Raw genomic sequence first — 56,130 nt, 5'->3', positions numbered from 1 at the left:
GTGGTTCCGCGCGAAGGACGACGCGGACGGCCCGGAGGAGCGGCGCGCCCTGCTGGCGGCAGTCACCCGGCTGGAGACCGAGCGCGTCGACGAACTCGCGGTGGCCGGGACCCGGTTCCGCATCGTGCGCGCCGAGGAGTACGCGGCCGTCGGGGACCGGGGCGCAATGGAAGGGCCGCGCCCGACGGATCCCGAGCCCCTCGTCCCCGACTGGTCCCGCGCGTCCAGGGGACCGGAGGTCGATGTCGCTCTGGTCCTGGATCCGGAGGCCCCGGTCACCCCGACGCAGGTCGCTGAGCAGTTGGCACTACGGGACCTGTGCTACACCGGCGACCGCTTCCCCCACGACGTACGCGCCGACTCGCGCCGGGCCATGGACCTGCATCCGGACATTCTGCTGTTGCCGCCGTCGTTCACGGTCGTGGAGCAGTCGACGAACAGCTGGGCGCCGGTCAGCGGTCCGCATGCGAGCGCGCACTCTGCCCGCAGGTCCCTGGACTTCGCCCTGACCTGGACGTGGCCGCGCATGCGTGGGCTCATCCCGATCGACGCCGCCGTGGACGTCGACGCCCGTACCGAGTCCGCGGGCGACGGAACCGCCGGGCAGGCCGCGGACCTGGCCGAGTACGCCGAGGCCGCAACCGCGCTCCGGGCCGGGCGCGTCAACCGCCTGAAGTTCCGGGGCACCGTCTACCAGATCGCCCGTACGCGTCGCCTGCTGCGATGGGGGCCCGACGGCCCCGAAGGCCCGCGCCCGTCCGACGTCAACAGCCAGGACCCGGTACGCCTGCACCCGTTGCTCGACGAGGACGGCCGGATCGTCTCCCACGACTGACGCGGACGAGGAACGGCTCTGCCTCCCCACCGCAGGCGGCGGTCAGCGAGATGGCGCCAGGCATCCCGGCCACACCGCCCTTTGCGGCCTTGGGGACATCCCCGCTCGGCCACCGGCTCCGTTGGTCAGACGCCGGGCCTGTCGGTCCGCTCCGCGAGCCAGCCTGCCATTGCCCGTACGCCGACCCCGATGGCGCGCTCGTCCGGGGTGAAGTCGGGGTAGTGCGGGTACGCGGTGGTGATGGGTGCGCCGGGGGCGTGGACACCGAGGAACGTGAACGTTCCAGGGATGCGGTCCAGGTAGAGGGCGAAGTCCTCGCCGCTGAACGGAGGGAAGGCGGAGTGGAGCACGTTGACCGCGCCCCGGCCCAGTGTGCGGCGCAGGTGGCGGGCGAGCCTGTCACCATCACCTTCCGGGCACACCATGGCGGGGAACGGGTCGGAGGGAAAGGCCACCTCGGCGCCCGGGTACGAGGAGGCCAGGCGGCGGATGTCCTCGCGTACCTCCTCGTACCGCTCCTGCGGCCAGCAGCGGTAGGACACGCCGACCTTGGCCTCCTGTGCCCCGGCCCGCAGGGCCACGAACCGGGCCAGCGGCCCATGGGGTATTTGGGCGTCGGCGATCATCCGCTCGATGTCGGCAGGTGTCTGCGGCGGTGCCACCGTGGCGAGCGCGCCGATCTCGGCAGCCAGTCGCCGCGCGGCATCGGGTGCGCCCGGCCCGGTGACGGTCACCTCCGCCCTGTCCTGGCCCGGCAGCCCGAAGCCGGAGGTGACAGCGAACTGGCCGACGGGGAACGGCCCGCAGTGCAGCGCGTGGATCTCCTCGGCGCGGGTGCGCTCCAGCACGCCCGCGTCGATCACTGCGCGAGCACCGGTCAGGGCCTCCTCCGCAGGCTGGAAGAGGAACACCACCGTTCCGCTCAGTTGCCGCCGCAGCCGCATCAGGACCTTCGCAACACCGATGGCCACCGTGGTGTGGATGTCGTGCCCACACAGATGGGCCGCCGCCGGACCGCCCCCGACGATGTCCTTGGGCGGCACCGCGTCCATGTCCGCCCGATACGCGACCGTCCGGCCGGGCCGCGAGCCCCTCAGCACGGCGACCACACCGTTGCCGCCCACCCCCGCAGTGACCTCAAGACCGGCCGCTCGCAGCTCTGTGGCCACCACGGCAGCGGTGCGCTGCTCCTGGCCCGGCCTCTCCGGGTGGCGGTGGATGTCCCGCCGCAGCTCGATCAACCCGCGCTCCAGACGGGCCACTTCGGCGTCCACCGCTCGCTGCTCCCTCGGCCCCCTGAACCCGTCGGCGGCAGCTCTCCCCGCGGTACCCCACACCATTCCCGCGCCGGCTCCCGCCCCGATGGCCAGCACCGTACGGCGCGCGAGAGCATGCTCCTTGGGATGCTTCACCATTCCCCCTTCGTAATCCTTCACCTGGTCTTCCGCGGCATCGGACAGCGAAGCCGGCTCTCTGCCGTTGCCGTCTCGCCGCCCGCTGAGCGGTAGACCTGTGCGGTAAACGTCTTACGCCACGGTCGCTGCACGCGGGCACCCTTGCCCATACGGCGAGCCACCACTTCGGGGTGGGGACAGCCCCACCCACTCCTGGACCAGCACGCGGTCGAGCGCTGCCCGGCTGCGCGACGCATCATCACCTCGTCCACGCTTCCGTACGCCTCGAAGAACCGTGATGCCGCGCCCACCGGAAGAAGCACCCAAGCAGCAGCGAGAACGACCGCCGGGTCGCCCGCACACATCCCGGCGTCACCGAGGCGAAGCACCTGGCCGGCTCTCTCCGGCAGGCGGCCACGGCAACGCCCCGCCTCTTCGGCCGCCCTCACTGCGACAGCGTGACAAGCCCCACCTCGTAGGCGGTGATGACGAGTTGGACTCTGTCCCGGGCTCCCAGCTTGGTGAGCAGCCGTGACACGTGGGACTTGGCGGTGGCCACTGTGATGAAGAGTTCCTCCGCAATCTCCGTGTTCGACCGGCCGCGTCCGACCAGGGTCAGCACTTCTCGCTCCCGCTCGGTGATGTGCTCAACCGGGCGTGGGGAGGGCTTGGGGGGTGAATCGGGACGCCCGGCGAAGTCCGCGATCAGGCGGCGTGTCACGCCCGGCGCGATCAGGGCATCTCCCGCGGCGACAACGCGTATCGCTCCGAGAATGTCGTCCAGCGCCATGTCCTTGACCACGAAGCCGCTCGCGCCGGCCCGGAGCGCGCCGTAGACGTGGTCGTCCTCGTCGAAGGTGGTCAGTACCAGGACGCGGGTCGTTGCCGGGCCGTCCGTGATCAGGCGGGTGGCCTCGATGCCGTCCATGCCGGGCATCCGGATGTCCATCACCACGACATCGGGGACGAGGTCGTTGACGAGCCGGACGGCTTCGGAGCCGCTGGCGGCCTCGCCGACGACCTCCAGGTCGGGGTGGTCGGCAATGATCACACGCAGGCCCGACCGCACCAACGGCTGGTCGTCGGCGAGCAGGATCCGGACGGTCATCGGACCTCCGCCGCAACGGTGACGGGTGCGGGCAGCGGCAGCCGGGCCGCTACCCGGAAGCCGCCCCCGGGGCGCGGACCGGCGCTGAGCCGGCCGCCCAGCAGGCCGACCCGCTCGCGCATGCCGACGATGCCGAAACCGTGGGCCGAGCCGTTCCCGGTGGCGCCACGGCCGTCGTCGATGACCTCCACGGACAGTTCCTCGTTCCCGTAGTCGATGGCCACCCGGCATCGCCCGGTGCCCGCGTGGCGGACCACGTTGGTCAGTGCCTCCTGCACGATGCGGTAGGCGGACAGGTCGATGTCGGCAGGCAGCGGGCGCTGATCTCCGCTGCGCCGCAGGTCGACCCGTACGCCCGCGTCCATGGTCGCCGCCACAAGCCGTTCGATGTCCGCGAGACCCGGCGCGGGTGCGAGTGACGACTCCCTCAAGGACGCCTCGCCCCGGTCGGCCTGACGGAGCGACACCAGCGTGCGCCGAAGGCCCGACAGGGTCTCTCTGCTGGTGGCCTCGATGGCACTCAGGGCCGCGCGGGCTTCGGCCGGCTGGGTCTGGATGACCCTGTTCCCGACCCCGGCCTGGATGGCGATGATGCCGATGCTGTGCGCGACCATGTCGTGCAACTCCCGTGCGATCCGCAGCCGTTCGGCGGTCACGGCCTCGGCCACCTCCTGCGAGCGCAGGGCCACCGCGTGCTCGCGGCGCTCACGGATGAGCAGACCGGCAACGCAGGACGCGGCCATCGCGAGCAGTGCGATGACCCCGTTGACGGTCAGGCTGTCCCCGTGCGCGTAGAGGCCGATCACCACGAGCTGCACCACGAACGAAACGGCCACCGCGACGGTCGAGGCCCGCCGTGCGCAGTTGGCGACGATGAAGCCCAGGACGAGGTCCACCGCGAGATACGACAGGAACTGCCCTTGGTACGACGCCGCCAGGCTCTGAGGGACGGAACTCGGGGTGCCCGCCACCACAGCGGTGGATCCGAAGAGCGCCATGGCCAGCGCCGACAGCGGTGTCCGTCGCAGCACGCCGACGAGCAGGCTCACGGCCAGCAGTGCCCCGACCCCGTGCGCCGTACCCGACGCCCGCGGCGCGCCGCCGACCAGCAGGCCGACCACGAGGAGGTAGCCGGCGCTCCCCGCCCAGGCCAGGGCCTTCATCCTCGTCATCGGCTACGCGCCCTGCGGGGTGCGGCGCCGCGGCGCCCACCCGGAGCAGGCAGCAGAGTGATCGTTATCGGGTTCACGCCGAGAGACTATCCGGCCCCCGCTCACGCGACATCAGCCCGGGGACGTACGCCCGGGGGCCAGTCCGGCCGCCGGATTGCCGCCCGTGGGCTCATGACCGTACGGGGACCATCTCGGCAGTGTGGGTGACGTGATCGAAGTCAGCGAACTCACCAAGCGGTACGGCAACAAGACGGCCGTCGACCGCCTGTCCTTCACGGTCCGGCCCGGCCGGGTCACCGGATTTCTCGGCCCCAACGGAGCCGGCAAGTCCACCACCCTGCGCATGATCCTCGGCCTGGACTCCCCCACGGCCGGCTCCGCCACGGTCGGCGGAGTGCCCTTTCGCCAACACCCGCGGGGGCTGCGGCACGTCGGCGCGCTCCTCGACGCGGGCCACGTCCATGGCGGACTCAGCGCCTCGGCCCATCTGTCCGCCCTCGCCCGCAGCAACGCCATCCCGCGGTGCCGGGTGGACGAGGTGCTTCAGGAGGTGGGGCTTGCCGAGGCGGCGAGCCGTCGCATCGGCGGTTTCTCCCTCGGCATGAAACAGCGGCTGGGCATCGCCGCCGCGCTGCTCGGAGACCCGCCGGTGCTCATGTTCGACGAGCCGATCAACGGCATGGACCCGGAGGGTGTGCTCTGGGTACGCCGGCTCTTCCGGCGCCTGGCCGCCGAGGGGCGCACGGTCTTCCTCTCCAGCCACCTGATGTCGGAGATGGAGAACACCGCCGACCAGCTGGTCGTCATCGGCCGGGGTCGCCTCATCGCCGCCGAGTCGGTACGGGACTTCGCGGCCCGCGGCACCCGGCGCAGCGTCGTGGTCGGAACACCGCAGGCCGCCGAACTGGCAGCCCTGCTCACGGCGGCGGGTGCCTCGGTCGAGCCGGAGGGCTCGGCCGGCGCCGAGCGACTCGCCGTGACCGGACTCCCGGCGGAACGGATCGGAGCACTCGCCTTCGAGAACCGTATCCAGCTGGCGGAACTCACCACCCGCACCGCCTCGTTGGAGGCGGCCTTCATGGAACTCACCGCCGACAGCACCGAATACCTGGCAGGCCAGCCCCGATGACGACACTCACTCCCCCTGCCCTGACCGCCCCCCTCACCGCGCCGTCCGCCCGTTTCCGCGACCTGCTCGCCGCCGAGTGGATCAAAATGCGGTCCCTGCGCTCCACCCCGTGGACCCTCGCACTCACCGTCCTGTTCGTCATCGGGTCCGCCGCCGTGGCCACGCTGTCGGACCACGCCGCGGCCTCCGGCCCCGTCGATTTCCTGCCCTTCGACGCCTACCCCACAGCCGGGTACTGGACGCTGATGCTCGTCGCCGGCACCGTCGGCGCACTGACGGTGGTGAGCGAGTACAGCAGCGGTCTCATCCGCACCACCACCGTTTCCGTCCCCGCCCGCGGCTCGGTCGTACTGGCCAAGGCGGCCGTCACCGCCGCGGTGTGGACCACGGTCGGCTCCGTCGCCTCCACCGGTTCCTTCCTGGTCTCCCAGGCCATCCTGAACGGTCACCGCACAGGCGCCGCGCTCACCCACCCCGAGGTGGTCCGGGCACTGGCGGCGTCCGCACTGGTCGCCCCGGTCTGTGCAACTGTCGGCCTGAGCCTCGGAGTTCTGCTCCGGCACGCCGCGGCGACCACGGTCACCAGCGTCTTCGTCCTGCTGATGCTGCCGACCATGTTCTCGGAGACCGACCGCTGGTCGGCGGGCATCAAACACACGCTGGTGTCGGCCGCCTGGAAGCGCCTGGTCCAGACCTGGGAGCCGGACCCCGGGTCCCTGGCCCACACCGCCACGGTCCCCGGCTCCTGGCTCGTGTACGTACTCTGGCCGCTGATCACGCTCACCCTCGCCGTGTTCGTCGTCCGGCGCCGCGACGTATGAGCCTGGGCGAGTGGTACCGGCGGCCCGGACCTCCATCCGCTCCGCCGGTCACAGTTCGCGCAGCGCGGGCAGCAGCTTCTTCTCGGCCCAGTCGATGAACGGGAGTTGCTGGCGGCCGCCGATCTGGACGAGGGCGATTTCGGTGAAGCCGGCTTCGGCGTAGGGGCGTACGGCGTCGACGAACGCGTCCACGTCGTCGCCGCACGGAATGGACCGCGCCACGTCCTCCCGGGTCACGAACTGCGTCGCCGCCTCGAAGCCCGAGGGCCCCGGCAGCTCCGAGTTCACCGGCCAGCCCCCGGCGAACCAGCGGAACTGGTCGTGGGCGCGGGCTACCGCCGCGTCCCGGTCGGGGTCGTAGCAGACGGGCAGCTGACCCACCCGGGGCTTGCCCGTGCCGCCGTGCCGGTCGAAGGAGTCGAGCAGTTCCGGCTTGGCCTCGGTGGCGATGACCAGGTCGGCGGCCCGGCCGGCCAGGGCGCAGGACCGCTCGCCCGAGACGGCGACGCCGATCGGCGGCAGCTCGTCGGGGAGGTCCCACAACCGGGCGTTCGCGACGCCGAAGTGCGCGCTCTGATGGTTGACGTTGCCTCCCTCGAAGAGCGCGCGGATGATGTCGATGGCCTCTTCGAGCATGTCGAGACGGACCTCCGGGGCGGGCCAACCGGCGCCCACCACATGCTCGTTGAGGTTCTCGCCGGAGCCGAGTCCGAGCCGGAACCGGCCTTCGGACAGGATCTGCATCGTGGCCGCCTTCTGCGCCACGACGGTGGGGTGGTAGCGCAGCGTCGGGCAGGTCACGTACGTCATCAGCGGGATGCGGGTGGTGGCCTGGGCGGCCGCTCCGAGCACGCTCCACGCGAAGGGCGCGTGCCCTTGGCTCTCCAGCCACGGGGAGTAGTGGTCGGAGGTGACGGAGAAGTCGAACCCGGCTCGCTCCGCCGCGACCAGATCCGCCACGAGTTCGCGCGGACCCGTCTGCTCAGTCATCATTGTGTAGCCGATTTGCACCATATTTCACGACTAACCGTGCGGCGCCGATGGAAAACATCGGCCCGCTGTCCGTATGCGGGTTCCCGACCCCACCGGTTGCCGAAACGCTTCCGGTGTGCGACAGGGGCTACGCGGTCCGCAGACCGTCCGCTTCGAGGAGTCGTCATGGTCATAGTGGCCGTTCTCATCCCGCCGCTGCTCCTTGGTGTGCTGCTGGCCCTCGGCCGGTACGAGGAGCGTCTCCTCGGCGCCCCCACACCTATCGAGGACCGCCTGCGCGAACGGCGCGGGTACACGGAGCCGGACCTCCCTTCCGAACCGCCGCCCCATCCCGCCCGACCTGCCCCCCAGAGCGAGGTGGGGCCGCCTCTGTGACGCTGCGCGGCCGTACGGATCGCGCGGCCGGGCCGGCGCTGACACGATGGACGGGCAGGATTGCGAGGAGAGCGCGCCAGGACTTGGCAATGGCTTGATTGACCCATTCGAGAAGGCAGCCCTATGCTCCACATGTAGTGATGAGATAAGGAAGCTGGTGAGATTCCAGCACGGTCGCGCCACTGTGAGCCGACCGCCCGCGAGGGTGGCCGGCGAGTCAGACACTTATCCGTTGCTTCGCCCCGTTTCATCCATGGGACGCAAGATCCCGAGAAGGAGGGCCTCGCCTTGAGCAGCGTTTCCACATCCCGTCCGGCTTCCACGCCGATCGTCCTGCCGGTGTCGAAGTCGGTGCTGTGGCTGGTCGGCACCGCGATCCTCGCACTGGCCGCCTACTACTTCATCGGCGTCGACCAGGGGGCCGTCTCGGTCTTCGGCAACGACATGCACATCCACGAGTTCGTCCACGACGGGCGTCACTTCCTCGGCTTCCCCTGCCACTGACCCACACGGAAGTCGACCCCCGGAAGTACGGACAACTCGACATGGAAAAGAAGCTGATACTGCGCGGCGTCCTCGTCGGCGCAGTGGCAGGGCTGCTCGCGTTCGTCTTCGGACGGATCTTTGCCGAGCCGCAGATCGCGAAAGCCATCGACTACGAGAGCGGGCGTGACGCCGCCCAGGCCGCACTGGACAAGGCCGCCGGTCTGCCCGCCGAGGCCGCGGGCCCGGACTTGTTCAGCCGCACCATTCAGGCCGATGTCGGCCTCGGCGTCGGCATGATCTTCTTCGGCATGGCGATGGGTGCGCTCTTCGCCGTCGCCTACACGGTCTGCCTGGGCCGGACCGGCGCCCTGCGCGCTCGTACGCTGGCGCTGGTGGTGGCCGGTGGCGGGTTCCTCGCGATGTATCTGGTGCCGTTCCTCAAGTACCCGGCCAATCCTCCGGCCATCGGCCACGAGGAGACCATCCAGCAGCGCAGCGGGCTCTACCTCATCATGGTGGTGTGCTCGATCGCCTTCCTGGTGGCGGCGGTCTGGCTCGGCAAGCGCCTCCAGGCCCGCTACGGCAACTGGAATGCCACGCTCATCGGCGGTGCGGTGTTCGTCGTCGCGATCGGCATCGTGATGCTGGTCCTGCCCTCGCTCGGGCATCTGGCCTACAACAAGGAGAACTTCGGCAACCAGGCCACCGAGACACCGCTGCCCCTGACCGATTCCAAGGGCACGATCGTCTACCCCGGTTTCCCCGCCGACGTACTGTTCTCCTTCCGCTTCTTCTCCGTCGCCGCGCAGCTCCTCCTGTGGGCTGCCATCGGGCTGTTCTTCGGCCCCTTGGCCGAACGGCTTCTCGAGCCCCGCCGGGAATCCGCCGACGCCCCCGCGCAGGGCCCGGCTCCCCTGCCTGCATGATGTTCACTCCTACGCCGGGCGCGGTGATCTCCGAGATCACCGCGCTCGGGCCGTTCTTCGCCCTGCACACCCATGCTCCCGACGCGCGGCCGGTGAAGCCGTGGGTCCCGATGTCCCGACGGCTCATCGAGGATCGCGTGTCGGCCGTACGGGGCCGGCTGGCGGCGGCCGGCGGGCAGCCGCTCGATGCCGTCGAGGTGCGGGTGGCCGCATCCGTGACCCATCTCGGCCTGGCCGCCAGGCTGCTGTCGCCCGCCCTTGCCGCGTTCGTGCTGCACGGACGTCTTCTCACCTTCGGCCTCTGCGACGTCCACTGGCAGCCGGTCCTCGGCGGCCCCATCCCCCTGTCCGTCCCGGGCACCGCGGTGAGCGCCGGCTCCGTTCCGCCCGAGGAACTCACCGCCTTCCTCGACGGCCCCCTCGGTGAACTCGCCGCCACCACAAGGCCGTTCTCACTCTCACCTCACATCCTCCAGGGCAACATCGCCTCGGCTCTCAACGGTGCCGCCACGATGATCGCCGCCGCCAGACCGGAGCTCGCGGAGCGAACCCGGACGGCCGTCACGCTCCTCCTGGACAGCCCACCCCTGCGAGGTTCCGCCACCACAACCGCCAACGGCGCGTTCCGGCGCAGGAGTTGCTGTCTGATCTACCGCGCCGCGCCGGGCCACAAGGGTTCGCTGTGCGGAGACTGTGTGCTGAATCGCGACGCGGGCAGCGCCAGAAGCCGCTGACACCTCTGACGGCGCGTCAGCCGATGGCGGGCTGCTCCCCCGCCACGGGGTAGGGCACGAAGGTGCTGCTGTTCTCGTCGATGGCGAGGCTCCGGTCCAACGGCGGTACGGCCCGCTGAGGGCAGTCGGTGCGTTCGCAGAGGCGGCAGCCCATGCCGATGGGGACTGCGGCGGAGGTGTTGTCGAGGTCGAGGCCGTCGGAGTAGACCAGCCGCGAGGCGTGCCGGATCTCGCAGCCGAGGCCGATGGCGAAGGTCTTGCCCGGCTCGCCCCAGCCGCCCCGGTGCCGGGAGATCGCGCGGGCGGTCCACAGATAGCGCCGGCCGTCCGGCATGGCGGCGACCTGGACGTGGATGCGCCCGGGGGCGGCGAACGACTCGTACACGTTCCACAGCGGGCAGGTGCCGCCGGCCCGGGAGAAGTGGAACGCGGTGGCGGACTGGCGCTTGGACATGTTGCCCGCCCGGTCGACGCGCACGAAGGAGAAGGGCACCCCGCGCAGCCGGGGGCGCTGCAGGGTGCTGAGGCGGTGGCAGATCGTCTCGTAGCCGAGTCCGAAGTGGTCGGTGAGCCGCTCGATGTCGTAGCGGGATTCCTCGGCGGCCGCGTGGAAGCGGCGGTACGGCAGGATCAGCGCGGCGGCGAAGTGGTTGGCAATGCCGATCCGGGCCAGCGGCCAGGCCGCCGAGTCGCGAGCGAAGTCCTCCGAGGCAAGGGCGGAAATCCCCTCCGCGTGTTCGAGGAGCGCGAGCTGTGTGGCCATCCGGAACGCCTGCTGGCCCGGGCGCAGCCGGCTGGAGAGGTGCAGCACCCGGGCGCCGGGATCGTAGTGGTGCAGCAGCCGGTCCGAGTCCGTGGCGAGGCGCACCCCGTGCCGTTCGGTGAGGCGGGCGGACAGTACGCGTACGACCTCGCCGGGGCGTACGCCGATCTCGGAGGCGAGGTCTTCGGCGGCGAGGTCGATGTCGTGCAGGTAGTTCTGGCGCCGGTAGAAGAACTCGCGGATCTCCTCGTGCGGGGACCGGGGTTGTGCCACCGTGCCCGGCCCCCGCCCTTCCGCGACCTCGGCGAGTTGCTCGGCCAGGTGCTGGTTGCGCCGGCCCAGGTCCACCAGGACGGTCGCCACCGCCGGCATGCGGGCGGCCAGGTCCGAGAGGTCGGAGGCGGACACCCGGCCCGCCGAGACCTCACCGGTGAGAGCATCACGCAGGTCTGCGACGAGGCGGCTGGTGTCGCGCTCGGAGAAGAAGCCCGGGTCGACGCCGAACGCCTCTGTAAGCCGCAGCAGTACGGGCACAGTCAGGGGCCGGGAGTCGTGCTCCATCTGGTTGAGATAGCTCGGCGAGATGCCGAGGGTGCGGGCGAGGTCGACCTGGCTCATGCGGCGTTCCTCGCGCAGCCTGCGCAGCCGCGCTCCCGCGTACGTCTTGCTCACCCGTGGCTCCTGTGTGGTCACGATCGTCGGCACTGCTCGCGATCGTAGCCGCGCGGGCGAGCCTTGCGAGGTTAACAACGTTGGCAAAACACGGGGCGAAGATGCGCAGAAGTTGGCATCTTTCCCCGGTTGTTGGCACTCAGTGCCGATGCCAGAGTCGTACTGCGGCCCGCGGGACTCCGTCGGGCGGAGCGGAACCGGGGTGCGATTCATGCCCTGATGTCGGAGATCCCGGCCCTTCCGCCCGGCTCTGCGCCATTGCTCGGATTGCCGATCCAGAGGACCGCCGGGCCGCACCCCAACACCGTTACGGCACCCCGTGCCGAGCATTCGCACAGTTCACCACTCTTCGGGAGACGGCCATGGCACAGGCAGAGACGACGACAGCAGCGGCGGCGGAGCTGGCGCAGCGGTGGGCGACCGACCCGCGCTGGAAGGGCATCGAGCGCACCTACAGTGCCGAGGACGTGGTCCGCCTCTCCGGCAGTGTCCGTGAGGAGGCCACGCTCGCCCGGCGCGGTGCCGAGCGGCTGTGGCGCCGGCTCCACGAGCTCGACTACATCCACGCGCTCGGCGCGCTGACCGGTGGGCAGGCCGTCCAGCAGGTCAAGGCCGGCCTCCAGGCCATCTACCTCTCCGGCTGGCAGGTGGCCGCCGACGCGAACCAGGCCGGGCACACCTACCCCGACCAGAGCCTGTACCCGGCCAACTCGGTTCCCCAGGTGGTGCGCCGGATCAACAACGCGCTGCTGCGCGCCGACCAGATCGCCACCGCCGAGGGCGGCAGCGACACCACCGACTGGCTGGCCCCGATCGTCGCCGACGCCGAGGCCGGCTTCGGCGGCCCGCTCAACGCGTTCGAGCTGACCAAGGCCATGATCGCGGCCGGTGCGGCGGGCATCCACTACGAGGACCAGCTCGCCTCCGAGAAGAAGTGCGGCCACCTCGGCGGCAAGGTGCTCGTCCCCACCTCCCAGCACATCCGCACCCTCAACGCGGCCCGCCTGGCCGCCGACATCGCCGACGTCCCCACCCTCATCGTCGCCCGCACCGACGCCCTGGCCGCCAACCTCCTCACCAGCGACGTGGACGAGCGCGACGCCGAGTTCGTGACCGGCGAGCGCACGGCGGAGGGCTTCTACCGGGTGCAGAACGGCATGGCTCCGGTCATCGCCCGCGGCCTCGCCTACGCGCCGTACGCGGACCTGATCTGGGTCGAGACCGGCACCCCGGACCTCGCGCAGGCCCGCGAGTTCGCCGAGGCCATCCACGCCGAGCACCCCGACCAGATGCTCGCCTACAACTGCTCGCCGTCCTTCAACTGGAAGGCATCCCTGGACGACGACCAGATCGCCAAGTTCCAGCGCGAACTGGCCTCCATGGGCTACCGCTTCCAGTTCATCACCCTGGCCGGCTTCCACTCCCTCAACCACGGCATGTTCGACCTGGCCCGCGGCTACGCCGAGCACGGCATGACCGCGTATGTCGACCTCCAGGAGCGGGAGTTCGCGGCGCAGGCGCAGGGCTTCACCGCGGTCAAGCACCAGCGCGAGGTCGGCACGGGCTACTTCGACCTGGTGTCGACCGCCATCAACCCGGCCTCCTCGACCACGGCGCTGGCCGGCTCCACCGAGGAAGAGCAGTTCCACTGAGCCGAATTGCCGAGGTCCGTTGCGGTCCCGCGCCCCGAGGGGCGCGGGGAGCCGCGCGCCCGGCCACCGACCACCGGCAGCCGAATCCCCGCGCCCCCAGAGGAGACCCGCATGTCCATCTCCGCCCCGACCAGCCGTGCCCAGGTCCTCGGCGCACCGGGACACCGGCACGACGAGATCCTCACCCACGAGGCTCTGGAGTTCGTCGGCCGCCTCGTCGACGAGTTCGGCGAGCGCCGTCTGCGTGTCCTGCGGGAGCGCAAGAGGGTGGCCTCCCGACTGGCCTCCGGCTCTCCGTTCGACTTCTCCGTCGCCACCGCCGGTATCCGCACGGACGAGTCCTGGCAGGTGGCGCCTCCGGCGCCCGGGCTGACCGACCGCCGAGTGGAGATCACCGGCCCACCCGAGCGCGCCATGACGGTCAATGCCCTCAACTCCGGCGCGCAGGTGTGGATGGCGGACTTCGAGGACGCCAACTCACCCACCTGGCACAACATCATCGGCGGGCAGCTGAACCTGCTTGACGCGATCGAGCGCCGGATCGACTTCACCACCCCCGAGGGCAAGCAGTACCGGCTGGGCGAGCAACTCGCCACCATCGCCGTACGCCCCCGGGGCTGGCACCTCACCGAGGAACACCTGGAGTTCGGCGGTCGCCCCGCACCCGCCTCGCTCGTGGACTTCGGCCTCTTCTTCTTCCACTGCGCCCAGCGGCAGATCGACGCGGGACACGGCCCGTACTTCTATCTGCCGAAGCTGGAGAGCCGCGACGAGGCGCGGTTGTGGAACGACATCTTCGTCTTCGCCCAGGACCTGCTCGGCATTCCCCGCGGCACGGTCCGGGCCACCGTCCTGATCGAGACCATCACGGCGGCCGTCGCCATGGAGGAGATCCTCTACGAGCTGCGCGAGCACAGCGCGGGGCTCAACGCAGGCCGCTGGGACTACCTCTTCAGCCTCATCAAGACCTTCGGCCACCGCACCGACTTCCTGCTGCCCGACCGGGCCAAGGTCACCATGACCGCTCCCTTCATGCGGGCGTACACCGAACTCCTGGTGCGCACCTGCCACAAGCGGGGTGCCCACGCCATCGGCGGCATGGCCGCCCACGTGCCGAGCAAGGACGCGGACGCGCATCAAGCGGCCCTGGCCAAGGTGCGGCTCGACAAGGAACGTGAGGCCGAGGACGGCTTCGACGGCTCCTGGGTCGCCCACCCCGCGCTCGTCCCGATCTGCCGCGAGGTCTTCGACGGGGTGCTCGGCGCCCGCCCGCACCAGATCGAGCGCACCCGCAGCGACGTCGAGGTGACGGCGGCGCAGCTCGTGTCCGTACGCCGCACCAGCGCGCCGCCCACGACGGAGGGCATCCGTACCAACATCGCGGTCGCCCTGCGCTACTTCGACGCCTGGCTGCGCGGGCAAGGAGCCGTCGCGCTGTACGGGCTGATGGAGGACGCCGCCACGGCCGAGATCGCCCGGGTCCAGATCTGGCAGTGGCTGCGACACCGGGCGGTCGATCGCTCGACCGTGCTGGAACTCCTTGAGGACGAACTCGCCGCGCTGGGCGCCGAGTACCCCTGGGCGGCCGTCGACGACATCCGCGGCCTCTTCGAACGCACCGCCCTGGCGAAGGAGTTGCCGGACTTCTTCACCGCCGACGCCTACACCCGCCACCTCGTGCACCGCTCGGAAGGACAGTCATGACCACAGCCATCAGCCGGGTCGCAGTGGTGGGCGGCGGACAGATGGGCGCCGGCATCGCCGAAGTGTGTGCCCGCGCCGGTCTGGACACGGTGGTGTGCGAGGCCGACTCGATCGCCGCCCGCGCCGCCCGCGAGCGGATCGCCGTCTCGCTCGAACGGGCCGTCCAGCGGGGCAAGTTGGACCGCATATCCGCCGAGGACGCGCTGGCCCGCATGGTCTTCACCGGCAGCCTCGACGACCTGGCCGACCGCCAGCTCGTCATCGAGGCCGTCGTCGAGAACACCGCGGCCAAGACGGACATCTTCGCCCGCCTGGACAAGATCGTCGAGGACGGCGGGGCGATCCTCGCCACCAACACGTCCTCGATCCCCGTCATGCGCCTGGGCATGGCCACCCGACGTGCCGACCGCGTGCTCGGACTGCACTTCTTCAACCCCGTACCCGTGCTGCCGCTGGTCGAGATCGTCTCCTCGCTGCACACGACGCGGCAGACCGTGGCAGCCGTGGAGGACTTCGCCGCGCACACCCTGGGAAAGACGGTCGTCCGCTCCCAGGACCGGGCCGGCTTCGTCGTCAACGCGCTCCTCGTCCCGTACCTCCTGTCGGCGATCCGGATGACGGAGTCCGGTTTCGCCACCCCCGCGGACGTGGACGCGGGCATGGAGCTGGGCTGCGCCCACCCCATGGGCCCGCTCAAGCTGGCCGACCTGATCGGCCTGGACACGGTCGCCGCCATCGCGGAATCCCTCTACGAGGAGTTCAAGGAACCCCTGTACGCCCCGCCGCCGCTACTCCAGCGCATGGTCGAGGCGGGGCTGCTCGGCCGCAAGAGCGGGCGGGGGTTCCACACGTACGACCAGGGCTGAGGGGCCCGGGTTAGCCGCCGGGCAGAGGGCCGGCGGCTGCTGTGGAGAGGGGCGTGGAACGGGTTGGGAGACCTGGTCCACGCCCCTTCACGTGTCCACGGAGTGCGACGTCGACGGAGTCGCTGACACCTCGTCAGAGGGAACGGATTGCGGCCGCGCCACGTCCCACCCCTGTCGGCTCTCGGGGGTGCCAGAGGTGAGTGTCAGAAACCGTACGGCAGCGTGGATCGCATCCGTTCTGACGCTGGGCGTCGCTGCCGTGGGATGCGCCACGTACCCCGCCGCCGAGGCGCACGACCGGGCAGCCCTTCACGCCGCCCTGGAGGCCGTCCGCACCGCCCACTGCCCTGCGACACCCCCGGATGTCCTGATCAACGATGGCGGCGGCCTCGAACCACTCGTCGCGAACCGCCTGCTGCTGTGCGGCTACGTCCACGGCTCGGCCGCGACAACAGCACAAGCCCTCGTCACCGACAAAGCAGTCCTCAATCGGCTCCGCACCTCACTCAACAAGCTCGGCGAACCGCCCATCGGTCGTGTCAACTGCCCCGCGGATACGGGGGCGAAGGTTCTGGAGATCTTCGGCGACGGCCGCCACGTGGCCGAACTCGTAGGGAAACTGAGTGGTTGTCAGGTAGTGAGCAACGGCAACTTCGACGGCTGGGTCGGGAACTCCGATGCCGGCACGACCGTGATGGGCCTGCTCCCCACCGGCTTCTGCCGGGCGGTCTGGCGCGCGGCACCTTGCGACCGGGGCGCGGCCGCGCCCGGACCGCGCTGAGGCATCGGGTCCGCCCCACTCAGGCCTGGTCAGGCCCGCGCGCCCCCGTCGACGGGCAGGACCGTACCGGTGACGTACGAGGCCCGGTCGCTCAGCAGCCACGCCGCGGCCTCGGCGATTTCCTCGGGGTCGGCCACGCGGCGCAGCGAGGAGCGAGCCGTGAGGCGCTCGATGACGCCGGGTGAGTCATCCTCCCAGGCCTGGATCATGTCGGTCAGGGTGGGGCCGGGGGCGATCGCGTTGACCCGGATGCCTTCGGGGCCGTACGTGATGGCCGCCGACTCGGTGAGGCTGTTGAGCGCCCGCTTCATGGCACCGTAGGTGGGCAGCTCGGGGTTGCCGATCAGGCTGCCCACGCTGGAGTTGTTGACGATGGCACCCTTCCCGGCGGTGGCCCGGATGGCGGCGACCTCGGCGGTCATGGCCAGCCAGGGGCCCCTGAGGTTCACGGCGTAGACGTGGTCGAAGTCGGCCTCGCGCACCTGGTCCATCGGGCCGGGCGGCGCGATCGTCGCCCCGTTGTTGAAGGCCACGTCCAGCCGCCCGTAAAGATCCACGGCCCGGTCCACGGCCGCGCGCACACTGGCAGCGTCGGCCAGATCGCACCGTACGTAGTCCGCGACACCGCCCGCCGCGCGGACCTCCTCGGTGACCGCCTTGAGCTGCGCTTCCGTCCGGGCCGCGAGCAGCACCCGGGCCCCCTCCCCGGCGAAGAGCCGCGCCGCGGCGGCGCCGATGCCGCGGCTCGCGCCGGTGATGAAGGCGACCTTGCCGGCCAGCAGGCCCTGGCCGACGCGGGAGGTGGATGTGTGTGCTGTGGATGTGTTGTCCATGCCCCCACCCTGCACCCGCCCGCCAATCCAGACCAAGCACCAGCAACACCCAACCGCTCTCCGCAACACCCTTATAAGCCAGGCGAGTTGTGCAACAGCTCAACACCCTGCCGAAATACAACCGTTGCACACCGTCGGCCCGGCTCCCCCGCGCAGGTCACGCCCCGTTCCACCGCTCCGCACCCTGCCTCCCGGGCAGGGTCCATGTCCGGGACACCCTGCTCCACCTCTTGACGCCCTACTTCCGGCACCGCTTAACTCACGTCTTAAATTAAGCAATGTGCACCTTCAGGAGTCGAACGCTCTGTTGGCGTCTCCGAAGGCGACCTCACGGTTTTCGACTCCCGGAAAGGGACACCAGGGGCCATGCGCAAGATCCGAACCGCGGCCATGGGCGCCGCCACCCTGTCTCTCGCCCTCGCGGCCACGGCCTGCGGAGGAGGTTCGGCGACCGGCGGCGGGTCCAACGACTCGCCGAGGACGCTCACTTACTGGGCCTCCAACCAGGGCGCGAGCATCTCGGTCGACCAGAAGGTCCTCAAGCCCGAGCTCGACAAGTTCGAGCAGCGGACCGGCATCAAGGTGAAGCTGGAGGTCGTGCCCTGGTCGGATCTGCTGAACCGGATCCTGACCGCGACCACCTCGGGCCAGGGCCCGGACGTGCTGAACATCGGCAACACGTGGAGCGCCTCGTTGCAGGCGACCGGCGCACTCCTGCCGTGGGACGCGGCGAACTTCGCCAAGATCGGCGGGAAGGAGCGGTTCGTCGACTCGGCGCTCGGCTCGACCGGCGCCCAGGGCAAGGACCCGGCCGCGGTGCCGCTCTACTCGATGTCGTACGCGCTCTACTACAACAAGCAGCTCTTCGCCGAGGCGGGCATGGCGAAGCCCCCGGTCACCTGGGACGAGCTGGTCGCCGACGGCAAGAAGATCGAGGCGAAGGGCAAGAACGGCCTGGGCGCCGAGGGGGCGAACCTGTCGAACAACATCCACCAGGTCTTCGTCCTCGCCCAGCAGCACGGCGCCGACTTCTTCACCCCGGACGGCAGGCCCGACTTCACGAGCGATGGCGTGGTCGCGGCGGTCAAGCAGTACGTCGACCTGATGGCCAAGGACAAGGTGGTCGGCCAGAGCAACGCCGAGTACGCGCAGAACCAGTCCCTGAGCGACTTCGCCAAGGGGAAGACGGCGATGGTGCTGTGGCAGACGGCTTCCGCCACCTTCAAGTCGCTCGGCATGAAGGACTCGGAGTGGGGTGTGGCGCCCGCGCCGGTCCAGTCCGGGACGCCCGGGGCCGGCGCCCAGGTGAACTCGATGGTGGCCGGCATCAACATGGCCGTCTTCAAGAACACCCACAACCTCGACGGCGCGGCCGGCTTCGTGAAGTTCATGACCAGTGACGAGGAGCAGAAGATCCTCAACACCGCCTACGGCTCCATCCCCTCGGTCAAGGCCGCCCAGGCCGATCCGGCGTTCAATTCCCCGGGCACGGCGGTGCTCCGGCAGACCCTGGCCACCAGCGCCCGGGCGCTACCGCAAGTACCGGACGAGTCGCAGTTCGAGACGGCCGTCGGCACAGCCGTGAAGGAACTGTTCGCCGACGCCGCGGCCGGCCGCGCGGTGACCACCGAGTCGGTGAAGGCCAGGCTGCGCAAGGCCGAGCAGCAGATGCCCGCGGCGTGAGGACGGGCGCCCTCATGACGGCCACGACCCGTCGGGCAGGCCCTCAGGCACTGCCCGAGCGCTCCCCCGGCCCGGCGCGCCCCCGCCGCACCGGGCGGATCAGGCGCATCGGACTGCCGTACCTGCTCCTGCTGCCCGCCCTGCTCCTCGAACTCCTCGTCCACCTGGTGCCGATGGTCATCGGCATCGCGATGAGCTTCAAGGAACTCACCCAGTTCTCCATCCGCGACTGGGGCAGCGCCCCCTGGTCCGGCACCGACAACTACCGTCTGTCGGTGGACTTCCACGGTGCCGTCGGCGAGGCCCTGCTGCACTCCTTCCTCGTCACCGTCGTCTTCACCGTGCTCTCGGTGGGCCTGTGCTGGCTGATCGGCACCTCGGCCGCCCTCTACATGCAGGACACCTTCCGCGGCCGGGGCCTGCTGCGGGCCGTCTTCCTGGTGCCGTACGCGCTGCCCGTCTACGCGGCCGTCATCACCTGGGCGTTCATGTTCCAGCACGACAACGGCCTGGTGAACCACGTCCTGCACGACCAGTTGCACCTCACCGGCAAGCCCTCGTTCTGGCTCATCGGCGACAACAGCTTCTACGCCCTGCTGACCGTGTCGGTGTGGAAGGGCTGGCCCTTCGCCTTCCTCGTCGTCGTGGCCGGACTCCAGAACATCCCGACGGAGCTGTACGAGGCCGCGGCGCTCGACGGCGCGGGCAGGTGGCAGCAGATCCGCCGCATCACCCTGCCGTCGCTGCGCCCGGTCAACCAGGTGCTCGTCCTGGTGCTCTTCCTGTGGACGTTCAACGACTTCAACACGCCGTACGTCCTGTTCGGCAAGTCCGCCCCGGAGGCCGCCGACCTCATCTCCCTTCACATCTACCAGTCGTCGTTCGTCACCTGGAACTTCGGCACCGGCTCCGCGATGTCCGTCCTGCTGCTGCTCTTCCTGCTGGTCGTGACGGGCTGCTATCTGCTGCTGACCTCCCGAGGAAGGAGGACGACTGATGTCTGACAGGGTCAAGTCACCTCCGTCGCCGATGGCGCCGCCGCGCTCGTTCCGCTGGTCACGGCGGATCTTCCTCACCCTGCTCACCGGCTTCGTGCTGCTGCCCGTGTACGTCATGGTGTCCAGCTCACTCAAGCCGCTCCAGGACGTGTCCGGAAAGTTCCGCTGGCTGCCCAGCGGGCTGACGATCCGTCCGTACATCGACATCTGGTCGACCGTGCCGCTCGCGCACTACTTCACGAACTCGCTGGTCGTGGCGGGCGCCGCGACGGTGTGCTCGGTGGTGATCGCGGTCTTCGCCGCGTACGCCGTCAGCCGGTACTCCTTCCGCGGCAAGCGCGTCTTCACGGTCACCGTGCTGTCCACGCAGATGTTCCCGGGCATCCTCTTCCTGCTCCCCCTGTTCCTGATCTACGTCAACATCGGGAACGCCACCGGCATCGCTCTGTTCGGCTCCCGCGGCGGGCTGATCCTGACGTACCTCACCTTCTCCCTGCCGTTCTCCATCTGGATGCTGATCGGCTACTTCGACTCGGTGCCGCGCGACCTGGACGAGGCGGCGCTCGTGGACGGCTGCGGCCCGCTCGGCGCGCTGTTCCGGGTCGTGGTGCCGGCCGCGGTCCCCGGCATCGTGGCGGTCGCCGTCTACGCGTTCATGACCGCCTGGGGCGAAGTCCTCTTCGCCTCGGTGATGACCAACGACACCACCCGCACCCTCGCCGTGGGCCTCCAGGGCTATTCCACGCTCAACGACGTGTACTGGAACCAGATCATGGCTGCCTCGCTCGTCGTCAGCGTCCCCGTGGTCGCCGGCTTCCTGCTGCTCCAGCGCTACCTCGTCGCCGGGCTGACGGCAGGCACCGTCAAGTGACCAACTCCCGTTTCCTGAAAGGGACTTACGTGTCCGAGCCGATCGACCTCGCCGCGTTCCCGCACGGCTTCCTGTGGGGGACGGCCACCTCGGCGTACCAGATCGAGGGAGCCGTCGCCGAGGACGGCCGCTCGCCGTCCATCTGGGACACCTTCTCCCACACCCCCGGCAAGATCGACAACGGCGATCACGGGGACGTCGCCTGCGACCACTACCACCGCTGGCCGCAGGACGTATCACTGATGCGCCAACTCGGCTTCAACGCCTACCGGTTGTCGGTCGCATGGCCGCGCGTCATGCCCGACGGCGACGGCCCCGTCAACGCCAAGGGCCTCGACTTCTACGACCAGTTGACCAACGGCCTCCTCGCGGCGGGGATCACCCCCTCCGTCACCCTCTACCACTGGGACCTTCCGCAGGCCCTCCAGGACCGGGGCGGCTGGCCCCAGCGGGACACCGCCGAGCACTTCGCCGCGTACGCCGGGGTCGTCGCCGAACGACTTGGCGACCGGGTACCGCACTGGGCCACCCTCAACGAGCCGCTGTGCTCGGCCTGGATCGGCCATCTGGAGGGCAGGATGGCCCCCGGCCTCACCGACCTCACCGCGGCGGTCCGCGCCTCCTACCACCTGCTCCTCGGCCATGGCCTTGCCACCCAGGCCATCCGCGCCGCAGCCCCGGGCGCCGAGGTCGGCATCGTCAACAACCTCTCCTCCGTGCACGCGGCCGGCGACAGCCCCGAGGACCTGGCCGCGGCCCGCCGCGTCGACGGCCACATCAACCGCTGGTGGCTGGACCCCGTCCACGACCGCGGCTTCCCCGCCGACATGCGCGAGATGTACGGCGTCGAACTGCCGGAACGGGCAGGCGACCTGACGACCATCGCCGCCCCACTGGACTGGCTCGGCCTCAACTACTACTTCCCTGCGTACGTCGTGGCCGACCCCAACGGTCCTGTGCCGTACGGCCGTTCAATCCGCCGCGAGGACGTGCCGCGCACCGGAATGGACTGGGAGATCGAAGCGGACGGCATCGAGTCGTTGCTGCTCCGCCTGACCGAGGAATACGGCGCCCGGAAGATCTACGTCACGGAGAACGGCTCGTCCTTCCCGGACGTGGTCCGCCCCGACGGCAGCGTCGACGACCCGGAGCGCACGGACTACCTGGAGCGCCACCTTGCCGCCTGCGCATCGGCGGCCCGCAAGGGCGCCCCGCTCGCCGGCTACTTCGCCTGGTCGCTCCTGGACAACTTCGAGTGGGCGTACGGCTACGACAAGCGCTTCGGCCTCGTCCACGTCGACTACCGCACCCAGGCCCGCACCATCAAGTCGAGCGGCCGTCGCTACGCGGACATCGTCCGCACCCACCGCGAGCGCGGCGGTCGAGCCGCCTGACCTCTGTGCGGTCGGAGCACGAACCGTCCACTAAAAGGGTTTGAGTGAGGCGATGCCCCGCTGCTACTTTCCTGGTGGATCGTGAAGTCGTCGTAGGAGGTGAGACCCGTGAACACAGTTACCCATGGGTGCTCCCTCATTCCGTCACGGTCCGGCGGCTGACGTTCGGTGTCGCCAGGAGCGCCTGAGATCGAGGCACTCCTGGAGGGAGACTCCGATGAATACAAAGCCTTTCACATCTGGCCCGGGCGAGAACGCGGTGACGATCACGCGCGTCGCGGACCGGCAATGGCACGCGCTGGACGGCGACCTGGTGGTCGGCAGCGGGTATGCGGGGCACCGGCCCGACGGACGCCTGTTCGTCAGCATCGATGCCTGGCACGAGGCCGCCTTCGACCGGCTCGCCCAGGTGATGCCGGCGGAACTTCCGGCGCCGCTGTACATACTGGTCGACGAAGCCGACGTCGAGACGACGGCCGGCTGGCTGCGGGCCGGCTTCACGGTCCGGCGCCGCGAGTGGGAGTACGACGTGCCGACCGATCCGAGGGTCACAGGGCTCGAAGAAGTCCTGCCGCCTTCGGGCGTGACGATCGTGCCCGCCGGTCAGGCGGACGAGCGTCTGCTGCGGGCGGTGGACCGCGCGATCCGTGACGAAGTCGAGGCGACCGCCGGATGGTGGCAGTCGATGCCCGCGGAGGTGATCCCCCGCCCCGAAGGCGACACCATCGTCGATCCGTCGAAGTACGCGGTGGCCGCGACACCGGAGGGCTACCTGGGTCTGATCCGGGTGGTGACGGTGAAGCGGCCGCGCATCGGGCTTGTCGCGGTCCGGGCCGGCGAGCAGCGCCGGGGCATCGCACGGGCGCTCCTCGCCCACGCGCTGGGGACGCTGCACCGCTCCGGTTTCGCGTCGGCCTGGGCGGAAGTCCACGAGTCCAACCAAGCGGCCTCGACGCTGATCGAGGACATCGGCGCCCGGCGCATGGGCAGCAACCTGGAGCTGGTTCGATGACCAAGAACAAGAACGTCATCGAAGTCCAGGGCAAGGTCGTCGAGTGTCTGCGCAGCGCCATGTTCACCGTGGAGCTCGAGAACGGCCATCAGGTGCTCGCGCACATCAGCGGGAAGATCCGCAAGCACTACATCAAGATCTACCTGGAAGACCGGGTGCTGGTGGAGCTCCCGCCGTACGACCTGTCGCGCGGCCGCATCGTGTTCCGGTACCGGAACTAGCGGCGGTCGGCGCCTTCCGCGGTAGCTGATCCTGGGGCCCTGGTCACGGCGTTTCCGTGACCAGGGCCCGAGCCGGACGGCTCGACCGCCAATGTCCGGTTTCCGGTTTCCGCAGAGTGGGTGCCACACGACTTTCCGGCGGTCCGCCGCCTTGACCGCCTCAAGATCAAGACACCTGTAGCCGAAGGCCTCACGCCCTCGCTCGTACCGACCGCCGCAGCAGGTAGACGGCTGCGGTCGAGGCCAGAACGGCCATGCAGCCGATGAACACAAGACCCGCCCCTTCCAGGCCGAGCGGATTCACCAGTACGCCCACCCCGATCACCGGCACCGAGATGCCCGCGTACGCCACCACGAACAGGGTGGAGATCACCGCCGCGCGGCGGTCCGCGGGAGATGCCTCGGCCACCGCGGACAGGGCTCCGCGGAACGCCAGCCCCTGCCCGCAGCCGCCGACCAGTGCGCTCAGCACCATCAGGGGCAGCAGGTCCCAGCGGAGGGCGCCCGCGAGCAGCGCGAGACCGGCCAGCAGGCCGGCGCAGCCCAGGGGCAGTGAACGTTCCAGTCCGACCCGGCCGACGGCCAACTGCCCGGCGGTCGAGGCGAAGAAGGCCAGCGCGACGATCAGTCCGGTCCCGGCGTGATTGTGGACGTCCAGGGACTGCGCCAAGAAGGCGGGGGCGACCGATGTGAACACCCCGAACAGTGCGAAGCCCACGAACGACGCGATCGCCGCGGGCACGAACACCGACCGCACCTCGGCGGGCAGGCCCGGCCGCTGCGTTCGCGCGCTGCGCAGCGGCTGTGGCTCCCGTACGGTCTCCGGGAGGCTCAGCAGGACGGCGGCCGAGCCGGCCACCAGTGCCAGGTGCACGGCGAAGGGCAGGTACAGCGGCCAAGGGGCGTACTGCGCGAGCACTCCGGCGAGCAGCGGCCCGCAGCCCAGGCCGCCCATGTTGGCGGCCGTCGCCACGAAGGTGGCCCGAGTGGCGCCGCCGCGCGGAGCCAGGTCCATCACGTACGCCGTGGCGGCGCCGGTGAACAGACCGGCGGACAGCCCTGACAGCAGCCGGCCCGCGTACAGCCAGCCGAGCCCGTTCGCGCACAGGTAACAGACCGCACTCGCCGCCGCGAACCCCAGGCCCCACAGCAGTACGGGCCGTCGGCCCACCGCGTCCGACACGTTGCCCGCGAGGAGCAGCACGCCGATGACACCGAAGGCATAGACCGCGTACACGACCGTGACCGTCAGCTCGGAGAACCCGAACTTGTCCTGGTAGAGGGCATAGAGAGGGGTCGGCAACGTGGTGCCGACCATGCACACGACGAACACCGCCCCGCCGAGCAGACACTGACGCCATCCTGGGAGATCATCGGCCATGCCACCGACGGTAACTCCGCAAGCCGCTCCGTCGCGGCCGGGCATGACTGGCGCGCCGGTACGAAGTGTCCGGCCGGGCCTCGGCCCCGGCGTTGTCAGTGGCGCGTGCGACCATCCGAAGCATGATCGCCTCGCTTGCCGCCCTGTTGCCCACCGCCGGTACGCATGTCTCGACGACGTACGCCGACTGGGTCGCCGCCCACGATCCGGGCGCCGCCGGGGTCGCGCGTGACCTGGTCGCGGACATGGGCTCCGAGCTCAACCGGTCCTGGACCAAGCCCGGTCGGTTCGTCGATGTGATGGCGGCCCGGGCACGGCGGCTGCCCCCGGCGCATCTGCCGTGGTTCTGGGACACGGTGGGCCATCGGTTGATCGGGTACGGAAGCCGGCCGGGCGGGCGAGCCTACGTGGCAGCGCGGGCGGCCGAGGTGGAGCACGGGCTGCCGGTGGATGCCGAGTACCGCAGGGCCAACGCCCTGCTCTTCGCCAGGGGCGGGGCCATGCCGGCCAAGGAGTTCGGGGTCCATCAGCGCTTCCTCGCCCAGACGTTGGAGCCGGGCGCGGCGCACGCGGCCCTGGATGCGTTCCTGACCGCGTGGGCGGCCTCGAAGGCGGACCTCCCGGCCGATCTGGTGCGCCGGGTCCGGGCCTCCGCCAAGGCGGCCGGGCACGGGGACGAGGAGGTGGCGCGGCTGGTCGGCGCGATCCTGTCGGTCACCCGGGAGAAGTCGGTGCCGGATGCGCTGCTGGCAGCCGCGGGCCCGGTCCTGACGGCCCATCGACCCACGGACGCTGTCGCGGCCGGGCTTGCGGAGATGTTTCCCGACGGAACCACCGACGGCGGGGACTGGCTGCGGATGCTCATCGGCTGCGGCGCCACGGAGGCCATGGAGGCCGGGCGGGTGGTGCCTGAGGGCGGGCTGCCCCACTGGGTCGGCACCTTCGTCCGCATGTACCAGTACGCGGCGCAGCCCGGCGGCGGCGTCGCGCGGCAGCCGCTGCCGCCCGAATTCCTGGACCTGGTGGGCCGGTTGGGGCCCCGGCTGCGGGCGTCGGACACCCCGGTGACGGCGCACACCACCCGGCACCACTACCAGGGCTTCGACGCGGACGTGCTCGATGCGCTGTTGGCCGCGGGGGTCTCGGTCGTCGATCCGGGCCCGGAGATCGGGATGCGCTTCTGGGGCGAGCGGTCCCGGCGTGATCTCGCGGCGCTGGCCGCCGACCCGGTGTTCGGCCCCCGGCTCGAAGGGACCGTGCACGCGGACCTGTTGCCGAACTGGTCGCTGGCGCGGCGGAGGGCCGGTTCGGCGGTGACGCTGCTCCCGGGGAACGAGGGCATCGCGCAAGGGGTGGCCACCCGGGTCGGCAAGCTCGTCGACACCGTGGCGGGCGGTGGCATGGCGGGGGCCGAGGAGTCCGTAGCCGAGCTGGAGATCCTGCTCGACCGGCCGACGGTGGCAGCGCTCGACGGGATCCCCGACGCCCTGGCCGAAGCGGGCGCCGCGGGCGCGCTGCGGCGCTCACTGGCAGCCGGCCTGCCCGAGGAACTGACCTGGCCCGCACTGGAGTCGGTGTACGAGCAGTTCGCGGCGGACGCCCGGCCCGAGGAAACCCAGGGCGCGCTGCCGGGCATCGCCGGGGTGACCTCCACGTGGCCGGTCCTGACGGTGTTCGGCCACGATCGGGCGGTCGCCGTCGCCCCGGACGGGGTGCGGGGCTCCTGCCGGTTCACGGTCCCCGCGGAGGCGACCATGTTCGCCGTCCACTACGTCGGCGGATCCTTCCTCGTGAGCTGGACGCTCAAGCCGAGCCCCTACTACTGCGACACCGCCGTCTGGGCCGACCGCCCCGACGAGCCGTTCACCCCGGACGAGGTGGGCGGTCTCGTACCGTTCGGCGGCAGCCTGGACGGGGCGTACGGGTTCCAGTTCGAGACCGCTGACGGTGGCGGGCGGCACGGCGGTGTACGGGTGCTGCGCCCGGGTGGCACGGAGGGCATCGACCGGGACGAGCTGCAGCTCGGTGACGGCTCCCGGATCTGGACCAACGCTGTCTACGGAAGGCGGCCCTGGGAAGTGGTGGATCCGGTCACCGGGGAGTGGCGGGGCGCGGAGGCGCTGCCCGACTTCCCGGGCCGTTCCGCGAGCACCGACCCGTCCGAGACGGGCATGACCCTCGCTACGGAAGCCCTCCAACTGGCGCCGCTGCCGCGCGAGTTGACGGATTCACCGCTCGGCTGCCGGGACGGTCTCGTCGGAACGCGGGTGCTGTTCCGCACCCGGCACCGCGACCACGCGCCCGACCATTTCCTGGTGGAGAGCGTGGACGGGCGCACGGCCCGGTTCGACATCGACCGGCCGGGACAGGAGCCCTGGGGTCTGTGGGCTCCGCCGGAAGGAGCGGTGGAGGACGTGGTCCTCGCCGAGGCGGAGACCCGGACGGGAGTGCGTGCGTACGCCGCCGACGGAACCCTGCTCTGGGAGCTGGACGGTCACTCCTCGCCCCGTAACCCCCATGCGGCACCGGCCCGGCGGGTCACCGTCTCGGGAGGCGTGTCCCTGCCGCCGGCGTTCTGGTACCTGTTGCGGACGCGGGACGCGGCCGGATCCCGGGCACTGCGGAAGGTGGACCGGCAGGCGGCGGACGCCTTGCTGACGGCCGCACTTGAGGATGCCGGGGCTCTGCGTGCCGCCGTTGCCCGGGAGTTGCCGGACATCACCGATCCGGTGCTGACCGAGGCCGTGGTGGCGGTGGCCTCGCGGGCCGCGCGGGTCGAGGAGCGGCGGCGGGCCCTGCGCCGGCGCGTGGTCCTGCTCGCCGAGGCACCGCCCGTGCTGCCGCGCGGCTCCGCGCCGGACACCGAGCTGATGCCCGCGCTGTTCGGGCTGATCTCGGAGGGAGAGCGCGATCCGTGGCGGCGGGAGCCGGACGTCGCCCTGCCCGCGACGCTGAGCGCACTGGCCGCCGACGGAGCCTGCCTGGACGGCACGATCCCGGAGGAGGTCAGGCGGCTCTCGCCACCGGCGCCGCCGTGCGACTGGTCGCAGCTGCTCGGCGCGATCGACGCCGCGGCATGGCGAGCGGCGGTGACCCCGACCCCGGACGCCGAACGGGCCGCGCTCCTCGCGCTCCTGGACACGTGGGCCGACCAGCCCTTCGCCCGTGCGGGCAGCCGGTGGTGGGTGGGTCGCACATCCGATGCCAAGGACCTGACCGGGTTGCGGGCGGCCGGGATCGCCGTGGCCTGCCAAGCGGTACGGGCCGGAGGCTCGCAGCGCTGGTTCGTGGCACCCGCCTCGCAGAACCGGGACGCCGACCCGGTCCCGGCGGCGGTCCCCCAGGCACGCCTCGTCGGGGTGGAGCGGGACGACGCCGCCCGCATGCGAGCCCTGGTGGCGGCGGTCGGCGCCCACGGGCCGCTCCCCGTGCCGGAGTCGGCGGCAGCGCGCTTCGCCGAACTCACGGGCGTACGGCGGGCCGTGGCGCGGCTCGTGATGGCCGGGCTCGTCGGCCGGCCCGACCGGGACGAGGACCGGAGCCTGGCCCGCAAGGCTCCCTACAAGGCGACCCCGATGACGGCCGAGTCGTACGACCATCTGCGAGCACGGCTCGGGGCGTCCGGCCGCCGGGCCGTACTCGCGGCCGCCCTGCCCGAGGACCCGGCCGAGCTGTGGCGCCCGGGCGGGGTCGTGGCGGCGGCGGAACGGATGGCCGGGGTGTGGCGGGAGCTGATCGGGGCGCTGCCAGTCGTCGACGACGAGGCGGCCGACGCCCTGGAGACGAGCCTCGGCCTGTCCGAAGTGTGGGCCCGGCGGCTCGCGGCCGGGTACGAAGCCGCCGAGGACACGACCGTGGAGGCGGCCGGCTGGGAGCTGGCGGCGACCCGGTACGGCATAGGAGTTGAGGTCCGGGCGGTGCCGCCGGCCGGCCCCGAACTGCCCTACCGCACCCCGGTGGGGCTCGCGTTCCGGCAGATAGCGAGCGCGCTGGTGTGGGCGTGGACGGACCGGCCCGTGGGCGACCCGGCGGTGGCCGGCGCGGCGGTCCTGTACGAGCGGCTGCGGGCCGAACTCGATCGTCCTGACCTGCTGGTGGCGCTGCCGGGCGGCCGGGTGCAGGACACCTCGGCGCGGATCGCCGAGCGGTTCGGGCCCGGGCGGTTGCCGGTGGCGATGGACGCCCGCAAGGAGGAGGGTCCCGTCCCAGTGACCGCGTACGACTCCGGGCCCCTGGTGGTCTGTGCCCCCGGGGGTGCCTCCTTCCTCAGGCCTGCCGCGGTCGCCGACCCCGAGGTGTGGCGTCGGGTCACTGAGATCACCGATCTGGGCGAGGAACTCGGCCGGGTGGCCCCGCTGTTGGCCGGGGGCGGCCTGGAGCGCATGATGCTGCGGTCCCGGTCGGGAGCGGTCCCGGTGGGTGCGTACGAGGCGGATCCGCGGCAGTCCTGCCCCGACCTGGTCGCCCGAGTGGCGCCGGAGCTCGGGGTCGGAGCCGACGCGGCGGCGCTGTACCTCCAGTTGGCGACGCTTGCCGCGCCCACCGACCGGAACGTGCGGCGGTGGAACGGCTGGTCGGCCAAGCGTCACACGGAGGTCCGCACGGAGCTGCTCGGCGCGGGCATGGTGGTGGAGGCCAAGCGGGCCCGGGCCGGCCGCACGCTGTTCCTGCCCGGGGAATGGGCTGAACTCAAGGCGCCGCACCTGCCGTTGGAGACGGTGAAGCTGGCAGCGCATGCGGTGCGCCCGCTGTGGGGCAGCGAGATCCACTCCCCGTTCGGCCGGATCCTGCCGACCGCACCGCTGCACGAGATGTTCGCGGATGCCTGGGAGCGGCTGGCCGAGGGGAGGCGCGTGGAGTCCTGACGTCCCGAAGCGCGGAGGCGGGTCCGCGTCAGTCCTGCCGGTCCTGCCGACCGCTCTTGCCGGAGCGGTGCGGCAGGTGTGGGTGCGGCAGGTGGCCCCGGCGCAGCTGGAGCCAGATGTCGCGGGCCCGGCGGCCCGCGTGGGTGCGGCTGCGTGCCACCATCTCGCGTGCCTCCTCCTCGGACTCGACCATGGCCGACGATCCGCGCAGCGGCTTGCCCGCGGTCTCGCGCAGGAACAGGGCCGAGACGACACCGATCGCGCCCGCGGCCATCAGGTAGTAGGCGGGCACGAGTTCGTTGCCGGTCGTATTGACCAGGGCGGAGGCCACGAGCGGGGTGGTGCCGCCGAACAGCGACACGGAGAAGTTGAAGGCGAGCGACAGCCCGCCGTAGCGCAGATGGGTCGGGAAGAGGGCCGGCAGCGTCGCGGCACTCGTCCCCGCGAAGCACACCAGGAACAGGCCGAGGATGGCACAGCCGATGGCCGGGAGGATGATGCCGCCCTGGCGGATGAGCTGGAAGACGGGCACCGAGAAGACGACCATCGCGGCCCCGCCCCACAGGAACAGCGGCCGTCGGCCGTAGCGGTCCGAGGAACGACCGACGGCGGTGATGGTGAGGACGACGAGCACCATCGTGCCGAGGACGAGGAGCTGGGCGGTGAGGTCGGGTTCGCCGAGGGTGGTGCTCATGTAGGTCGGCAGGTAGGACGTCACCATGTAGTTGGTGACGTTGTAGAGCAGGACGAGTCCGATGCACACGAGCATGGCCTGCCAGTGCTGGGTGATGACCTCCTTGAGGCGGCCCTTGCCGGACATGCGGGCCTGTTCCAGGCGCTCTTCCTCCTCGGGCGTTGCCCCGCCCCGTGCCACCGCCTCACGTCCCCGCTCCTCGGCCTCCTGGAACGCGGGTGTCTCATCCAGCCTGAGCCGCATGTAGAGGCCGATGAGCCCGAGCGGTCCTGCGACGTAGAACGGGATACGCCACCCCCAGTCGACCATCTGGTCCTCGCTCAGGACGCCGGTCAGGACGGTGACCATGCCGGAGCCGAGGGAGTAACCCACGAAGGTGCCGAAGTCGAGCCAGCTGCCGAGGAAGCCGCGTATCCGGTCGGGCGAGTACTCGGCGATGTAGGTGGTGGCCCCGGCGTACTCGCCTCCGGTGGAGAAGCCCTGAACGAGCCGGCACAGCAGGAGCAGGATGGGGGCGGCGAGACCGATCGACTTGTATCCCGGCAGGAATCCCACCGCCAAGGTGCTGATCGCCATCATGATCATGGTGACGGCGAGGACCTTCTGGCGCCCCACGCGGTCACCGAGCGGGCCGAACACGAGCCCGCCGAGCGGCCGGACGACGAAGGCCGCCGCGAACGTGGCGAACGTCGAAATGACCTGGGCGCCCGGCGAGCTCGACGGGAAGAAGACCTTGCCGAGGGTGGCGGCGACATAGGCGTAGACGCCGAAGTCGAACCACTCCATGGTGTTGCCGAGCGCGGCCGCTGACACGGCGCGGCGCACGGCGGGTTTGTCCGCGACCTTGACGTCGTCCGGGCTCAGGCTCTTCTTGCGGCGGCGCAGCAGCGTCCGCACCATGCGTTCGGTCTGCGGGCTTCCCGAGCCGAATCCGCGACCTCGATGGGCCGGGGGTATGGGCTCCCGCCTGGTTGGTTTCATGGGCACCTACGGGTCGTCGTCGGTGGTGTCGGCCGGAGGAGCCTGCGGCTCGTGCCCCCTCGCCACCAAGGGCGAGGGGGCACGGCTGCCGTCGGCGGGGTCACCGCTGCGGCGATGCGCTTTCCAGGGGCGTGCGGCACACGCCGCCTTCCACCATCTTCAGGTGCCCGGCCACGACGGGCCGCGCCGCCTTGGCGGCCGCCTGGATCTGGCTGTCCTTGCCGGAGCTCAGCTCCTTGTCGATCAGAGCGAGCGCCTGCTGGTGACCGTCGCTCTGCATCTTCAGCCAGGCGGCGTCGTACGCCGTGGTGCCGTCCTTCGGCTTCAGATCGTCCAGCTGCCTGTTCTGGGCGGCGCTGGGTTCCTTGGCCATGGCGATGTCCTTGGCCTTGGCCACGGCCGCTCCCTTGGCGTCCAGCGCGGTGTGGTCGCGCACGATGATGGCCGCGACCCGTTTCACACAGGCGCTGTTCGCGTGTGTTTTGGCGTCCTTGCCCGCGGCGATCTCCGCCAGGTTGGCCTGGTGGATCGTCTGCAGGAACGTCGCGTCCGAGGACGCCGCGGGGCTGGCCGCGCCGAACGCGGTCGTGGTTCCCGTGAGGGTGAGCACCACGGCGGCCGCCGCCGTCGCGCAGGTATGAGTGAAACGCATGAGACCTCCACGTGTCCGTGGACCGAGTGAGGGCCACTTCGGCATCCGGATCGCAGCTGAGTGGCTGTCCGGGCATATGGCTCAACCCGACACATCCTAGGGCCGCTTCCCGACGCCCGCCCGTTCAGATCACTCCCCGTCACCATGGGGAAACGCGCCTTCGTGACGCCGTCGGTGTGGAGCAGCTTGCCGGGCAGCCACTGGGCGAGGGCCTGGTCAATGGTCCCGACGAGGTCGAGCAGCCCCGCACCTGCCCGCCGGGCATTGCGATAGCCCGCAAGGGCGACCGACGTCGTCAGACCCGAGGCGAGGTCGTGGCCCATTGCGTCGAGGACCGCGGCGTGCAGGGTGGACTGGGTGAGCAGATCCTCCAGGAGTCGCTCCCCCGCACCGGAATCCCCGGTGTCCTCCACACTCATGGCCGACCACCTCCTCCTGCCAGGCAGTCTCACCTTTCGCCCCGCCCCCCCGCCTGCCGCGAACGGCCATGCGGGGGGGCGGTCCTCACCACGTCACCGGCGGCCGCAAACCGGGAATGGCCCCGCCGTCGATCCGGCGGGGCCACCAACTGGCGGATGAGGCAAGGGAGTTCAGGACAGTGGGCCGCCGTAGTAGCGGCCGATCATGTCGCGGTAGGTGGGATCGTCGAGATGGGTGGCGGGTTCGAACTCCGGCGAGTCCTTGACCTGGTCCTGGGTGAGGGCGACATGGATCTTCTTCTCGTCCGGGTCGAGCCGGGTGACGGTGCCGGCCGGCAGCAGGACGCGCTTGCCGAAGATCCATGGCCCGGTGTCCACCACGAGGTGCGAGGAGCCGACCTCGTCGGAGTGGTGGTCGACCTTGCCGATGTTCCCGTCGGCGGCCTCGACCTTCCAGCCGCGCAGGTCCACGCCGGCGAGATGGCCGCTGGTGTCCTGGTAGCCCCAGAGGTCCTTGTTCATCACGAGGGTGTCCCCTTTCCGTTCCGAATCGCGGCAAGCCCCGATCACGTGGCCCGCACCGGTTTCGTGTCCGGTTCTCCTGCCGACCGCTCGTGGGCCGCGGGGTCAGCCTGCGGTCAGCACCTCGGCGAGGAAGGTGTCCAGGTCGACCTCCTCCTCCCCCGGCGGGACGGCCTCGTACGTCCTGGCCAGAAAGTCCCGCAGTGCGGGTTCCCACGCGGAGAACACGACGCGGCCCCATTCCCCGTCGAGGCCGCAGCCCGCCAGTTCGATGCGTGTCTCACGCCGCCCCGCGACGACTTGCGGGGCGACCCGTATGTCGCCGTCGCCGACCTCCTGCCCGAACCCCCGGGCCAGGAGGTCCCGCTCGATCGTCCAGGTGACGGCCACGTCCTCCTGTAACTCGAACAGGACGCGGATCGCGAAGGGGTCGTCGGACTCGTACAGCAACTGGGTGACCACCGGGAAACGCTGCGTCCCATCGGCCTCCAGATTCATGAACACGGTCTCGCACACGGAAGTCATGGATCGCCTCCAGCATTCAGCTCGGGCAGGCGGACGCCGGCCCTTCCGGAAATCGATCGGCGGCGGTCAGGCGCGCGCGGCCCGCTCCTCGACCATCCCGGCGCGCAGCTTGGCCAGAATGCGGGAGAGCAAGCGCGACACCTGCATCTGCGAGACCCCGAGCTCCCGGCCGATCTCGGCCTGCGTCAGCTCGCTCCCGAACCGCATGCTCACGATGCACCGCTCGCGCTCGCTCAGCGCGCCCATCAGCGGCGCCAGTGTCTGGAGGTTCTCCACCTTCTCCATGCCGGGGTCGTCCTCGCCGATGAAGTCGACGAAAGTACGGCTCCTGCCGACGGCCGCGCCGCCCCCTTCTTCCGCGTCGGCGGACATGTCGAGCGAGCCGGCGGTGTAGCCGTTGGCCGCGACGAGGCCCTCGACGATCTCCTCCTCGTCCCGGTCCAGGTGCTCCGCGAGCTCCCGCACCGTCGGGTCGCGGTCCAGTGCGAGGGCGAGGCGCTCCTTGGCCTTCGCGATCTCCACCCGCAGCTCCTGGAGGCGGCGCGGTACGTGCACGGCCCAGGTCGTGTCACGGAAGAACCGCTTGATCTCGCCCACGATGTACGGCACCGCGAAAGAGGTGAACTCCACCTCGCGCGACAGCTCGAACCGGTCGATCGCCTTGATCAGGCCGATCGTGCCGACCTGGATCACGTCCTCCATCTCGCCGGTCCCGCGGTTGCGGAACCGGCCCGCCGCGAAGCGCACCAGCGAGAGGTTCATCTCGATCAGCGTGTTCCGCGCGTACTGATGCTCCTCGGTGCCCTCCTCCAGGACCTGGAGCCGCTCGAAGAACACCTTGGACAGCTCTCGCGCGTCCTTGGGCGCGACCTTCCCCGCGTCCTCCACCCAGGGCAACTCCCCCGCCCCGGGCTCCATGGTCGTGGCCGCCGTCCGGTCCGTCCGCTCGCGTCCCGTCACCCGCGCCGCTGCCATGTGGACAACCTCCCTAGTCACGTGACTGCATCCGTCGAAGCCATCGGGTGCCCTTCCTGATTCGGATCATGCGTGTGCGTTCCGTACGTGGCTGAAGTACGCGGTACGACCGGAAGCCCGGCCTCCTAGCGCGGCAGGGCGACGCAGACACTCTTCCCGCCGTCACCGCAGGGCAGGACGGCCACGCTGCGGGACAGGCGGTGGACCAGGGGCCAGCCGAATCCGCCCTCGTATCCGCGCAGGTCCGGCGGGCGCTCGCGGGGCGGGACGGGGCTGGGGTCCCGCACGCTGATGTGCAGCGTGCTGCGGTCGGCGGCGAAGTCCAGGGCCGTGGCGCCGCCCGCGTGCCGGAGCGCGTTCGTGACGAGCTCGGAGACGACGAGCACCACGTTCTCGGCGCTCTCCCTGGTGGGCCGGGGCGCCAGCGTGGAGAGGAAGGCGCGGGCCGCGTCGCGGGCCTGGGCCGGCGTGGCCGGAACCGTGGTCCCTACGGCGGAGTCCGGTGGTGGACCGGTGGTGGCAGACGGGCGAGCCATGTTTGAGACCCCCTGAGGTTTTGCCCGTGGTTACGGATGTGGTGGGGCTTCTGCCCAGATTCGGCGCGGTCGAACGTGTGCGCGTCGGGGAGTCGCACGGCCCACGGATACCGGAACGCGCGACCCGGCGCTCATCGCACGACCGCGCGTTCCACCAGGAGCCGTACCGCCGCCGCGATCGACTCGGCGTCGATGCCCGCCAGGTGCAGCTGATCCTCGGGGCTCGCCGAGGCCGGCATGTGCTGGACGCCGAGGCGGACCAGGCGCGGCACCGGGCGGCCGTCCGCGAAGGCCTCGGCCACCGCGTCGCCGATCCCGCCCTGCACCCGGTGGTCCTCGACCGTGACGAGGCACCCCGTGGCCTCCGCCGCCTCCCGGAGTGTCTCCGCGTCGACCGGCTTCACCGAGTACAGGTCGATGATCCGTACGTCGATGCCCTCCCGGTCCAGGAGCTCGGCCGCGCGCAGCGCCTCGTGGACCGTGACGCCCGCCGCGACGACCGTCACCCGGTCCCGTCCTGTGGAGCGGAGCACCTTGGAGCCGCCCGGCCGGAACTCCTCGTCAGGGCCGTAGATGACGGGAGTGCCGCCCCGGCTGGTGCGCAGATAGCGCACCCCGGTCAACTCGGCCATTTCTGCGACCAGTTGAGCCGTCTGGTTGGCGTCGCACGGGTAGAGAACAGTGCTGCCGTGCACGGCCCGGAACATCGCCAGGTCCTCCAGGCCCATCTGCGACGGGCCATCCTGGCCGATCGCGACCCCGGCGTGCGAGCCGACGAGGTTGATGCCGGCCCGGCTCACGGCGGCCATCCGTACGAAGTCGTGCGCGCGGGTCAGGAAGGCCGCGAACGACGCGGCGAAGGGGACGTAGCCGCGGGCCTGGAGGCCCACCGCTGCCGCGACGAGCTGCTGCTCGGCGATGTAGCACTCGAAGTACCGCTCGGGGTGGGCCTTGGCGAAGAACTCGGTGCGCGTGGAGTCGCCCACCTCACCGTCGAGCGCCACCACGTCCTCGCGCGCCGAGCCGAGCGCGGCCAGTGCCTGCCCGTAGGCGTCGCGGGTGGCCACCGAGTCACCTGCCTCGAAGCGCGGCAGCTCCGGCGGTCCGCCGGCCGGGTGCCGCCGGGCCGGGGCCGCGGGCGGCGGGGAGACCTCGACGCGGACGAAGCGGGGGCCGCCGAGTTCCTCGATGGCGGCATCCGCGTCCGGCAGCGGCTTGCCGTGCTGCCCTTCCCGGTCCTCGACCTGTGCCACGCCCCGGCCCTTGCGGGTGCGGGCGATGACGGCGGTGGGCTGCGAGCGCGTGGCCGACGCCTCGGCGAACGCCGCGTCCACCGCCTCGACGTCGTGTCCGTCGACCTCGATGGTGTGCCAGCCGAAGGCGGCGAGGCGCCGGGCGTACGCGTCGAGGTCCCAGCCGTGCCGGGTCGGCCCGCGCTGGCCCAGCCGGTTCACGTCGATGATCAGCGTCAGGTTGTCCAGGTGCTCGTACGCCGCGTGCTCGGCGGCCTCCCAGACCGACCCCTCGGCCATCTCGCTGTCGCCGGACAGCACCCACACCCGGTACGGCGCGTTTTCGAGCCGCTTGCCCGCGAGCGCCATGCCGACCCCGACCGGCAGCCCCTGCCCGAGTGAGCCCGTCGCCACGTCCACCCAGGGCAGCCGTGGCGTGGGGTGCCCCTCCAGGCGGCTGTCGCGGCGGCGGAACGTCAGGAGTTCCGCGTCGTCGACGACGCCCGCCGCCCGGTACATCGCGTACAGCAGCGGCGAGGCGTGGCCCTTGGACAGGATCAGCCGGTCGTTCCCGGGGTGGTCCGGATCGTCGAAGTCGTAGTGCAGATGGCGGGCGAGCAGAACCGCCGCCAGGTCCGCGGCGGACATCGAGGACGTCGGATGACCCGAGTCCGCAGCGGCGGCCGCGCGCACCGCGTCCACCCTCAACTGCTGGCCCAGATCGGCGAGTTCACGGGCGGCTTCGCGTGGCATGTCACTCCTTGCGCTCGACGGCCCGTCCGGCGGGCCGGTGGGGCCCGGCCGGGATCAGCGGGTGGCGGATCCTGCCACCCGGGCGCGCCTCCGGCGGCCAGGCGGGCCGGAGACCGCTCATCGCGTCGGGTATCCCCCGAGGTCCGAACCCAAACGGTCACGTACTGCTGCCAGCCGGATCGGCGTATCGGCGACCGGCCCGCCTTGCGCCACGCCCACGCCGGATCACCGCCGCGGTGGCCGCCGTCCAGGAGGATCGGACCGGCCTGGTTCCGCCCGGCCCCATGAATGACGTACGACACGAGGAGTCGACCGAGTGACGGTCTCCGTAGCCCTGTTCACGTCCGATCTGCGGTTGCATGACAATCCCGTGCTGTCCTGCGCGGTGCGCGGGGCCGATCAGGTCCTCCCGCTGTTCGTGGACGACGACGGGGTGCGGGCGGCCGGGTTCAACGCCCCGAACCGGCGGGCGTTCCTGGCCGACTGCCTGACCGACCTGGACGCCGGCCTGCGGGCGCGCGGCGGGCATCTGGTGGTGCGTACCGGCGATGTGGTGGAGCAGGTCTGTGCCCTCGCGACGTCGGTGGGGGCCGATCGGGTGCACCTCGCAGGCGGCGTCAGCCGGTACGCCGCGCGCCGCGAAGGGCGGCTGCGCGCGGCACTGGAGCGGATCGGCCGCACCCTGTCGGTGCACGACTCGGTGGTGACCGCGCTGGCGCCCGGCGTCGTCACCCCGGCGGGCAGCGACCACTACGCGGTGTTCACGCCGTACTTCCGGCGCTGGGCCGACGCGGGCGTACGGGATGTGGTGGCCGCGCCGCGGAAGGTCTCCGTGCCCGATGTGGCGCCCGGCACCCTGCCCCGGCGCGCCGACGTGGGCGGGGTGTCGCCCGGCGTCATGGAGGGAGGGGAGACGGCGGGCAGGCGGCGGCTTCGGCGGTGGCTCGCCGGCGGCATCGCCGGGTACGAGGACGGGCACGACGATCTGGCGGGAGACGCCACGTCCCGGCTCTCGCCGTTCCTCCACTTCGGCGCGTTGTCCGCCGCCGAACTCGTCCATCTGGCCCGGCACAAGGGCTCCCCGGGCGCGCAGGCGTTCGTCCGGCAGCTGGCCTGGCGGGACTTCCACCACCAGGTGCTCGCGGCCCGTCCGGAATCGGCGCACGAGGACTACCGGCCGCGCGGCGACCGGTGGCGCGACGACGAACGGGAGATCGCCGCCTGGCGCGAGGGGCGCACCGGCTATCCGCTGGTGGATGCCGCGATGCGGCAGCTCGCCCACGAAGGATGGATGCACAACCGGGGCAGGATGCTGGTGGCGAGCTTTCTCACCAAGACTCTGTACGCGGACTGGCGGACCGGCGCCCGCCACTTCCTGGACCTGCTGGTCGACGGCGACATCGCCAACAACCAGCTCAACTGGCAGTGGGTGGCCGGGACCGGCACGGACACCCGGCCCAACCGGGTCCTCAACCCGGTGGTCCAGGGCAAGCGCTTCGATCCGCACGGCAGGTACGTGACCCGATGGGTGCCCGAACTCGCGGGCCTGGAGCGGAAGTTCCTCCATGAACCCTGGAAGCTGAAGCCGGCGGACCGGGCCGGACTCGACTACCCGGACCCTGTCGTGGACCTCGTCGAGGGGCGTGCCCGCTTCGAGCAGGCGCGCGGCATCTGAGGCGCGGCCGCGAGCAGGCTCACTGCGCCCGACTTCCGTGCAGGGGAACGGAAGTCGGGCAAGTCACATGCATGGGACGGCGGGTCGGGGGCACTCGGATCCCAAGCCCCCTCAGGGCCAGGTTCCCCCGGCCTGGCCCGGGCTTGCGGTCCCGCGCATCCACTCCTCTCCCGGATGTGCGGGACCGCTGTATGTCCACCCCATGGGTGCGGTCACCGTACGAAGCCGCCACGGTGGACACACCGTAATGACTCGAATGGACGCAGGGCACAAAGCGAGGAACGCTGGTGGTGGAGGACTCCGACTCCTCCCCTACGGCAACTGCTTCATCAAGCCGCTCAGCGAGGCCGGACATGGCGCGTTTGATCACCCCAGACGCACCCCTGGCACGCCTGGCACCGGACCGGCTGTGGCGGCTGCCCGGCGTGTACGCCCCGCAGGCCGACACCCGGCTCCTCGCCGGGGCACTGCGCCGCGAGGGCGCGCTGTCCGGCCTGGACGTGCTGGACATCGGAACCGGCAGCGGCGCCCTGGCCCTGTACGCGGCCCACCTGGGCGCCCGGGTGACCGCGCTGGACGTCTCCCGCCCGGCGGTGTGGAGCACCCGGATCAACGCATGGCGCGCGGGGCTCCGGATCAGCGCCCTCCGGGGCAGCGTCGAAGACCTCGCCGGGCGCCGATTCGACCTGATTCTCAGCAACCCTCCCTACGTACCCGCCCCGCGCCCCCTGCCGCCCGGCCGGGGCGCCGCACGCGCCTGGGACGCCGGGAGCGACGGGCGCCACGTGCTGGACCGGATGGGCAGGACCGCCCCGGCGCTGCTCCGCCCGCACGGGGTGCTGCTCCTGGTCCAGTCCGCGCTGAGCGGCACCGAAGCGACTCTGGAGATGCTGGAGGCGGCCGGTATGCGGGCGAGGGTGACCGACCGGGCCGTCATCCCCTACGGCCCGGTCCTTCGCTCGCGCCTGGACTGGCTGCGCGCCCGGCGCCTGATCGGCCCCGACGACACGATGGAAGAGCTGGTGGTGATCCGTGCCGAACACTCCTGAACAGCAGCCCCGGCCCGGCCGCGCGCGCCGTGTCACGGTCGACCCGGAGGGCCCCGTGCTGGTCGAGGGCCCCGTCGAGGTGACGGCAGCCGACGGCACCGTCGCGCGTTCGGACCGCTTCGTCGTCGCCGTCTGCGCCTGTCGGCGCACCCGCACCCCGCCCTGGTGCGACACGAGCCACCGCCGACGCACCCGGGACGCCGACGCCACGAAGGACACGCCGTGACCGTCCTGCCGGCCCCGCGCGGCCCCCTGTCACGGACCGTGATCGCCGCGCTGCGTCATGGCCCGGGCGAAGACCTTCCGGGCTCCGACGCCACCCGCGCCGCCGATCCGTACGGCGGCGACCTGCACCTCGCCCTGTATGTGCTGTACGAACTGCACTACCGCGGCTTCGAGAGCGTGGCCGACGCCCTCGAATGGCACCCGGCCCTGCTCGCCGTACGCCAGGGCCTGGAGAACACCTTCCTGACCGCCCTGAGGGCCGACGCACCCGGCGACCGCACCGCGGAACACGCGCTGGACGAGTTGCTCGTCGAACCGGTCGACCACACCGGCAGCGTGAGCCACCACCTGGCCCGCGACGGGGAGTTGTGGCAGCTGCGGGAGTACGTGATGCTCCGCTCGCTCTACCACCTCAAGGAGGCCGACCCCCATCTGTGGGTCGTCCCCCGGCTGCGCGGGCGCGCCAAGGCGGCGATGGTGGCCGTCGAGTACGACGAGTTCGGTGCGGGGCGCGCCGAACGCATCCACGCGCGGCTCTTCGCGGACCTGATGGGCGATCTCGGCCTGGACGCCCGCTACGGCCGCTACCTCGACCGGGCGCCGGCCGAGGCCCTCGTGGCCGTCAACCTCATGTCGCTCTTCGGCCTGCACCGCGCCCTGCGAGGGGCCCTGATCGGCCACTTCGCGGCCGTGGAGATCACCTCTTCCCCCGCATCGCGCCGACTCGCGGCCGCGATGCGCCGATTGAACGCGGGCCCGGCCGCCGAGCACTTCTACGCCGAGCACGTCGAGGCCGACGCGGTCCACGAACAGGTCGTCCGGCACGAGGTCGTGGTCGGCCTGCTGGCCGACGAGCCCTTCCTCGATTCCGACATCGCCTTCGGCGCGGACGCCACCACCCTCGTCGAGGACAGGCTCGCCGAACGCCTCCTCACCGCCTGGCACAACGGCCGCTCGGCCCTGCACGGCTCGCAGAGCGCTGCGTGAGCGCGGGCGGCGCCCATCCCCTCAGCGGCGGCGCGCAGGGGGTGTGGCGGCGGGGTCCCGGGCGGTGGCGTGCAGGTACTCAAGCGCGTCCAGCACGATGGTGCGCTCGTGCCAGGACAGCCACGCGCCGGCCTGCCGGCCGGTCTGCTCCAGGGCCGCGAGCTGAGCCAGGTGCAGGCCCTGGATGGGGCGGTCCAGGTGGGCGGAGACCATGCCCACACAGGTCCCGTCGGAGGTGGCGAGGGGGATGCTGTGACAGGCGCGGCTGCCCGCCTTGAGGATCGCCTCCCTCGCTTGCGGGGTGAAGACGGGGTCGGTGGCGACATCGCGCACCGTGGTCTGCGCGACGTCCGCGGCGGCCTGTGCGCAGGACGTTCCCCGGTCGCCGACGACGGCGAAGAAGTCGACGAACTCGTCGCTCAGGCCGGTGTGTTTCTCCATCCGCAGGACTCGCCCGGCGCGGTCGGCGAGCTGGACGTTGCCCATGGACGCGCTGGTGATGGCCAGCGCCTGCGTCAGGACCGCGCCCAGGACCTCGCTGTGATGGGCATGGTCGGCGCCGTCCATCCCCAGCGTGTCCAGCGGCGGGGCGCTGCGCCGGGTGCGGCCCGGGAACCACAGCCTCTGGTCCGTGTCCGGGCGGGGCACGGCGATCACGGCCTCGGCCACGGTACGGAGTTTGATGTTGAAGCGCTGCGAAGCCTGCTGCATCAACGCGAACGCCACCTCGGCCCCGCGCAGTCGGTATCGCTCCGTCAGCAGCCCCTGGGCCTGGGCGATCAGTGGCCGCGTCCGTACCTGCGCGCGCAGATCCCGGATCTCCCTGCGGAGCCGCTCCGCCTCCTCCGCCGTACCGTCCTCTTCCGTCCCGGTTCCGCCGAGCACATCGGTCATTCGCGCCTGCTCCCGCACTCGCTGTCCCACGACTCGGCCCCCAGGTCGTTGAGGCGAGCCGCATCACCATAATCCCCACACAACAGGGCGACAGAATAAGCCCGTTCACCTCACCCGGCCGACTCGGGAGCAGCAGGTGACCGGCGCCCGACGGCCCGGCCGAAGTCGGTGGTCAACCAGTGTTCGATGGACTCATCGGGGAATTCGTGGGGCCGATGGGCGCCCGCCACCGAAGAGATGCCGCTGATCCGGTCAAGCCGGAAGAGGCGCCAGTCGTCCCGGTCGACGTCGAAGGCCACCAGGTACCACTGCCCGGCGCGCAGGCAGTGGCGGTGCGGCTCGACCAGACGGGTCGACGGCCTGCCGTGCTGGTCGACGTACCGGAACCGGAGCCGGCCGTCGGCCGCCACCGCGTCCGCGATCACCCCGACGGTGGCCGCCGCGACCACGGCGCCGGGCTGCTGCAGCACCTCGGTGGCGAGATCGGTGGCCGCCGCGCGCCGGCGCAGCGGGCGGGGCAGAATCTGGTCGAGCTTGAGCAGCGCGCTCGGTGCGACCGCGTCGTCGGGGAGCCAGGCGCGGATCAGATGCAGCCCGGCCACCAGCGCGGTGATCTCGTCGGCACTGAACAGCATCGGCGGCACCTTGACTCCGGGGCTCAGCCGATAGGCACTGCCCGGCCCCGGGCGGGCCTCGACGGTGTACCCGAGCCGACGGAGCCGCTGGGCGTCACGCCGTACGGTACGGATGCTCGCGCCGAGCCGTTCGGCCAGGTCGGCGGCCGTCCACTCGCCCCCGGATTGCAGCAGGGTCAGCATGGTCAGAGTCCTGAGCGTCGGGTCGAGGTCCATGGGTTCAGCCTTCCCCCAAAGGAGGACAACTTCGGGCCGCCTCTGCTCCTAGCCTGAGCCTGAATGCAGTCGCAGAAGGAGAGGGAAGCCATGCAGATCGCTGTCACGACGCCGACCGGCAACGTGGGCCACCACGTCGTCGCCACACTGATCCGCGCCGGGATCCGCCCACGCGTCCTGTTGCGCCACCCCGACCGGCTGGCTCCCGAGGTCCGCCACCACGTGGATGCGGTGCGGGCCGACCAGTACGACGCCGAATCGGTGGTGGCCGCCACCGACGGCATCGACGCCCTGTACTGGGTGAACCCGACCAGCGACAGCGAGGACCCTCTCGCCGACTGCGCCCGCGCCACCGGCAGCGTGGTCCGCGCCGTCACCGAGAACCGGATCGGCCGGGTCGTCTTCCAGAGCAGCATCGGAGCCGAGAAACGTCACGGTGCCGGGGAGATCGACGGCCTGGCTCACACCGAGACGGCTCTGGACGACCTGGACATCGACGTCACCCACCTGCGCTGCGGCTACTTCTTCACCAACCTCGAACCCCAACTCCCCGCTCTGCGAGCCGGAGTTGTCCAGGTGATCCTCCCGCTGGACCAGCCCATGGCCTGGGTGGCCCCCCGCGACATCGCCGAGGTGGCCGCCACCCGTCTCCTGTCCCCCGCCTGGTCCGGACACTGCGTCCAGGCGGTCCACGGACCCGCCGACCTGACGTGGCATCAGGTGGCCGACATCCTCACCGCCGCCACCGGCCGCAAGATCGGGGCCGAGCAGATCACGGACGACGCCATGCGCGCACAGCTCCGCCGGGCCGGAATGTCCGACGCGACGGTCGAAGCGATGCTCGGAATGTCGACCGGGCTGCGCGAGAACTTCACCCCCGAACAGAGCCGCACGATCCGGACAACCACCCCGACCACCCTCGCGGCATGGGCCTACGACCACCTCCGGCCGCACCTGGTTGACGCGCCGTGAGCGACCGGAAACCGGAGAGCCGCCGTCAACCGCGCCAGGAACCCCGCCCGCCTCCCCTCAGTAAATGACGACGGACACTCCGCACAGCCCGAGCCCGCACTTCGCGGCGTGCCGCCATATCCGCAGCGGCCCGTCCAGGACGCTTTCCTCGTCGTCGCTCGCCCTGGAGAGCATCCGGCGCATCCGTCTCGAAGGCGTCGCCTTCCGCAGGATCGAACCCGGCACCGCCCGCACGCGAGTCGCCTTCGCCTGGCGCAAGAACGACCCGAACCCCTTGGTCACGCGCTTCTCGTCCTGCTCGACGACGGCTCGCCAGGCAGGTCCAAGGAGAACTAGTGCCGGTGGTCTTCCCCGTCGACGGTCGGGACCAGGTGGTCCAGGGCCGCGATCCGGATCGCCGGTCCGGCGTCGGGGGCGTGCCGGCCGAGCTGTCGCACACAGGCGTCCCATGCCGCGTTGGAGAGCAGGTCCCGCGAAGCGGCGAACAGCCGGTACAGAGCGGGGCCATGGCGGTCGGCGAGTTCGGCGTTGTGCGTGAGCACGTCGAGTTCGTTCGCGGCCGTCACTTCGAGGAAGGCGCGTACATCCGGCTCAGGCGGGATGTGGTCCCGGCCGGTGAAGCGGTCGCGGAACACCACCGGGCGTCCGCTCCCGAGTCGTGGGTACACGACGCCGCGGTCGCAGCTCGCGTACAGGTGGACCAAGGCCTCGGCCCGTTCGCCGATCAGCTCGCCGAGGAGGGCCCGCTCGCCGGTGTCCGCCAGGGCCTGGCCGAATCCGTCGGTCCCGTACACCGCGTGGCACAGCCCCGCGGCCCGCAGGTCCGGATCGGCGCCCCACACGCCGAGGAGGCGGGCGACACGGAGCAGGTGTTCCAGGAGGGTTCCGCCGGGGTGGTCCATCTCGGCGGCGCCCCGGGCGCGCAGGAACTCCTCGACGGCCGGCCAAGCCCCGTCCGGAGGGTCGACCGGCAGCATCAGTCCTCCCGGTTCGACTGTCGAGCCACCTCTGCGACCAGCCGGGCCGTGGCCGGGGTCTCGATCCCGTGGGCGGCTCCTGCGCGGAGGACCGCCCCGCCGATGGCGTCGAGTTCGAGCGGGCGGCCTGCTTCGGCGTCGCGCTGCATCGAGGACTTCATCGCGTGCGGGGCCCGGTCGAAGAACGAGAGCACGGTGTCGGTCGTCACCGGTGTGCCCGCGGCCTGCGCCACGGCGGTGATTTCGTCGAGCACGGCGAGCAGTTCGGGGCGCCGGTCGGTGCGGACGGTTCCGACGTCGGTCCGGTGCCGGGTGGTCAGCAGGGCGAACGGGGCGAGGAAGGCGAGCTTGTCCCAGAGCATCGCGGTCTCGTCGGTCCGCAGCGTCACACCGAGGCCGGCGTGCCGCAGCCGGTCCGCGAACTCGTCGAGCGGCGCGGCCAGTTCGAGGTGGGCGAAGGGGCTGGTGTGACTGATGCACCCTGGTGCGGTGCGGGTGGCCTCGACCTTGATCGTGCCCGCGACCACCTTGGCCGAGCGGTAGCGCTCGCGCAGCACGGCGACGTGGTCGAGCCCGTTGAGCAGCGGGATCACGAGCGCATCGCCGAGGACAGGGGCCGGTACGCGGTCGAGTGCCTGGTCCAGGGTGGTCTGCTTGACCGTCACGACGACGGCGTCCACCGGTTCCCTCAGCTCGGTGTCGGCCTTCACCTCCGCCGTGAAGTTCCCGTACTGGGTGCTCTCGATGCGCAGACCGTCCCGGTTCAGTGTGGCGGCGGTCTCCTCGCCTGCGAGGCAGATGACGCGGTGTCCGGCACGGGCGAGCAGCCCGCCGATCAGGCCTCCGACGCCGCCCGGTCCGAGGACGGCCACCGTCAGGTTGGTTGTGGTCACGTGCGCTCCTGTCGTACTTGAGAGACCTGTGCGGACGGACCGCGGTGCTCTGCCCGTCGGTGTGAGAGCCCGTGTCCGATCCGGCCGGGATGCAGACACAGGCTATGAGGCGGGTCGGCACCCGCCCGCCGTTCACCGCGTCCGGATCGGGTGAAGCGGCGGGCGGGTTGCCGCCCTGGGCCCTGCATCGAGGATCATGCATCCCGGAAACCCAAGTCAATCCACGGGTTTGCTGGCAAATACCCAAGCGATAGCTTGGGTTGCCGTGACTCTTGACGATCTTCGTGTTTTCACCGCGGCCTGCCGGGCGGGCTCCCTGAGCGCGGCCGCCCGCGATTTGTCCTGTACGCAGTCCGCGGTCAGCCAGCATGTGAAGCGCCTGGAGCGGGAGCTGGGCCTGAGCCTGCTCGAACGGCACACGCGCGGGGTGGTGCCGACGCCGGCCGGGCGGATGCTGAACGCGGCGGTCACCGAAGGCCTGGGGTGCATCGACCACGCGCTGCGCCGAATAGAGGAGGTGGCGCGCGCGGAAGGCGGCTCGGTCCGGGTCACCACGGGAGCCACGACCGTACGGCACTTCATGGCGGCGGCCGTCGTCGATTTCCGGCGGCGCTTTCCCCGGGCCAGCCTCGAATTCCAGACCGAAACCTCCAGCCGCGGCTGCTTCGACGCGCTCGCCGCAGGCGGCGTCGACCTCGCGTGGATCACCCTGCGGCCCGCGACGCACGCCATCGAGCAGCATCCCGTCGTCGAGATTCCCTGGTCGCTCGCCGTCTCGGCCACCGATCCGCTGGCGGCCAAGGCCTCCCTGGAACCGGCCGATCTCCAGGACGCCCGGCTCATCGGACTCCCGCAGAACTCGACGTCGCGCCTCCAACTCAGCGCCTGGCTCGCGGAATCCGGGGTCCGGCCGGTGTTCGACACCAGCGTCACGGACTGGGACACCGCGATCCTGCTGGCCGAGCTGGGCCTGGGCCACGCCGTCGTCCCGGCCCTGCCCGCCTGGAGCGGCCCCGGCCACCCCGACCTGCGGCTGATCCCGATCCCCGCACTCCCGGCGCTCACGGCGGGCTGGGCCGTGCGCCACTGGGACGACCTCTCCCCGCTGGCGCTCGCGTTCGCCGAACTGGTCGCACACCGTTGCGGCGCGCAGACCGTCCTTCCCTAGCCGCCGGTTGAGGGCGGATACGTTGTTCAGCCCCAGCCGGGTACTGGCGGGAACGGCCGCCGGCCGAGGTTCCCGGCGTCGATCCGGGCGTTCCGAGCTGTGGGTCCCGGAACCGGGACGCAGAGGATGACGAGACCATGCCCGCAGTACCCGACGCGCGCGCAGGCGCAAGTGACCGTACTCAGCGCGCAGTTGCGTTCAGCACGTACTCGCGCGAGGCGTGGACTTCGGCGCGCAGGGCGGGCAGGTCCACGTCGAGGACCTGGCCGTTCCACTTGCGGGGGCTCCCCGTTGATGAGGTCATGGGGAGGTCCTGTCCGTGATGCGGGGCGGTGAGCCCGTGTGGAGGCTCGCCTGACTCGCCCAGCTTCGGGCCGCCCTCGGCCGGCAACCAGGCTGCGGTCCGCCTGGGTTCGGCACACCCAGGCTCGCCCGGGGTCCGCCACATCCCTGACCCTCAGGGGTTGCGAGCCAGCCCGCCCCACACCACCTGGAAGTCTCCTGCCGCTCGGCGCCACCGGCCTCGGCCACGTCGGGATCGGCGCATGCGCCACCGGCCCTGGCCACGTCGGCAGGGGGGCGACGGGTGCGCCCTCGCAGGGTCAGCTGTCCAGGCGGTGCTTGCCGAGCCGGGCGACCATCTCGGGGTCGCGGTGGTCGAAGAACAACGTCGCGCCGGTGTCGAGCGCGGCGATCCGGGCCATCTGGTCGTCGCCGAGTTCGAAGTCGAAGACGTCGAAGTTCTGCGCCATCCGGCCGGGGTCGACCGACTTCGGGATCGTGACGATGTCGCGCTGGATCAGCCAGCGGAGCACGACCTGGGCGGCGGACTTGTCGTGCGCCGCACCGATCTCGCTGAGGACGGGGTGGGTGAACAGGTTGTTCCTGCCTTCCGCGAAACCGCCCCAGGACTGGTGCTGGACTCCGTGCTCGCGCATGAGGGCGTGGTCGGCCGTGCGCTGGAAGAACGGGTGGGTCTCGATCTGGTTGACCGCCGGGGTGACCTCGTTGTTGAGGATCAGGTCCAGGAGACGGTCGGGGTAGAAGTTGGCGACGCCGATCACCTTGGCCAGGCCCTCGCGGTTGACGGCCTCCATGGCGCGCCACTGGCCGTAGACGTCGCCGAACGGCTGGTGCATCAGGTACAGGTCGACGTGGTCCAGGCCCAGTTTGGTCAAGGACGTATCGAAGGCACGGCGGGCGTTGTCCTGGGCGGGGGCGTCCTGGACCCACAGCTTGGTGGTGACGAACAGTTCCTCACGCGGGATGCCACTGCTCTTGATGGCACGGCCGACGGCTTCCTCATTGCCGTAGGCGGCCGCGGTGTCGAGCAGCCGGTAGCCGACGGAAAGAGCATCGGCGACGGCCTGCTCGGTCTGCTCCGGCGGGATCTGGTAGACACCGAAGCCGAGGATCGGCATCTCGACGCCATTGTTGAGGGTGACGCTCTGCATGGGTTCGTCCTTGTCACTCGGTGTACGGGGTCGTCGGGCGGTCGTACGCGTTCAGAGGCGGAAGGGCGCGCGGGCCTCCGGACGACTCAGCTCGATGTACCGCACGGCGCAGCTCGAAGTACCGCTTGATGTACCGCATCCGCTCGCTCCGCTCCGCTCCTCCCACGATGTCCACCCTGGACGCAACCCCGTGCTGGACTGTCGCGGCACGCGGTGGGGGACGCCGATCCATCCGCCGACCGGCGGTCGGCTGCCCGAGAAACTGGTCGCAGGTCGTCGCGTACCCACCCTCACGAGTTTCCGCGCCCGCAGGGAGGGTGGGCAGTTCAGGGAAGACAGCAGAGAGTCTGCGGTCGGCAGAGAACGTGACCTTGCGCCGGCCCGGTGGGACCGGCAGCGCCCTCCCGTTCAGCTGCGCGCTCGATCGACGCATCCGCGTCAGCGGTAGTCCTCAGGGTGGCCCTGCATCCACTTGTTGATCTTGTCGCGGGTGGCGATCAACGACGTCTGGTGCCTCTTCAGGTTGGCGAAGGAGCGGTCGCCGCCGAGCTCGGCGTCGAGCTTCTTCACCAGGGCGATCGGTTCGGGGAAGTGGCCGGGCCCCTTCGGGTCCGCCTTCATGGCTCGGTCCGTGCGGTGCAGTTCGTCGTAGACACGGCCCAGGAAGTAGGCGCAGTTGCCAGGGGTGCATGAGTCACCCAAGGTCGCCTGGAGGCCGGCGAATGCGTCGCGGACCTTCTCGGCCGATGGCGTACGGGGAGCCGAGGGGGGTGAGGAGACGGTGAGTTCCTCGCCCGCCGCCGATGGCGAGGCCGACGCGCTCGCCGACGTGGGCGTCCGCTCACCGGCCCCCGTGGCCGAAGACGCGTCGCAAGAGACACTGAGTGCGGCCAGGACCACGGCGACAACGGCCGCGCCCCGCCCTGAGGACTTGAACATATCGATTTCCCCCGTGATCGTGAGTCTGCCGACCCTACATAACCCCATTGGCAGGCATATGTGTGAGCCCCTTCATCGGGAACCCCTGAGGGCCTGGCCTGCGCGCGCCTGGGCCGACCGGCGTTGGCCTCCATGCGGCACAGTTCCGCGTCGTCCCGCTCCAGCACCGTGGCCAGGGTTCAGGCCGACTCGCCGGCCCGGCGGCGGTTGGCGGCAACCACGAGTCCGCCGACGACCGCCAGAGCCATCAGGACGGCGGCGAAAAGGGTGGCTCCCCGCGTCAGCCCCACCGCATCGCTGAGGTAGCCCGCCGACACGGGAAGCACTCCGGCCAGTACGTAACCCCCCACGTTGAGGGCCGCGTTGGCCTCGGCGAGGCGCTGCGGCGGAACGCTGGAATTGAGCAGCGACAGCCCGCCCAACTGCCCCATGCCCTGGCCCGCCCCGGCCAGCAGCGCGGAGGCGATGAGCACCGGGACCGACGAGGTGCGCACTGCCACGATGAGGGCGACCATGCTGAGCGTGGTACTCGCGGCTCCGGCGGCCAGGATGGTGCGCCGGGACAGTTTCTGGACCGCGAACTGCACACCGGTGGCCGCGAGGAACATGGCGAAGGCCATCGCCCCGGCCACGACCCGGCTGGTGGTTCCGAGCAGGCCGGACAGCAGGGACGGCCCCAGGGACAGCACGAAGGAGGTCGCCGTGATCCCGGGGGCGAACACCGCGATTCCCAGGGTGAGTTGCCTGCCCCTGCCCTGCGGAACGCCGGGAATGCGCACCCAGCTCCCCCGGGAAGCCGTCTCGGGACCGCGCACGGGCATCCGTACGACGGCAACGACAGCGGTGAGCAACAACACCGCCTCGACGACGAATACGGTGACGGTTGGGCCGGGCAGCGCCTCGGACAGCACCCCGGCCAGGAGCGGCCCGAGCCCCGCGCCGAAAACCATGGCGCAGGAGGCCAGGAGAGCGGCGCGGCGCTTGCGCTCCTGGCCCGCCACATCGGTGACGGCCGCCATCCCCGCCGAGACGGCGGCTCCGACGGCGATGCCGGTGAAGAGCCGGGCCACCACCAGCGCGGCCACCGACGAGGCGGTGGCGAAGATCGCGCACGCCGCCAGTGCGAGAGCGAGCGCCGGCAGGAGTACGGGCTTGCGGCCCAGCCGGTCGGACACCATCCCCGAGACCAGCAGGGACCCGAGCAGGCCGACGATGTAGAACGCGAAGATCACGGTCAGGGTGCCCTTCGAGAACCCGATGTCACGCTGCCACAACACGTACAGCGGGGTCGCCGCGTTGGACAGGACGAACACGGCGGTGACGGGCCAGGCGGCCACCCAGATCCACCATGCGGGGGCAGCAACCGCGCCGCCCCACCCTTGCGACCCTTCGGCGCGCCGGTTCTCAACCGCCGTGCCTGCAGGCCTTGTTCCACTCTCCGACACAGTCATCCCCTCCACCGATCCCAGTACGAGATAAGTCGAACTTAGCATGCAGTACGATGAAACTCGTACATAGAATTCGTGAGGTGACGACGCGGACAGGAGAAGCCCATGCCATCGACGACGCGCCGAGCGGCCGCCGCCATCAAGACCCCCGCAGAACCCGAGGGGCTCCCGCAGCCACTCCCCGAACCGCCCGTCGGCGACCTGCGCCTGGAAACCGTGCTCGGGGCGCTCAGCGACCCCCTGCGCCTGACCATCGTGCGCAAGCTGCTCCTGGAGTCGGAGCAGTTCGACCACCCCTGCGGCTGGTTCGGCCTCGACCGCCCGAAGTCCTCCCTCACCCACCACTTCAAGGCCCTGCGCGAGGCGGGCGTCACCAGACAGCGCCAGTACGGCCTCGAACGCCGCAGCCAGGTACGCGTCGATGACCTCAACGAGCGGTTCCCGGGGCTTCTCGATCTCGTTGCGGCGTGGATGCCTGAGCCTCAATAGGGCGTCCCTGCAAGGGAGTTGATTACAGGAGCCCGGGCCGGCCGACGGAGTACGGTAGGGCAGCCGTCCCGCGGGTCCCGAGTGCCAGAGGGCTTCGGGTGTCCAAAGGTCCCCGGTTGTCAGAGGTCCCCGGTTGAATGCCACCCATGACTGTCCACGACGCAGCACGCCGGCTTCCCGCCATCACCGGCCTCCAGAACCTGTGCCGCTCACTTGCGATGTTCGACGCGATCCTCAGCCCGGGGAGGGCTGGAGCACAGCAATCCCATTTGTTCGGAGTGCCCCGCATCGCTTAGGTTCCTCCGGCACCCCCACTGTTCGAATGTGGGGATCTTCATGCCCTCGGGGGGATTCCAGCCGTGTTGCCTCAGCCCGACCTCGCACCTCAGCCACACGTGTTTCTGCGCTCGCCGCGCGGACTCGCCACCGCCACTGGCGTGTTGCTCGGCGTAGTCGCCGTCATCGACCTGTTCGCCCTGTACGCGGGGACCGTGATGCACGCCGTGGCCGGCGACCTGCTCTCGCACAGCTCCGACGAGATCGACCGTGCCGATGCCCTGTACGAGGTGGCCGGGAACCTGCAGTTGCTCGGCACCGTCGCCACGGCCGTCGTTTTCATCGTCTGGTTCCATCGGGTCCGGACCAACGCCGACGTGTTCGCGCAGGACGTGTGCACCAGGAGCCCGGGGTGGGCGATCGGCGCCTGGTTCATCCCGGTCGGGAACCTGTGGCTCCCGTTCGCGATCGCCCGCGAAATCTGGACCGCGAGCGCCCAGACCGCCCCGGACGGATCGTGGCGCAAGGTCTCGCACGCACCCGTCAGGGCGTGGTGGACGGCGTGGGTCGCGGCCCTGCTCGTGAACCGATTCGGCTCCACCATGGAGAAGAACGCCACCACCCCCGACGCCCTCCAGCGCGCCGCCGACGTGGTCATGCTCGCGGACGCCCTCAACCTCGCGGCCGCAGCCCTCGCCATTCTCTTCGTACGCAAACTCACGGCCATGCAGGACCTCAAGGCCACCCACGGGCCTGTCGCCGCGGTCTGAGTACCAAACCCGCGAGAGCGCCCCGCCCGGGCCACCGAGCTCACGCGGGGCTACTACCGAGCCCGGTGTCGTCAGCCCGTGCCGTTCTCGGACATGCCGTGGCCTGCCGGCGCCCGCTGCACCTGACGTCGTCCCATCTGGGCCGAGAGTACGTGGAGCAGCGCCAGGCTGATCAGCCAGCCGGCCACCGCGGAGAACTGGTTGATCATGAACTTGAACGCCTGGCCCAGGAGCAGGTCCACCAGGAGTGCGGCGCGCAGATTGTGCAGTGCTGCGTTCCGGTCACGGCGCAGCAGGGCCGTCCCTCGTACGGAGAGTACGAGGGAGGTCAGTGAGCAGGCGAGTGCTCCCGTGATCGCGGTCCACTGGGTCTCGGCGGCGAGGTTGCCCGTGAGGCCGTCGGCGGCGATGGCGACCAGCAGGAGTGCCGCCTGAAGTGTCGCGCCCCACGCGGCGATGTGGACGGAGCCCCGGTTGCCGGACACCCGGACCGTCAGCCAGGTGCGTACGCGTTGCGCCGCGTGGTGGTGTGGGCGGAAGCCCCGGGCCGGGCGCTCGGGGACCACTTCGAGCAGGGCTGCCAGAGCCGCGTCGAGCTCGGTGGCCGGCGCTCCGGTGTCGCGCAGGCGGCGCAGTGCCTCGTCCCGTTCCTGCGGGGTGAGGCCTCGGAGAACGCCGTGGAGCGCGGTGTCGGCGGCGGCAGCCGAGCGGGTCGCGGCGGGGGCCGCCTCCCTGTCACTGCGCCCGCGCCGCGTGACCCACCAGGCGAGGCCGGTCAGCGCGACGAACGTCAGGTAGATGATCCCGGCGGCGGGCCGGTAGAAGTAGCCGTCGACGGAGACCAGTTTGCCCACCTCGTCGATGAACAGGCCGAAGCCGACGCCGCCGATCACCGCTCCGCGCTGCCGGGAGGCGACTCCGGTGAAGACGAGCATGACCAGCAGCCCCGCCAGCATCAGCAGTCCGCCCCACAGCATGTGGGCGATGTGCAGCCCTCCCTTCCCCGCCCCTCCGCCGAGCTTCGGGTAGTCGGCGAGCGAGAGGAACGCACGGGTCACCAGGACGGTGAGGACACCGACGAGAACGAAGAGCCGAAGGTGCGCCGCGGCGCTCGCGGTACGCAGGAATCCGTGGGTCACAGGCGTACGGGACATGCCCCCAGCTTCACCCGCGCGCCTCGCCGGCTCCATGGTGCCAGCACCCGTCTCCCCCACGGGCTGACCCCCGTCGGGCGGGGTGTGGCCAAGTACCCGGGTGGCGGATCCACGTCGGGGCGCCCTCCCTCCGACGAGCCCCGGGGTGCCGGCCCCACCGGAGGGCTCTGCCCGCTTGACGGGGAATCCTGGCAGCCGTACCAAAGGATCCCGCTTTCCTGCCGCGCATGGCGCCCCGGTAGCTTCTTGACCCTCACACCGTGTCAGGTGGTCAGCTCGGAGACATCATGTTCACCATCGGAGACTTCGCCCGGCACGGCCGCGTATCGGTCCGGATGTTGCGCCACTACGACGCGACCGGTCTGCTGCACCCGGCCCATGTCGACCCCGCCAGCGGCTACCGCTACTACACCGCCGCCCAACTCGCCCGCCTCAACCGCGTCATCGCGCTCAAGGACCTCGGATTCACCCTCCAACAGGTCCACGACATCGTGGACGAGAAGGTCGGCGCCGAGGAACTGCGCGGCATGCTGCGGCTGCGGCGGGCCGAACTGGAGACCGCCATGGCTGCCGCATCGGCACGGCTGGTCCAGGTCGAGGCGAGGCTCCGAGCGATCGAGAGCGAGGGGCACATGCCCACCAACGACGTCGTCATCAAGAGCGTGCCCAGCGTCCGGGTGGCGGAACTGACCGCGACCGCCCAGAGTTTCGAACCCGAGGACATCGGCCCCGTCATCGGGCCGCTGTACGCCGAGCTGTTCCAGCTCCTGGGCTCGGCGGGCATCATCCCGACGGGCCCCGGTGTCGCCTACTACGAGGACGCCCCGGAAGGCGGCGGCAGGATCCGCGTCCACGCCGCCGTCCAGGTCTCCGCCCCTCTCCAGGACGGCGCCTTCCGCGTCCTGGACCTCCCGTCCCTCGACCAGGCGGCGACCATCGTGCACCACGGCTCGATGGACACCGTGCTCCCCACCGCCCAGACCCTGGCCCGCTGGATCGACGCCAACGGCTACCGTTCGACCGGATATCCCCGCGAGATCAATCTGGAGTGCCCCGAGAACCACGACGACTGGGTCACGGAGCTTCAGGCACCGGTGACCCGGGGCTGATCGAACACACCCCTTCCTGACGGACCGTCACACGAGGGGGCGCCCCCCGGCGTCGCGGCTGCGCCAGGAAGACACACCGTCCCGGCCCCGGATCGCCTGATCCGGGGCCGGGACGACGCAGAGGCACGCCGGTCAGTCAGCCACCGCCGCGAACATGCCGACCTCGTACGAGCCACCCCGCTGGTGCACGATCACCGCCATCCGGTTGGCCGCGTTGATCAGGGCGACCAGCGAGACCAGCGCGGCGATCTGGTCGTCGTCGTAGTGCTTGCGCACCTGGGCCCACGTCTCGTCGGACACGCCCACCTGGGCGTCGGCGAGCCGGGTGCCCTCTTCGGCGAGCGCCAGCGCCGCCTGCTCCGCCTCGGTGAACACGGTGGACTCGCGCCACCCCGCGACCAGGTTGAGCCGGACCGCGCTTTCGCCGGCGGCCGCCGCTTCCTTGGTGTGCGCGTCCATGCACCAGCCGCAGCCGTTGATCTGGCTGGCGCGCAGCGACACCAGCTCCTGCGTGGATCTCGGCAGCGACGACTGGTGAATCACCATGCCGGCGTTGGCGAACCGCTTGGCGAACTTCGCGCCGGTCTCGTTCTCGAACATGTTGAATCGGGCGTCCATTGCTTCGTCCTCACTCGTGACATCGTGAACTGGTTGAATCGGTGGGGCGGTTGGGCCGGTTGAGCTCGTTGGAGCGGTGATCCAAGGGCCCACCGCATCGCACCGGGACACACAAGAGATGCCGGCCGCCCCTTCCCTGTGACGGCCCACCGATGTGACGTGGACCACGCCCCGCACATGTCACAAGGCCGCCGCCACCGGCGTCTTGTGGGCGTGGCACGGACGAAGACGAACAGGCGGGAGCGGACAGCGATGAGCGGATACGGCGGACACAACCAGCACGCCGGGGAGAGCGCCGGGGAACTCGGTGGCGGGCCGGCCGATGCCGCCACCGCCGCGTTCATCACCCACCGCAACCTGCTGTTCACCATCGCCTACGAGATGCTCGGCTCGGCCGCCGACGCGGAGGACGCCCTCCAGGAGACCTGGCTGCGATGGGCCGGTGTCGACCTCGGCACAGTGCGGGATCAGCGTGCCTACCTGGTCCGGATCACCACACGCCAGGCGCTGAGCCGGCTGCGTGCGCTCGGCCGTCGCAAGGAGTCCTACGTAGGCTCCTGGCTGCCCGAGCCGCTGCTCACCGCCCCGGACGTCGCCGAGGACGTCGAGCTGGCCGACAGCGTGTCGATGGCGATGCTGCTCGTGATGGAGACGCTCACACCGACCGAGCGGGCGGTGTTCGTGCTGCGGGACGTGTTCGACCTCGGCTACGAGGAGATCGCCGAAGCCGTCGAGAAGAGCCCGGCCGCGGTCCGCCAGATCGCGCACCGGGCGCGGGCCCATGTCGCGGCGCGCCGGCCGCGCGGGGTGGTGTCCCGGACCGAGACGCAGAACGCGCTCGACGCCTTCCAACGGGCCGTCGAGACGGGCGACTTGCAAGGTCTGCTCGACATCCTCTCGCCGGACGTCGTCCTCATGGGTGACGGCGGCGGGATCAAGCAGGCCGTGCTGCGGCCCGTCGCGGGGGCCGACAAGGTGGCCCGTCTGCTGGTCGGCGGCCTGATCAGGGTCGCCTCGCCGTCGATGCGGCCGGCGCAGGTCAATGCGTACCCGGCACTGATCCTCCGGCTCGACGGCGAGCTCGACACCGTCATCACCCTGCGCATCGACGACGGGCTCATCACCGGGCTGTACGCCGTACGCAACCCCGAGAAGCTGTCCCGGATGGACAGGGAGACCGCTCTGCGCCGCTGAGCCCCGCGCAAGCCTGCTCCCTCGCTCGGC

General features: G+C 71.0%; 52 protein-coding genes, 3 pseudogenes and 1 riboswitch (1 of these 56 cut by a window edge). Of the genes and pseudogenes, 29 read left to right on the top strand and 26 right to left on the bottom strand.

Translation table 11 applies throughout. The features are described from left to right. Positions 1 to 835, top strand: the 3' portion of a protein-coding gene (locus tag IE206_RS14685; RefSeq protein WP_189962573.1) for a DUF5954 family protein. It extends 248 nt beyond the left edge of the window; the window shows 835 of its 1,083 coding nt (coding positions 249–1,083); its start codon lies off the left edge, out of view; it ends in the stop codon at positions 833 to 835. Positions 836 to 960: 125 nt separating this feature from the next. Here the strand turns inward: IE206_RS14685 and IE206_RS14680 are convergent, their stop codons facing one another. From IE206_RS14680 to IE206_RS14670, 4 genes and pseudogenes are all read right to left on the bottom strand, one after another. After that, entirely contained in the window at positions 961 to 2,250 is a 1,290-nt protein-coding gene (locus IE206_RS14680) for a M20 metallopeptidase family protein (protein ID WP_189962572.1), read from the bottom strand. Between the two features lie 218 nt (positions 2,251 to 2,468). Next, positions 2,469 to 2,594, bottom strand: a pseudogene (locus IE206_RS42430) (aminoglycoside phosphotransferase); the annotation flags it as partial. A gap of 80 nt (positions 2,595 to 2,674) precedes the next feature. Further along, positions 2,675 to 3,337, bottom strand: a complete 663-nt coding sequence (locus tag IE206_RS14675; RefSeq protein WP_189962571.1) for a response regulator — start codon at positions 3,335 to 3,337, stop codon at positions 2,675 to 2,677. Next, positions 3,334 to 4,509, bottom strand: a complete 1,176-nt coding sequence (locus IE206_RS14670) for a sensor histidine kinase (RefSeq protein ID WP_226599474.1) — start codon at positions 4,507 to 4,509, stop codon at positions 3,334 to 3,336. Before IE206_RS14670 ends, IE206_RS14675 begins: the two co-directional genes overlap by 4 nt. Positions 4,510 to 4,717: 208 nt before the next feature. Here IE206_RS14670 and IE206_RS14665 point away from each other — a divergent pair, with 208 nt between their 5' ends. Next, a complete protein-coding gene (locus IE206_RS14665; protein ID WP_189962570.1) occupies positions 4,718 to 5,638 on the top strand; it encodes an ABC transporter ATP-binding protein in 921 nt (306 codons plus the stop codon). Next, entirely contained in the window at positions 5,635 to 6,459 is an 825-nt protein-coding gene (locus IE206_RS14660; protein WP_189962569.1) for an ABC transporter permease, read from the top strand. The genes IE206_RS14665 and IE206_RS14660 overlap by 4 nt, the downstream gene beginning before the upstream one ends. Before the next feature lie 48 nt (positions 6,460 to 6,507). On the opposite strand, the gene IE206_RS14655 is transcribed toward IE206_RS14660, so the two are convergent. Then, complete coding sequence (locus tag IE206_RS14655) at positions 6,508 to 7,473, bottom strand: LLM class F420-dependent oxidoreductase (protein WP_189962568.1); 966 nt, start codon at positions 7,471 to 7,473, stop codon at positions 6,508 to 6,510. 144 nt (positions 7,474 to 7,617) lie between these two features. On the opposite strand from IE206_RS14655, the gene IE206_RS14650 reads away from it, so the two are divergent. From IE206_RS14650 to IE206_RS14635, 4 genes are all read left to right on the top strand, one after another. Then, positions 7,618 to 7,827, top strand: a complete 210-nt coding sequence (locus IE206_RS14650) for a hypothetical protein (RefSeq protein WP_189962630.1) — start codon at positions 7,618 to 7,620, stop codon at positions 7,825 to 7,827. 107 nt (positions 7,828 to 7,934) lie between these two features. Further along, positions 7,935 to 8,075, top strand: a riboswitch (cobalamin riboswitch). A 40-nt stretch (positions 8,076 to 8,115) separates the two neighbouring features. Further along, on the top strand, positions 8,116 to 8,331 hold the full coding sequence (locus IE206_RS14645) for a CbtB domain-containing protein (RefSeq protein ID WP_189962567.1): 216 nt from the start codon (positions 8,116 to 8,118) through the stop codon (positions 8,329 to 8,331). A 41-nt stretch (positions 8,332 to 8,372) separates the two neighbouring features. Further along, complete coding sequence (locus tag IE206_RS14640; RefSeq protein ID WP_189962566.1) at positions 8,373 to 9,239, top strand: CbtA family protein; 867 nt, start codon at positions 8,373 to 8,375, stop codon at positions 9,237 to 9,239. Beyond that, the gene (locus IE206_RS14635) at positions 9,236 to 9,973 is read left to right on the top strand and encodes a (2Fe-2S)-binding protein (protein WP_189962565.1); all 738 of its coding nucleotides are present in this window, start codon (positions 9,236 to 9,238) and stop codon (positions 9,971 to 9,973) included. The genes IE206_RS14640 and IE206_RS14635 overlap by 4 nt, the downstream gene beginning before the upstream one ends. Positions 9,974 to 9,989: 16 nt before the next feature. Here the strand turns inward: IE206_RS14635 and IE206_RS14630 are convergent, their stop codons facing one another. Next, positions 9,990 to 11,408, bottom strand: coding sequence for a short-chain fatty acyl-CoA regulator family protein (locus IE206_RS14630; protein WP_189962564.1), 1,419 nt, complete (start codon positions 11,406 to 11,408; stop codon positions 9,990 to 9,992). 362 nt (positions 11,409 to 11,770) lie between these two features. On the opposite strand from IE206_RS14630, the gene aceA reads away from it, so the two are divergent. The 4 genes from aceA to IE206_RS14610 all read left to right on the top strand — a co-directional run bounded on the left by aceA (position 11,771) and on the right by IE206_RS14610 (position 16,411). Then, on the top strand, positions 11,771 to 13,060 hold the full coding sequence (gene aceA, locus IE206_RS14625; protein WP_189962563.1) for an isocitrate lyase: 1,290 nt from the start codon (positions 11,771 to 11,773) through the stop codon (positions 13,058 to 13,060). Between the two features lie 111 nt (positions 13,061 to 13,171). Further along, positions 13,172 to 14,764: a malate synthase A gene (gene aceB / locus IE206_RS14620; RefSeq protein WP_189962562.1), complete on the top strand. Its 1,593-nt coding sequence runs from the start codon at positions 13,172 to 13,174 to the stop codon at positions 14,762 to 14,764. Further along, the gene (locus IE206_RS14615; protein ID WP_189962561.1) at positions 14,761 to 15,630 is read left to right on the top strand and encodes a 3-hydroxybutyryl-CoA dehydrogenase; all 870 of its coding nucleotides are present in this window, start codon (positions 14,761 to 14,763) and stop codon (positions 15,628 to 15,630) included. The genes aceB and IE206_RS14615 overlap by 4 nt, the downstream gene beginning before the upstream one ends. 196 nt (positions 15,631 to 15,826) lie before the next feature. After that, complete coding sequence (locus IE206_RS14610) at positions 15,827 to 16,411, top strand: hypothetical protein (protein WP_189962560.1); 585 nt, start codon at positions 15,827 to 15,829, stop codon at positions 16,409 to 16,411. Positions 16,412 to 16,440: 29 nt separating this feature from the next. Here IE206_RS14610 and IE206_RS14605 read toward each other — a convergent pair whose 3' ends face one another. Then, positions 16,441 to 17,244 carry an SDR family NAD(P)-dependent oxidoreductase gene (locus IE206_RS14605; protein ID WP_189962559.1) on the bottom strand — a complete coding sequence of 268 codons (804 nt, stop codon included), beginning with the start codon at positions 17,242 to 17,244 and terminating at the stop codon, positions 16,441 to 16,443. 366 nt (positions 17,245 to 17,610) lie between these two features. On the opposite strand from IE206_RS14605, the gene IE206_RS14600 reads away from it, so the two are divergent. From IE206_RS14600 to infA, 6 genes are all read left to right on the top strand, one after another. Then, positions 17,611 to 18,927: an extracellular solute-binding protein gene (locus tag IE206_RS14600; RefSeq protein ID WP_189962558.1), complete on the top strand. Its 1,317-nt coding sequence runs from the start codon at positions 17,611 to 17,613 to the stop codon at positions 18,925 to 18,927. 14 nt (positions 18,928 to 18,941) lie between these two features. Then, on the top strand, positions 18,942 to 19,931 hold the full coding sequence (locus IE206_RS14595) for a carbohydrate ABC transporter permease (protein ID WP_189962557.1): 990 nt from the start codon (positions 18,942 to 18,944) through the stop codon (positions 19,929 to 19,931). Positions 19,932 to 19,956: 25 nt separating this feature from the next. Continuing rightward, positions 19,957 to 20,796 carry a carbohydrate ABC transporter permease gene (locus IE206_RS14590; RefSeq protein ID WP_189962625.1) on the top strand — a complete coding sequence of 280 codons (840 nt, stop codon included), beginning with the start codon at positions 19,957 to 19,959 and terminating at the stop codon, positions 20,794 to 20,796. Between the two features lie 29 nt (positions 20,797 to 20,825). Beyond that, positions 20,826 to 22,190 (top strand): GH1 family beta-glucosidase, encoded by a 1,365-nt coding sequence (locus IE206_RS14585; protein ID WP_189962556.1) that lies wholly within the window; start codon positions 20,826 to 20,828, stop codon positions 22,188 to 22,190. A 217-nt stretch (positions 22,191 to 22,407) separates the two neighbouring features. Continuing rightward, complete coding sequence (locus tag IE206_RS14580; RefSeq protein WP_189962555.1) at positions 22,408 to 23,202, top strand: GNAT family N-acetyltransferase; 795 nt, start codon at positions 22,408 to 22,410, stop codon at positions 23,200 to 23,202. Continuing rightward, positions 23,199 to 23,423, top strand: a complete 225-nt coding sequence (gene infA / locus IE206_RS14575; RefSeq protein ID WP_189962554.1) for a translation initiation factor IF-1 — start codon at positions 23,199 to 23,201, stop codon at positions 23,421 to 23,423. The genes IE206_RS14580 and infA overlap by 4 nt, the downstream gene beginning before the upstream one ends. Before the next feature lie 190 nt (positions 23,424 to 23,613). Here infA and IE206_RS14570 read toward each other — a convergent pair whose 3' ends face one another. Then, positions 23,614 to 24,804 carry an MFS transporter gene (locus IE206_RS14570; protein ID WP_189962553.1) on the bottom strand — a complete coding sequence of 397 codons (1,191 nt, stop codon included), beginning with the start codon at positions 24,802 to 24,804 and terminating at the stop codon, positions 23,614 to 23,616. A 122-nt stretch (positions 24,805 to 24,926) separates the two neighbouring features. On the opposite strand from IE206_RS14570, the gene IE206_RS14565 reads away from it, so the two are divergent. Then, positions 24,927 to 29,669: a hypothetical protein gene (locus IE206_RS14565; RefSeq protein ID WP_189962552.1), complete on the top strand. Its 4,743-nt coding sequence runs from the start codon at positions 24,927 to 24,929 to the stop codon at positions 29,667 to 29,669. Between the two features lie 28 nt (positions 29,670 to 29,697). On the opposite strand, the gene proP is transcribed toward IE206_RS14565, so the two are convergent. From proP to IE206_RS14530, 8 genes and pseudogenes are all read right to left on the bottom strand, one after another. Next, a complete protein-coding gene (proP, locus tag IE206_RS14560; protein ID WP_189962551.1) occupies positions 29,698 to 31,263 on the bottom strand; it encodes a glycine betaine/L-proline transporter ProP in 1,566 nt (521 codons plus the stop codon). A 181-nt stretch (positions 31,264 to 31,444) separates the two neighbouring features. Then, on the bottom strand, positions 31,445 to 31,996 hold the full coding sequence (locus tag IE206_RS14555; protein WP_189962550.1) for a DUF4142 domain-containing protein: 552 nt from the start codon (positions 31,994 to 31,996) through the stop codon (positions 31,445 to 31,447). A gap of 191 nt (positions 31,997 to 32,187) precedes the next feature. Then, a pseudogene (locus tag IE206_RS42425) lies at positions 32,188 to 32,355 on the bottom strand (SpoIIE family protein phosphatase); the annotation flags it as partial. A gap of 231 nt (positions 32,356 to 32,586) precedes the next feature. Continuing rightward, positions 32,587 to 32,937, bottom strand: a complete 351-nt coding sequence (locus IE206_RS14550) for a PRC-barrel domain containing protein (RefSeq protein ID WP_189962549.1) — start codon at positions 32,935 to 32,937, stop codon at positions 32,587 to 32,589. A gap of 105 nt (positions 32,938 to 33,042) precedes the next feature. Further along, positions 33,043 to 33,462 (bottom strand): SsgA family sporulation/cell division regulator, encoded by a 420-nt coding sequence (locus tag IE206_RS14545; RefSeq protein ID WP_189962548.1) that lies wholly within the window; start codon positions 33,460 to 33,462, stop codon positions 33,043 to 33,045. A 66-nt stretch (positions 33,463 to 33,528) separates the two neighbouring features. Further along, positions 33,529 to 34,437 (bottom strand): SigB/SigF/SigG family RNA polymerase sigma factor, encoded by a 909-nt coding sequence (locus tag IE206_RS14540; protein ID WP_189962547.1) that lies wholly within the window; start codon positions 34,435 to 34,437, stop codon positions 33,529 to 33,531. Between the two features lie 125 nt (positions 34,438 to 34,562). Further along, the gene (locus IE206_RS14535) at positions 34,563 to 34,973 is read right to left on the bottom strand and encodes an ATP-binding protein (RefSeq protein ID WP_189962546.1); all 411 of its coding nucleotides are present in this window, start codon (positions 34,971 to 34,973) and stop codon (positions 34,563 to 34,565) included. A gap of 131 nt (positions 34,974 to 35,104) precedes the next feature. Then, the gene (locus IE206_RS14530; RefSeq protein WP_189962545.1) at positions 35,105 to 36,958 is read right to left on the bottom strand and encodes a transketolase; all 1,854 of its coding nucleotides are present in this window, start codon (positions 36,956 to 36,958) and stop codon (positions 35,105 to 35,107) included. Between the two features lie 316 nt (positions 36,959 to 37,274). Here IE206_RS14530 and IE206_RS14525 point away from each other — a divergent pair, with 316 nt between their 5' ends. From IE206_RS14525 to IE206_RS14510, 4 genes are all read left to right on the top strand, one after another. Beyond that, on the top strand, positions 37,275 to 38,633 hold the full coding sequence (locus tag IE206_RS14525; RefSeq protein WP_189962544.1) for a cryptochrome/photolyase family protein: 1,359 nt from the start codon (positions 37,275 to 37,277) through the stop codon (positions 38,631 to 38,633). Between the two features lie 353 nt (positions 38,634 to 38,986). Then, on the top strand, positions 38,987 to 39,682 hold the full coding sequence (locus IE206_RS14520; RefSeq protein ID WP_189962543.1) for a HemK2/MTQ2 family protein methyltransferase: 696 nt from the start codon (positions 38,987 to 38,989) through the stop codon (positions 39,680 to 39,682). Beyond that, positions 39,666 to 39,908: a CDGSH iron-sulfur domain-containing protein gene (locus IE206_RS14515; protein WP_189962542.1), complete on the top strand. Its 243-nt coding sequence runs from the start codon at positions 39,666 to 39,668 to the stop codon at positions 39,906 to 39,908. The genes IE206_RS14520 and IE206_RS14515 overlap by 17 nt, the downstream gene beginning before the upstream one ends. Beyond that, positions 39,905 to 40,894: an iron-containing redox enzyme family protein gene (locus tag IE206_RS14510; RefSeq protein ID WP_226599475.1), complete on the top strand. Its 990-nt coding sequence runs from the start codon at positions 39,905 to 39,907 to the stop codon at positions 40,892 to 40,894. Before IE206_RS14515 ends, IE206_RS14510 begins: the two co-directional genes overlap by 4 nt. Before the next feature lie 21 nt (positions 40,895 to 40,915). On the opposite strand, the gene IE206_RS14505 is transcribed toward IE206_RS14510, so the two are convergent. Both IE206_RS14505 and IE206_RS14500 read right to left on the bottom strand, forming a co-directional pair. Further along, positions 40,916 to 41,788 (bottom strand): ANTAR domain-containing protein, encoded by an 873-nt coding sequence (locus tag IE206_RS14505; protein ID WP_189962541.1) that lies wholly within the window; start codon positions 41,786 to 41,788, stop codon positions 40,916 to 40,918. Positions 41,789 to 41,898: 110 nt separating this feature from the next. Beyond that, positions 41,899 to 42,639: a helix-turn-helix transcriptional regulator gene (locus IE206_RS14500; protein WP_189962540.1), complete on the bottom strand. Its 741-nt coding sequence runs from the start codon at positions 42,637 to 42,639 to the stop codon at positions 41,899 to 41,901. A 90-nt stretch (positions 42,640 to 42,729) separates the two neighbouring features. On the opposite strand from IE206_RS14500, the gene IE206_RS14495 reads away from it, so the two are divergent. Beyond that, complete coding sequence (locus tag IE206_RS14495; protein ID WP_189962539.1) at positions 42,730 to 43,611, top strand: NAD(P)H-binding protein; 882 nt, start codon at positions 42,730 to 42,732, stop codon at positions 43,609 to 43,611. 154 nt (positions 43,612 to 43,765) lie between these two features. Next, a pseudogene (locus IE206_RS42420) lies at positions 43,766 to 43,891 on the top strand (LysR family transcriptional regulator); the annotation flags it as partial. A 52-nt stretch (positions 43,892 to 43,943) separates the two neighbouring features. Here IE206_RS42420 and IE206_RS14485 read toward each other — a convergent pair. After that, entirely contained in the window at positions 43,944 to 44,588 is a 645-nt protein-coding gene (locus tag IE206_RS14485) for a DUF6817 domain-containing protein (RefSeq protein WP_226599476.1), read from the bottom strand. Continuing rightward, complete coding sequence (locus IE206_RS14480; RefSeq protein WP_226599477.1) at positions 44,588 to 45,481, bottom strand: ketopantoate reductase family protein; 894 nt, start codon at positions 45,479 to 45,481, stop codon at positions 44,588 to 44,590. Before IE206_RS14480 ends, IE206_RS14485 begins: the two co-directional genes overlap by 1 nt. A gap of 265 nt (positions 45,482 to 45,746) precedes the next feature. Between IE206_RS14480 and IE206_RS14475 the strand changes: the two genes are divergently transcribed. Then, positions 45,747 to 46,649, top strand: a complete 903-nt coding sequence (locus tag IE206_RS14475) for a LysR family transcriptional regulator (RefSeq protein ID WP_189962537.1) — start codon at positions 45,747 to 45,749, stop codon at positions 46,647 to 46,649. Between the two features lie 181 nt (positions 46,650 to 46,830). On the opposite strand, the gene IE206_RS43155 is transcribed toward IE206_RS14475, so the two are convergent. The 4 genes from IE206_RS43155 to IE206_RS14460 form a co-directional block, all read right to left on the bottom strand. Beyond that, positions 46,831 to 46,953: a hypothetical protein gene (locus IE206_RS43155; RefSeq protein ID WP_264198867.1), complete on the bottom strand. Its 123-nt coding sequence runs from the start codon at positions 46,951 to 46,953 to the stop codon at positions 46,831 to 46,833. Positions 46,954 to 47,251: 298 nt separating this feature from the next. Next, positions 47,252 to 48,103, bottom strand: coding sequence for an aldo/keto reductase (locus IE206_RS14470; protein ID WP_189962536.1), 852 nt, complete (start codon positions 48,101 to 48,103; stop codon positions 47,252 to 47,254). A 438-nt stretch (positions 48,104 to 48,541) separates the two neighbouring features. Then, on the bottom strand, positions 48,542 to 49,042 hold the full coding sequence (locus tag IE206_RS14465; protein WP_189962535.1) for a hypothetical protein: 501 nt from the start codon (positions 49,040 to 49,042) through the stop codon (positions 48,542 to 48,544). A 179-nt stretch (positions 49,043 to 49,221) separates the two neighbouring features. Further along, positions 49,222 to 50,487, bottom strand: a complete 1,266-nt coding sequence (locus IE206_RS14460) for an MFS transporter (protein ID WP_373300921.1) — start codon at positions 50,485 to 50,487, stop codon at positions 49,222 to 49,224. A gap of 108 nt (positions 50,488 to 50,595) precedes the next feature. Here IE206_RS14460 and IE206_RS14455 point away from each other — a divergent pair, with 108 nt between their 5' ends. Continuing rightward, positions 50,596 to 50,979, top strand: coding sequence for an ArsR/SmtB family transcription factor (locus tag IE206_RS14455; protein WP_189962533.1), 384 nt, complete (start codon positions 50,596 to 50,598; stop codon positions 50,977 to 50,979). A gap of 437 nt (positions 50,980 to 51,416) precedes the next feature. After that, complete coding sequence (locus IE206_RS14450; RefSeq protein WP_189962532.1) at positions 51,417 to 52,025, top strand: DUF4328 domain-containing protein; 609 nt, start codon at positions 51,417 to 51,419, stop codon at positions 52,023 to 52,025. Between the two features lie 71 nt (positions 52,026 to 52,096). On the opposite strand, the gene IE206_RS14445 is transcribed toward IE206_RS14450, so the two are convergent. Then, on the bottom strand, positions 52,097 to 53,179 hold the full coding sequence (locus tag IE206_RS14445) for a hypothetical protein (protein WP_189962531.1): 1,083 nt from the start codon (positions 53,177 to 53,179) through the stop codon (positions 52,097 to 52,099). 287 nt (positions 53,180 to 53,466) lie between these two features. Here IE206_RS14445 and IE206_RS14440 point away from each other — a divergent pair, with 287 nt between their 5' ends. Then, positions 53,467 to 54,288: a MerR family transcriptional regulator gene (locus IE206_RS14440; protein WP_189962530.1), complete on the top strand. Its 822-nt coding sequence runs from the start codon at positions 53,467 to 53,469 to the stop codon at positions 54,286 to 54,288. A 132-nt stretch (positions 54,289 to 54,420) separates the two neighbouring features. Here IE206_RS14440 and IE206_RS14435 read toward each other — a convergent pair whose 3' ends face one another. Then, complete coding sequence (locus IE206_RS14435; RefSeq protein WP_189962529.1) at positions 54,421 to 54,906, bottom strand: carboxymuconolactone decarboxylase family protein; 486 nt, start codon at positions 54,904 to 54,906, stop codon at positions 54,421 to 54,423. Positions 54,907 to 55,158: 252 nt separating this feature from the next. Between IE206_RS14435 and IE206_RS14430 the strand changes: the two genes are divergently transcribed. Further along, complete coding sequence (locus IE206_RS14430) at positions 55,159 to 56,100, top strand: RNA polymerase sigma-70 factor (protein ID WP_189962528.1); 942 nt, start codon at positions 55,159 to 55,161, stop codon at positions 56,098 to 56,100. Positions 56,101 to 56,130 lie beyond the last annotated feature (30 nt).

Origin of the sequence: Streptomyces violascens (genome assembly GCF_014649955.1) — a bacterium.
Classification (GTDB): Bacteria; Actinomycetota; Actinomycetes; order Streptomycetales; family Streptomycetaceae; genus Streptomyces; species Streptomyces violascens.
The sequence above is the reverse complement of the archived record's forward strand: the minus strand, read 5'-3'. Positions and strand labels throughout refer to the sequence as shown.

Bases quoted from the DNA above. Each gene is read 5' to 3' on its own strand.
- IE206_RS14680 (WP_189962572.1), bottom strand. From the start codon at position 2,250: ATGGTGAAGCATCCCAAGGAGCATGCTCTCGCGCGCCGTACGGTGCTG.
- IE206_RS14675 (WP_189962571.1), bottom strand. From the start codon at position 3,337: ATGACCGTCCGGATCCTGCTCGCCGACGACCAGCCGTTGGTGCGGTCG.
- IE206_RS14670 (WP_226599474.1), bottom strand. From the start codon at position 4,509: ATGACGAGGATGAAGGCCCTGGCCTGGGCGGGGAGCGCCGGCTACCTC.
- IE206_RS14660 (WP_189962569.1), top strand. From the start codon at position 5,635: ATGACGACACTCACTCCCCCTGCCCTGACCGCCCCCCTCACCGCGCCG.
- IE206_RS14655 (WP_189962568.1), bottom strand. From the start codon at position 7,473: ATGGTGCAAATCGGCTACACAATGATGACTGAGCAGACGGGTCCGCGC.
- IE206_RS14650 (WP_189962630.1), top strand. From the start codon at position 7,618: ATGGTCATAGTGGCCGTTCTCATCCCGCCGCTGCTCCTTGGTGTGCTG.
- IE206_RS14640 (WP_189962566.1), top strand. From the start codon at position 8,373: ATGGAAAAGAAGCTGATACTGCGCGGCGTCCTCGTCGGCGCAGTGGCA.
- IE206_RS14635 (WP_189962565.1), top strand. From the start codon at position 9,236: ATGATGTTCACTCCTACGCCGGGCGCGGTGATCTCCGAGATCACCGCG.
- aceA (WP_189962563.1), top strand. From the start codon at position 11,771: ATGGCACAGGCAGAGACGACGACAGCAGCGGCGGCGGAGCTGGCGCAG.
- aceB (WP_189962562.1), top strand. From the start codon at position 13,172: ATGTCCATCTCCGCCCCGACCAGCCGTGCCCAGGTCCTCGGCGCACCG.
- IE206_RS14615 (WP_189962561.1), top strand. From the start codon at position 14,761: ATGACCACAGCCATCAGCCGGGTCGCAGTGGTGGGCGGCGGACAGATG.
- IE206_RS14605 (WP_189962559.1), bottom strand. From the start codon at position 17,244: ATGGACAACACATCCACAGCACACACATCCACCTCCCGCGTCGGCCAG.
- IE206_RS14600 (WP_189962558.1), top strand. From the start codon at position 17,611: ATGCGCAAGATCCGAACCGCGGCCATGGGCGCCGCCACCCTGTCTCTC.
- IE206_RS14595 (WP_189962557.1), top strand. From the start codon at position 18,942: ATGACGGCCACGACCCGTCGGGCAGGCCCTCAGGCACTGCCCGAGCGC.
- IE206_RS14590 (WP_189962625.1), top strand. From the start codon at position 19,957: ATGGCGCCGCCGCGCTCGTTCCGCTGGTCACGGCGGATCTTCCTCACC.
- IE206_RS14580 (WP_189962555.1), top strand. From the start codon at position 22,408: ATGAATACAAAGCCTTTCACATCTGGCCCGGGCGAGAACGCGGTGACG.
- infA (WP_189962554.1), top strand. From the start codon at position 23,199: ATGACCAAGAACAAGAACGTCATCGAAGTCCAGGGCAAGGTCGTCGAG.
- IE206_RS14570 (WP_189962553.1), bottom strand. From the start codon at position 24,804: ATGGCCGATGATCTCCCAGGATGGCGTCAGTGTCTGCTCGGCGGGGCG.
- IE206_RS14565 (WP_189962552.1), top strand. From the start codon at position 24,927: ATGATCGCCTCGCTTGCCGCCCTGTTGCCCACCGCCGGTACGCATGTC.
- proP (WP_189962551.1), bottom strand. From the start codon at position 31,263: ATGGTGCGGACGCTGCTGCGCCGCCGCAAGAAGAGCCTGAGCCCGGAC.
- IE206_RS14555 (WP_189962550.1), bottom strand. From the start codon at position 31,996: ATGCGTTTCACTCATACCTGCGCGACGGCGGCGGCCGCCGTGGTGCTC.
- IE206_RS14550 (WP_189962549.1), bottom strand. From the start codon at position 32,937: ATGAACAAGGACCTCTGGGGCTACCAGGACACCAGCGGCCATCTCGCC.
- IE206_RS14545 (WP_189962548.1), bottom strand. From the start codon at position 33,462: ATGACTTCCGTGTGCGAGACCGTGTTCATGAATCTGGAGGCCGATGGG.
- IE206_RS14540 (WP_189962547.1), bottom strand. From the start codon at position 34,437: ATGGCAGCGGCGCGGGTGACGGGACGCGAGCGGACGGACCGGACGGCG.
- IE206_RS14535 (WP_189962546.1), bottom strand. From the start codon at position 34,973: ATGGCTCGCCCGTCTGCCACCACCGGTCCACCACCGGACTCCGCCGTA.
- IE206_RS14530 (WP_189962545.1), bottom strand. From the start codon at position 36,958: ATGCCACGCGAAGCCGCCCGTGAACTCGCCGATCTGGGCCAGCAGTTG.
- IE206_RS14520 (WP_189962543.1), top strand. From the start codon at position 38,987: ATGGCGCGTTTGATCACCCCAGACGCACCCCTGGCACGCCTGGCACCG.
- IE206_RS14505 (WP_189962541.1), bottom strand. From the start codon at position 41,788: ATGACCGATGTGCTCGGCGGAACCGGGACGGAAGAGGACGGTACGGCG.
- IE206_RS14500 (WP_189962540.1), bottom strand. From the start codon at position 42,639: ATGGACCTCGACCCGACGCTCAGGACTCTGACCATGCTGACCCTGCTG.
- IE206_RS14495 (WP_189962539.1), top strand. From the start codon at position 42,730: ATGCAGATCGCTGTCACGACGCCGACCGGCAACGTGGGCCACCACGTC.
- IE206_RS14485 (WP_226599476.1), bottom strand. From the start codon at position 44,588: ATGCTGCCGGTCGACCCTCCGGACGGGGCTTGGCCGGCCGTCGAGGAG.
- IE206_RS43155 (WP_264198867.1), bottom strand. From the start codon at position 46,953: ATGACCTCATCAACGGGGAGCCCCCGCAAGTGGAACGGCCAGGTCCTC.
- IE206_RS14470 (WP_189962536.1), bottom strand. From the start codon at position 48,103: ATGCAGAGCGTCACCCTCAACAATGGCGTCGAGATGCCGATCCTCGGC.
- IE206_RS14465 (WP_189962535.1), bottom strand. From the start codon at position 49,042: ATGTTCAAGTCCTCAGGGCGGGGCGCGGCCGTTGTCGCCGTGGTCCTG.
- IE206_RS14455 (WP_189962533.1), top strand. From the start codon at position 50,596: ATGCCATCGACGACGCGCCGAGCGGCCGCCGCCATCAAGACCCCCGCA.
- IE206_RS14445 (WP_189962531.1), bottom strand. From the start codon at position 53,179: ATGTCCCGTACGCCTGTGACCCACGGATTCCTGCGTACCGCGAGCGCC.
- IE206_RS14440 (WP_189962530.1), top strand. From the start codon at position 53,467: ATGTTCACCATCGGAGACTTCGCCCGGCACGGCCGCGTATCGGTCCGG.
- IE206_RS14435 (WP_189962529.1), bottom strand. From the start codon at position 54,906: ATGGACGCCCGATTCAACATGTTCGAGAACGAGACCGGCGCGAAGTTC.
- IE206_RS14430 (WP_189962528.1), top strand. From the start codon at position 55,159: ATGAGCGGATACGGCGGACACAACCAGCACGCCGGGGAGAGCGCCGGG.